Annotated in this window: 44 protein-coding genes, 1 tRNA gene and 3 pseudogenes (1 of these 48 cut by a window edge); 23 read left to right on the forward strand and 25 right to left on the reverse strand. The window is 65.5% G+C overall.

Features of this window, described 5'->3' with window-relative positions:
* A partial coding sequence (locus tag BN4348_RS51575; protein ID WP_066916098.1) for a MarR family winged helix-turn-helix transcriptional regulator occupies positions 1–307 on the reverse strand: 307 nt, incomplete at its 3' end.
* A gap of 82 nt (positions 308–389) precedes the next feature.
* Here BN4348_RS51575 and BN4348_RS51580 point away from each other — a divergent pair.
* Positions 390–1,475 carry an aldo/keto reductase gene (locus tag BN4348_RS51580; protein WP_066916100.1) on the forward strand — a complete coding sequence of 362 codons (1,086 nt, stop codon included), beginning with the start codon at positions 390–392 and terminating at the stop codon, positions 1,473–1,475.
* A 78-nt stretch (positions 1,476–1,553) separates the two neighbouring features.
* Here the strand turns inward: BN4348_RS51580 and BN4348_RS51585 are convergent, their stop codons facing one another.
* The 4 genes from BN4348_RS51585 to BN4348_RS51600 are packed head-to-tail and all read right to left on the reverse strand — an operon-like array spanning position 1,554 to position 5,076.
* The gene (locus BN4348_RS51585) at positions 1,554–1,988 is read right to left on the reverse strand and encodes a carboxymuconolactone decarboxylase family protein (RefSeq protein ID WP_066916102.1); all 435 of its coding nucleotides are present in this window, start codon (positions 1,986–1,988) and stop codon (positions 1,554–1,556) included.
* Positions 1,989–2,846: an NAD(P)-dependent oxidoreductase gene (locus tag BN4348_RS51590; RefSeq protein WP_066916104.1), complete on the reverse strand. Its 858-nt coding sequence runs from the start codon at positions 2,844–2,846 to the stop codon at positions 1,989–1,991. It abuts the gene before it with no gap.
* Positions 2,843–3,592: an SDR family oxidoreductase gene (locus tag BN4348_RS51595; protein ID WP_066916106.1), complete on the reverse strand. Its 750-nt coding sequence runs from the start codon at positions 3,590–3,592 to the stop codon at positions 2,843–2,845. Before BN4348_RS51595 ends, BN4348_RS51590 begins: the two co-directional genes overlap by 4 nt.
* Before the next feature lie 14 nt (positions 3,593–3,606).
* Positions 3,607–5,076, reverse strand: a complete 1,470-nt coding sequence (locus BN4348_RS51600; protein WP_066916108.1) for an aldehyde dehydrogenase — start codon at positions 5,074–5,076, stop codon at positions 3,607–3,609.
* 211 nt (positions 5,077–5,287) lie between these two features.
* On the opposite strand from BN4348_RS51600, the gene BN4348_RS51605 reads away from it, so the two are divergent.
* From BN4348_RS51605 to BN4348_RS51645, 9 genes and pseudogenes are all read left to right on the forward strand, one after another.
* Positions 5,288–5,914, forward strand: a complete 627-nt coding sequence (locus tag BN4348_RS51605; RefSeq protein ID WP_066916110.1) for a TetR/AcrR family transcriptional regulator — start codon at positions 5,288–5,290, stop codon at positions 5,912–5,914.
* Positions 5,915–7,141, forward strand: coding sequence for a cytochrome P450 (locus tag BN4348_RS51610; RefSeq protein ID WP_066916112.1), 1,227 nt, complete (start codon positions 5,915–5,917; stop codon positions 7,139–7,141).
* Positions 7,142–7,966 carry an SDR family oxidoreductase gene (locus BN4348_RS51615; RefSeq protein ID WP_066916114.1) on the forward strand — a complete coding sequence of 275 codons (825 nt, stop codon included), beginning with the start codon at positions 7,142–7,144 and terminating at the stop codon, positions 7,964–7,966.
* Positions 7,963–9,315 carry a cytochrome P450 gene (locus BN4348_RS51620; protein ID WP_066916116.1) on the forward strand — a complete coding sequence of 451 codons (1,353 nt, stop codon included), beginning with the start codon at positions 7,963–7,965 and terminating at the stop codon, positions 9,313–9,315. The genes BN4348_RS51615 and BN4348_RS51620 overlap by 4 nt, the downstream gene beginning before the upstream one ends.
* A gap of 13 nt (positions 9,316–9,328) precedes the next feature.
* Positions 9,329–9,538 carry a ferredoxin gene (locus BN4348_RS51625; protein ID WP_066916118.1) on the forward strand — a complete coding sequence of 70 codons (210 nt, stop codon included), beginning with the start codon at positions 9,329–9,331 and terminating at the stop codon, positions 9,536–9,538.
* Positions 9,539–9,541: 3 nt separating this feature from the next.
* Positions 9,542–10,096, forward strand: coding sequence for a nuclear transport factor 2-like protein (locus BN4348_RS51630; RefSeq protein ID WP_066916120.1), 555 nt, complete (start codon positions 9,542–9,544; stop codon positions 10,094–10,096).
* A gap of 145 nt (positions 10,097–10,241) precedes the next feature.
* Positions 10,242–11,369: an NDMA-dependent alcohol dehydrogenase gene (locus BN4348_RS51635; RefSeq protein WP_066916122.1), complete on the forward strand. Its 1,128-nt coding sequence runs from the start codon at positions 10,242–10,244 to the stop codon at positions 11,367–11,369.
* Between the two features lie 100 nt (positions 11,370–11,469).
* Positions 11,470–12,366 (forward strand): annotated as a pseudogene (locus BN4348_RS61815) (NADH:flavin oxidoreductase); the annotation flags it as partial.
* Between the two features lie 510 nt (positions 12,367–12,876).
* Complete coding sequence (locus BN4348_RS51645; RefSeq protein WP_066916124.1) at positions 12,877–13,299, forward strand: ketosteroid isomerase family protein; 423 nt, start codon at positions 12,877–12,879, stop codon at positions 13,297–13,299.
* A gap of 7 nt (positions 13,300–13,306) precedes the next feature.
* Here the strand turns inward: BN4348_RS51645 and BN4348_RS51650 are convergent, their stop codons facing one another.
* Positions 13,307–14,737, reverse strand: coding sequence for a hypothetical protein (locus tag BN4348_RS51650; protein WP_066916126.1), 1,431 nt, complete (start codon positions 14,735–14,737; stop codon positions 13,307–13,309).
* 116 nt (positions 14,738–14,853) lie between these two features.
* On the reverse strand, positions 14,854–15,510 hold the full coding sequence (locus tag BN4348_RS51655) for a dihydrofolate reductase family protein (RefSeq protein WP_066916129.1): 657 nt from the start codon (positions 15,508–15,510) through the stop codon (positions 14,854–14,856).
* Between the two features lie 95 nt (positions 15,511–15,605).
* Here BN4348_RS51655 and BN4348_RS51660 point away from each other — a divergent pair, with 95 nt between their 5' ends.
* A complete protein-coding gene (locus BN4348_RS51660; RefSeq protein ID WP_066916215.1) occupies positions 15,606–16,010 on the forward strand; it encodes an HIT family protein in 405 nt (134 codons plus the stop codon).
* On the opposite strand, the gene BN4348_RS51665 is transcribed toward BN4348_RS51660, so the two are convergent.
* Together BN4348_RS51665 and phoP are read right to left on the reverse strand one after the other, a co-directional pair.
* Positions 15,998–17,440, reverse strand: a complete 1,443-nt coding sequence (locus BN4348_RS51665; protein ID WP_066916131.1) for a sensor histidine kinase — start codon at positions 17,438–17,440, stop codon at positions 15,998–16,000. The two genes, BN4348_RS51660 and BN4348_RS51665, sit on opposite strands and share 13 nt — an antisense overlap.
* A 23-nt stretch (positions 17,441–17,463) precedes the next feature.
* A complete protein-coding gene (gene phoP / locus BN4348_RS51670) occupies positions 17,464–18,183 on the reverse strand; it encodes a two-component system response regulator PhoP (RefSeq protein WP_066916133.1) in 720 nt (239 codons plus the stop codon).
* 159 nt (positions 18,184–18,342) lie between these two features.
* Between phoP and BN4348_RS51675 the strand changes: the two genes are divergently transcribed.
* On the forward strand, positions 18,343–19,071 hold the full coding sequence (locus BN4348_RS51675) for a hypothetical protein (RefSeq protein WP_066916135.1): 729 nt from the start codon (positions 18,343–18,345) through the stop codon (positions 19,069–19,071).
* 111 nt (positions 19,072–19,182) lie between these two features.
* Here the strand turns inward: BN4348_RS51675 and BN4348_RS51680 are convergent, their stop codons facing one another.
* From BN4348_RS51680 to BN4348_RS51690, 3 genes are all read right to left on the reverse strand, one after another.
* Positions 19,183–19,590: an HNH endonuclease gene (locus BN4348_RS51680; protein ID WP_066916137.1), complete on the reverse strand. Its 408-nt coding sequence runs from the start codon at positions 19,588–19,590 to the stop codon at positions 19,183–19,185.
* Between the two features lie 34 nt (positions 19,591–19,624).
* A tRNA-Thr gene (locus BN4348_RS51685) sits at positions 19,625–19,700 on the reverse strand.
* 457 nt (positions 19,701–20,157) lie between these two features.
* Complete coding sequence (locus BN4348_RS51690) at positions 20,158–20,412, reverse strand: hypothetical protein (protein WP_077101397.1); 255 nt, start codon at positions 20,410–20,412, stop codon at positions 20,158–20,160.
* A gap of 477 nt (positions 20,413–20,889) precedes the next feature.
* On the opposite strand from BN4348_RS51690, the gene BN4348_RS51695 reads away from it, so the two are divergent.
* On the forward strand, positions 20,890–21,114 hold the full coding sequence (locus BN4348_RS51695; RefSeq protein ID WP_066916139.1) for a hypothetical protein: 225 nt from the start codon (positions 20,890–20,892) through the stop codon (positions 21,112–21,114).
* Here BN4348_RS51695 and BN4348_RS51700 read toward each other — a convergent pair.
* The 11 genes from BN4348_RS51700 to BN4348_RS51755 all read right to left on the reverse strand — a co-directional run bounded on the left by BN4348_RS51700 (position 21,111) and on the right by BN4348_RS51755 (position 32,790).
* On the reverse strand, positions 21,111–21,881 hold the full coding sequence (locus BN4348_RS51700; protein WP_066916141.1) for a mannan-binding lectin: 771 nt from the start codon (positions 21,879–21,881) through the stop codon (positions 21,111–21,113). The two genes, BN4348_RS51695 and BN4348_RS51700, sit on opposite strands and share 4 nt — an antisense overlap.
* 15 nt (positions 21,882–21,896) lie before the next feature.
* The gene (locus BN4348_RS51705; RefSeq protein WP_066916143.1) at positions 21,897–22,613 is read right to left on the reverse strand and encodes a tetratricopeptide repeat protein; all 717 of its coding nucleotides are present in this window, start codon (positions 22,611–22,613) and stop codon (positions 21,897–21,899) included.
* A 25-nt stretch (positions 22,614–22,638) separates the two neighbouring features.
* Positions 22,639–23,898 carry an MlaD family protein gene (locus tag BN4348_RS51710; RefSeq protein WP_066916145.1) on the reverse strand — a complete coding sequence of 420 codons (1,260 nt, stop codon included), beginning with the start codon at positions 23,896–23,898 and terminating at the stop codon, positions 22,639–22,641.
* The gene (locus tag BN4348_RS51715) at positions 23,895–25,124 is read right to left on the reverse strand and encodes an MlaD family protein (protein ID WP_066916147.1); all 1,230 of its coding nucleotides are present in this window, start codon (positions 25,122–25,124) and stop codon (positions 23,895–23,897) included. Before BN4348_RS51715 ends, BN4348_RS51710 begins: the two co-directional genes overlap by 4 nt.
* Entirely contained in the window at positions 25,121–26,239 is a 1,119-nt protein-coding gene (locus tag BN4348_RS51720) for an MCE family protein (RefSeq protein ID WP_235852798.1), read from the reverse strand. Before BN4348_RS51720 ends, BN4348_RS51715 begins: the two co-directional genes overlap by 4 nt.
* On the reverse strand, positions 26,236–27,291 hold the full coding sequence (locus tag BN4348_RS51725; protein WP_066916149.1) for an MCE family protein: 1,056 nt from the start codon (positions 27,289–27,291) through the stop codon (positions 26,236–26,238). Before BN4348_RS51725 ends, BN4348_RS51720 begins: the two co-directional genes overlap by 4 nt.
* Positions 27,284–28,339 carry an MCE family protein gene (locus BN4348_RS51730; protein WP_066916151.1) on the reverse strand — a complete coding sequence of 352 codons (1,056 nt, stop codon included), beginning with the start codon at positions 28,337–28,339 and terminating at the stop codon, positions 27,284–27,286. Before BN4348_RS51730 ends, BN4348_RS51725 begins: the two co-directional genes overlap by 8 nt.
* On the reverse strand, positions 28,336–29,931 hold the full coding sequence (locus BN4348_RS51735; RefSeq protein WP_066916153.1) for an MlaD family protein: 1,596 nt from the start codon (positions 29,929–29,931) through the stop codon (positions 28,336–28,338). Before BN4348_RS51735 ends, BN4348_RS51730 begins: the two co-directional genes overlap by 4 nt.
* 4 nt (positions 29,932–29,935) lie before the next feature.
* On the reverse strand, positions 29,936–30,799 hold the full coding sequence (locus tag BN4348_RS51740; RefSeq protein ID WP_066916155.1) for an ABC transporter permease: 864 nt from the start codon (positions 30,797–30,799) through the stop codon (positions 29,936–29,938).
* Between the two features lies 1 nt (position 30,800).
* Complete coding sequence (locus BN4348_RS51745) at positions 30,801–31,670, reverse strand: MlaE family ABC transporter permease (RefSeq protein ID WP_066916157.1); 870 nt, start codon at positions 31,668–31,670, stop codon at positions 30,801–30,803.
* Positions 31,671–32,559: 889 nt separating this feature from the next.
* A complete protein-coding gene (locus tag BN4348_RS51755; RefSeq protein WP_066916218.1) occupies positions 32,560–32,790 on the reverse strand; it encodes a deoxyribodipyrimidine photolyase in 231 nt (76 codons plus the stop codon).
* A 189-nt stretch (positions 32,791–32,979) separates the two neighbouring features.
* Here BN4348_RS51755 and BN4348_RS51760 point away from each other — a divergent pair, with 189 nt between their 5' ends.
* The gene (locus BN4348_RS51760) at positions 32,980–33,714 is read left to right on the forward strand and encodes a DUF4383 domain-containing protein (protein WP_211145757.1); all 735 of its coding nucleotides are present in this window, start codon (positions 32,980–32,982) and stop codon (positions 33,712–33,714) included.
* 307 nt (positions 33,715–34,021) lie between these two features.
* On the opposite strand, the gene BN4348_RS51770 is transcribed toward BN4348_RS51760, so the two are convergent.
* The gene (locus BN4348_RS51770; protein WP_066916161.1) at positions 34,022–34,783 is read right to left on the reverse strand and encodes a DUF732 domain-containing protein; all 762 of its coding nucleotides are present in this window, start codon (positions 34,781–34,783) and stop codon (positions 34,022–34,024) included.
* A 314-nt stretch (positions 34,784–35,097) separates the two neighbouring features.
* Positions 35,098–35,433: a PE family protein gene (locus BN4348_RS51775; RefSeq protein WP_077101382.1), complete on the reverse strand. Its 336-nt coding sequence runs from the start codon at positions 35,431–35,433 to the stop codon at positions 35,098–35,100.
* Between the two features lie 1,193 nt (positions 35,434–36,626).
* On the opposite strand from BN4348_RS51775, the gene BN4348_RS51780 reads away from it, so the two are divergent.
* From BN4348_RS51780 to BN4348_RS51820, 9 genes and pseudogenes are all read left to right on the forward strand, one after another.
* Positions 36,627–37,367, forward strand: coding sequence for a thioesterase II family protein (locus tag BN4348_RS51780; protein ID WP_066916165.1), 741 nt, complete (start codon positions 36,627–36,629; stop codon positions 37,365–37,367).
* A 53-nt stretch (positions 37,368–37,420) separates the two neighbouring features.
* The gene (locus BN4348_RS51785) at positions 37,421–37,663 is read left to right on the forward strand and encodes a hypothetical protein (protein WP_066916167.1); all 243 of its coding nucleotides are present in this window, start codon (positions 37,421–37,423) and stop codon (positions 37,661–37,663) included.
* Between the two features lie 196 nt (positions 37,664–37,859).
* Entirely contained in the window at positions 37,860–39,608 is a 1,749-nt protein-coding gene (locus BN4348_RS51790) for an AMP-binding protein (protein WP_066916169.1), read from the forward strand.
* Positions 39,605–41,491, forward strand: a pseudogene (locus BN4348_RS51795) (type I polyketide synthase); the annotation flags it as partial. The gene BN4348_RS51790 and the pseudogene BN4348_RS51795, both read left to right, overlap by 4 nt.
* Before the next feature lie 148 nt (positions 41,492–41,639).
* A pseudogene (locus BN4348_RS61825) lies at positions 41,640–42,761 on the forward strand (SDR family oxidoreductase); the annotation flags it as partial.
* Between the two features lie 212 nt (positions 42,762–42,973).
* Positions 42,974–44,539: a beta-ketoacyl reductase gene (locus tag BN4348_RS51805; protein ID WP_407937929.1), complete on the forward strand. Its 1,566-nt coding sequence runs from the start codon at positions 42,974–42,976 to the stop codon at positions 44,537–44,539.
* The gene (locus tag BN4348_RS51810; protein ID WP_084454463.1) at positions 44,539–51,021 is read left to right on the forward strand and encodes a type I polyketide synthase; all 6,483 of its coding nucleotides are present in this window, start codon (positions 44,539–44,541) and stop codon (positions 51,019–51,021) included. Before BN4348_RS51805 ends, BN4348_RS51810 begins: the two co-directional genes overlap by 1 nt.
* Entirely contained in the window at positions 51,018–56,399 is a 5,382-nt protein-coding gene (locus tag BN4348_RS51815; protein ID WP_066916171.1) for a type I polyketide synthase, read from the forward strand. Before BN4348_RS51810 ends, BN4348_RS51815 begins: the two co-directional genes overlap by 4 nt.
* A 29-nt stretch (positions 56,400–56,428) precedes the next feature.
* Positions 56,429–57,671, forward strand: the 5' portion of a protein-coding gene (locus tag BN4348_RS51820) for a type I polyketide synthase (RefSeq protein ID WP_264034182.1). The gene runs 3,179 nt beyond the window's last position; only the first 1,243 of its 4,422 coding nucleotides appear in the window; it begins with the start codon at positions 56,429–56,431; its stop codon lies off the right edge, out of view.

Raw genomic sequence — 57,671 nt, forward strand, 5'->3', positions numbered from 1 at the left:
CGGCGGCGGCTTTACGGCCGGCCGGCGTGAGCAGAAGCCGATGGCGTCGTAGATCGGCGGGGTCGATCTCGCGGCGCACCAACCCGGCCGCCTCGAGCCGTTTCAGGTAGACCGTCACCGTCGCCTTGGGCATGCTCAACGCCGCGGCCAATTCGGCGGGGTAGGGATGCTCGTCGATCTCGGCGAGCAGGAACAGCTCCTTGGACTCGAGGCCGAGCGCGCAGATTTCGGGCTCGGCGCACGCGATGACCGAGACCAGCACCCGGTAGTTCAGCGACCAGATTTTGGCCGCATCAACCGCTGACATCGACTTGCCAGATCGTTCAGTCGTGAACTAGTTTAGAACGGAACAAACGCATAATCGTACAATCTACCAGAAAGCGGCCGCCATGCCTCTGGATCAATACGTGACACTCGGACGCTCCGGCTTGCGCGTCAGCCCCCTGTGCCTCGGCGCGATGACGTTCGGCGAAGACCTCGGCTGGGGCACCAGTGTCGAAGAGTCCCAACAGATCATCGATCGGTACACCGACCTCGGCGGCAACTTCATCGACACCGCCAACTTCTACACCCGGAGCCACTCCGAGAAGATCATCGGCGACCACATCGGGCGCCACCCCGCCCGCCGCGATCGCCTGGTGGTCGCCACCAAGTTCAGCGGCAACCTGTATCCGGGCGATCCGAACGGAGGCGGCTCGGGCCGCAAGTCCCTGATCAGCGCCTGCGAAAACTCGCTACGGCGACTGCAAACCGATTACATCGACCTGTACTGGCTGCACATCTGGGACGCGAACACCCCGATCGAGGAGACCATGGCGGCACTCGACGACCTCGTCCGCGCGGGCAAGGTGCGCTACATCGGCGTTTCGGACACCCCGGCGTGGAAGATCGCCGAAGCCAACCTCGTCGCCCGGTTCCGCGGCTGGTCGGCATTCGTCGGGTTGCAGATCGAGTACTCGCTGCTCGAACGCGACGTCGAACAGGAACTGGTGCCGATGGCACCCGAATTCGGCCTCGGCATCACGCCGTGGTCGCCCCTGAAGGGCGGCGTGCTCAGCGGCAAGTACACCCGGGCCAATGCCGGCCGGAACGACGCCGACCGCGGCGCGATGGTCAACGCGTTCCTCAACGAGAAGACCTACGCGCTGATCGACGAACTCGAGGTCATCGCCAAGGCCCATGAGACGACCGTCGCCAGCGTGGCGCTCGCGTGGGTCAGGGCACAGCCCGCAGTCTCGTCCGTCATCATCGGGGCGCGCCGGCTCTCCCAGCTCGACGACAACCTCCGCGCCGTCGACGTGAGCCTCGGCGCGGACGAACTGGGCCGTCTCGACGCGCTGACAATGCCGAAATTTGGCTTCCCGCACAACATGCTGGAAATGGCACCGGGCATCCTCAACGGCGGAGCGACGGTCAACGGCGTCTCCGCGCCGACCTCCGAGTATGTGATGCCCGCAGGCGGCCAACCCTACTGAGGTCCGTCATCACCGCGAGCAGACGCAAAATCGCACATTTTCGCCTCGAAGCACGCGATTCTGCGTCTGCTCGGCGGGTCAGTCCTTATCACCCGAGTGCATCTTCAACGCGGCGTCCACGTTGGCCTTCTTGTCCTCTCCGGCGCCCTTCGCCGCGGCCTTCTTGCGCTTCGCCACGACGGCGTCGACGGCGCCGTTGAGCGCCGAACCCAGCGGGAAGCCGAGATAGTGGGTCAGGAAGACGGCCATCTCCTTCAGCTCGGTCTCGCTGAGTTCGCCGTTGAGCAGCGCGGCGTTGATCTGGATCTCGGCCAGGTCGCGATTCCCGATCGCGGTCACCGCCGTCAGCGTCATGATGCGCTTGTCGCGCATCGACAAACCCGGTCGCGTCCAGATGCTGCCGAACAGGTGATCGACGGTCAGGTCGAAGTACGCGTCGCCCTCGATGTTGGGCATCTCCCAGCCGTAGACCTCGTTCATCTTCTCGAGGCCCTTGCGGCGCAGCTCGTCCATTTAGGTCTCTTTCTCCGTGTGCGGCACCCCAAGGCCGGCGGCCAAGCTTCCAAAAGCCAACCGGGCCAGCGGCAAGTCGACCGACAACGCCTCACCCAAACCCAGCGCCAGGCTCAGGTCCTTCTCCCCCAGACCACGGGTGTGCATAAACGGTTGGTACAGGAAGTGTTCCGGCTGAAGGTCTTTCATGTTATCGCGGACCATGATCGCCCCCGGCCCACCGGTGAGCGCGTCGGTGTGACGCACCACCCGGCCCAGCGCCTGCAGATCGAGCCCGGCCGCCTCGGCCAGTTTCATGGCCTCGCAGGCCGCGACATACGACGTGAACGTCAACATGTTGCGGGCCAGCTTCATTCGCGTCCCCGCGCCGGGCTCCCCGGCGTGGACCACCATCGCCGCCCAGTGTTTGAAGGCCGGCTTGATCCGTTCGTACACCTCGCGCTCGGCGCCCACCATCGTGGCCAGCTCGCCCTTCGCGGCGGCAGCCGCGCCACCGCTGACCGGTGCGTCGACGATGTGAATGCCCCGTGGTTTGAGCTCGCGGGCCAGTTCTACGGCTGTGGTGTCGCCGATGGTCGAGTGGATCGCGATGACGCTACCGGGCTTGGTGTGTACCGCCAGTTCGCCCACGACCTCCCGCACCTGCGCATCGTCCAGGACGGTGACGTGGATGATGTCCGCGGCGGCGACGTCGGCGACGCTGTCGGCCAGGCTGGCGCCCTTCTCGGCCAGCGGCGTCATCGCCTCCGTCCGGATGTCGTAAACCGTCACCCCACCAGGCCATTCGGTCATCTTCGTGGCCATCGGGGCGCCCATGTTGCCCAGGCCGATGTACCCAAGCCTCAGATCGTTGCTCATGATCGAATTATCTGCCCGCCGTCGACGTTGAAAACCTGCCCGGTGATCCACGACGCCTCGTCGGACAACAGAAATAGGCACATCCCGACGACGTCCGCCGGAGTTCCCATGCGCGACAAGGGAAGACCCTTGACGATGTCGGCGACCATCTCTTGCGGCGTGGTGGTCCGGTTGGCCTCGGTGTCGATGGGCCCGGGCGCGATCGCGTTGATCCGGATGTTCTGGCCGCCGAGTTCGCGGGATAGCTGTTGGGTCAGGCCGTTGATGCCGACCTTGGCCAGGCCGTAGAAGTTCGAGTACAGCCACGCGGCGGTGGACGACTGGTTGACGATCGCCCCGCCGCCGCGCTTGGCCATCTTCTTGTACACCGCGCGGGTGCACCACAGCGCGCCGTCGAGGTTCACGCTCATGAACTTCTTGTAGTACTCGGGGTCGACCGTGAGCAGGAAATCCAGCTTCATGCCCCCGAAGATCGCCGCGTTGTTGACCAGGTAGTCGATGCCGCCGAATTCGGCCAGCGTGCGGTCGGCCATCGCCTTGGCCGACGCCGGGTCGGACACGTCGACCGGAACGGCCAGCGCCGTGCCACCGTCGGCGACGATCTGCTTGGCCACCCCCTCGGCCGCCTCGGCCTTGATGTCGGCCACGACAACCGCGGCGCCTTCACGGGCCAGCGCCTCGGCGTACGCCTGACCGATGCCGCCACCCGACCCGGTGACGATGGCGACCTTGTCCTCGAATCGCATGCTCTCAAGCTCCTCTAGTTAACCGCTGTCGCGATGGTCTTGATCTCCAGGTACTCCTCGAAACCGGCCAGGCCCATCTCCCGACCGTTGCCGGATTGCTTGTAACCGCCGAATGGCGCATCGGCCGAATACCACACGCCGCCATTGACATTGATCGTGCCCGCGCGGACTCGCGCGGCAACCCTGGCCGCCCGCTCCGGGTCGGCACCGAACACGGTGCCCGACAATCCGTATGGCGAGTCGTTGGCGATGCGCACGGCGTCGTCGTCGCCGTCGTGCGGAATCACCGTCAGGACCGGGCCGAAGATCTCCTCCCGGGCGCAGCGGGCGTCGTTGCCCAGGCCCGCGATCACGGTGGGCTCGATGAAGAAACCGACGCCGCGGTCGGCCGGCCGCCCGCCTCCGCACGCGAACGTCCCGCCCTCGGCGATCGCCGAGTCGAGATAGCCCTGTATCCGATCCCGCTGGCGCGCTGAAATCACTGGCCCGCAGATGGTTCCGGGGTCGGTGGGGTCGCCGGCCTTGATGCCGCCCATCGTCGCGGCCGCGATCCAGACCGCTTCGTCGTACCGCGCCCGCGGCACCACCAGCCGGGTGGTGATTGCGCATCCCTGCCCGGCGTGCATGCAGACCGAGAAGCCCGCCACGCCCACCGCGCCGCCCAGGTCGGCGTCGTCGAGGACGATGAACGCCGACTTGCCGCCCAACTCGAGGAAGACCTTTTTGATGGTGGCCGCGCCGTCGGCCATCACGCTGCGGCCGGTGGCGGTCGATCCGGTGAACGAAACCATGTCCACCCGAGGGTCTTTGGCCAACAGCGCGCCCACGCCGTGGTCGCTGGAGGTGACGATGTTGATCACGCCGGGCGGAAAGTCGGTGTGCTCGGCGATGAGCTCGCCCAGCACGGCGGCGCACCAGGGGGTGTCGGGGGCGGGCTTCAAGACGACGGTGTTCCCGGCGGCCAGCGCCGGCCCGATCTTGGCGAGGTTGATCTGGTGGGGGAAGTTCCACGGGGTAATGGCGCCGACGACACCGACGGCCTCTCGGGCGATGGTGCGCCGGGTGGGGATGCCCATCGGCGACGCCTCGCCGAGATCCTGGCTGTACTCGTACGATTCGGCGGTGTCGGCCGCGAATGCCAGGTCGTTGACCGGGACCTCCAGCTGGGCGATGCTGGTGAGCATTCGCGGCGCGCCGACTTCGGCGATGGTCAGGTCGCGCAGCTCTTCGAGGTGCTGCTGCATCGCCCCGCGCAACTGCCGCACACACCGAACCCTCAGCTCGGTGTTGCGGGACCAGTCCGTGTCGTCGAAGGCCCGCCGCGCGGCGTCGATGGCGCGACCCATGTCGTCGGCGTCGGCGTCGGCGGCAACTCCGAGCACTTCTTCGGTTGCCGGGTTGATCGTGGAAAACGTGCCGGCGTTGCCCGGCGACAGCTTCCCGTCGATGAACAGTGCGCTCGCGCCGTCGGCCAACAAGGCCATCTCCCGCTCCCGTCTTTGCGCGGCTCAGTGATGCATGCCGATTGAGTGGACAGTTGTCCGATATAGTCGCATCGAACCATAGTCGCCAGGTCGTCGGCGGTGCAAGAGCGGATCGCGCCGGCCACCACAACCACCGGCGACTTACCCGATTAAGCTGGGTATTTGCAAACCAGTCTTGCTTCCCGTCGCCGACATCCGATAGCTTGGACATGTGTCCAGCGATGCACCGGTTACGATCGCATCCCACGCCGACCGTCAGGCCGGAGCGACTTTGCGCAACCGCCGCCAGGAGGAGACCTTCCGCAAGGTCCTCGCGGCCGGCATAGAAACCCTGCGCGAGAAGTCATACGCCGACCTGACGGTGCGCGCGGTGGCGGCCCGCGCCAAAGTGGCCCCGGCCACCGCGTACACCTACTTCTCGTCGAAGAACCATCTGATCGCCGAGGTCTACCTCGACCTGGTGCGGCAGGTCCCCTACTTCACCGACGTGAACGACCCCATGCCCACCCGCGTGGACAAGGTATTGCGCCATCTGGCGCTGGTGGTCGCCGACGAACCCGAGGTCGGCGCGGCGTGCACGGCGGCGCTGCTGGGGGGCGGGACCGATCCCGCCGTGTGTGCGGCACGCGACCGAATTGGGGCGGAAATTCACCGCCGCATCGCCTCGGCGATCGGTCCGGGCGCCGACGCGGCCACCGTATCCGCGCTCGAGATGGCGTTTTTCGGCGCCCTGGTGCAGGCCGCCAGCGGGCAGCTCACCTACCGCGAGATAGCCGACCGCCTTGGCGACGTGGCGGGACTCATCTTGGGCGCCGCCAGCGAGGAGACAGGTACTTAGATGACCGTGCACGTCGGCGACCACGAGCTGGTCCTGGATCCCTACGACTACGACTTCCACGAGGATCCGTATCCGTATTACCAGCGGCTGCGCGACGAGGCGCCGCTGTATCGCAACGACGAGTTGAAGTTCTGGGCGCTGTCGCGGCACCAGGATGTGCTCCAAGGCTTCCGCAACAGCACGACGCTGTCCAACAAGTACGGCGTCTCGCTGGATCCCGCGTCGCGCGGCCCGCACGCGTCCAAGACGATGTCATTCCTGGCGATGGACGATCCCGCCCACCTGCGGCTGCGGACGTTGGTCTCGAAAGGGTTCACCCCCAGGCGGATTCGGGAGCTGGAACCCCGTGTCACCGAGATCGCGACCCAGCACCTCGACACGATGCTGGACAAGGCCCGGTCTTCGGCGGACGGCACGGTCGACTACGTCGACGAGTTCGCCGGCAAGCTGCCCATGGACGTCATCTCCGAGTTGATGGGCGTCCCCGAGCCGGATCGGGTCCAGGTCCGGGCCTGGGCCGACGGCGTGATGCACCGCGCCGAGGGCGTCACCGACGTGCCACCGGAGGCGGTCGAGGCGTCCCTCAACCTGATCGTCTACTACCAGGGGATGGTGGCCGAGCGGCGCAAGATGCTGACCGATGACCTGACGTCGGCGCTGCTGGAGGCCGAGATCGACGGCGACCGGCTCACCGACGACGAGGTGCTCGGCTTCATGTTCCTGATGGTGATCGCCGGCAACGAGACCACCACCAAACTGCTTGCCAACGCGGCGTTTTGGGCGCACCGAAACCCCGATCAGCTGGCCCCGGTCTACGCCGACCTGTCCCGGGTGCCACCGTGGGTCGAGGAGACCCTGCGCTACGACACCTCGAGCCAGATCCTGGCCCGCACCGTGGCCGGGGAACTCACTCTCTACGGCACCACGATCCCCGAGGGCGACGTCCTGCTGCTGCTGCCCGGTTCGGGCCATCGCGACGAGCGGGTCTTCGACAACCCGGACGACTATGTGATCGGGCGCGAAATCGGGCCCAAGCTATTGAGTTTCGGTAGCGGCGCACACTTCTGCCTGGGCGCGCACCTGGCGCGGATGGAGGCCCGGGTCGCGCTGAGCGAGTTGTTCAAGCGAATCCGCGGATATCAGGTGGACGAGGCCAACGCCGTCCGCGTCCACTCCAGCAATGTCCGCGGATTCGCTCACCTACCCATGAGCGTGGAGGTCCGCTGAATGCCCCGCTTTGACCCGTTGCCCGAACGCCGGCCGGCGATCGTGGCCGGCGCCTCGTCCGGCATCGGAGAGGCCACCGCCATCGAGCTCGCGGCGCACGGCTTCCCGGTCGCGCTGGGCGCCCGCCGGGTGGAGAAGCTCAACGACATCGTCGGCAAGATCAACGCCGAAGGCGGCGAGGCGGTCGGATTCCACCTGGACGTCACCGACCCGAATTCGGTGAAATCCTTTGTCGCACAGTCTGTCGACGCGCTGGGCGACATCGAGGTGCTGGTGGCCGGCGCGGGCGACACGTACTTCGGCAAGCTGGCCGAGATCACCACCGACGAGTTCGAGTCGCAGCTGCAGATCCACCTCGTCGGCGCCAACCGGCTGGCCGCCGCCGTGCTGCCCGGCATGCTGGAGCGGCAGCGCGGCGATTTGATCTTCGTCGGCTCCGACGTGGCCCTGCGCCAGCGGCCGCACATGGGCGCCTACGGCGCCGCCAAGGCCGCGCTCGTCGCGATGGTCACCAACTTCCAGATGGAGCTCGAGGGCACCGGCGTGCGGGCCTCGATCGTGCACCCCGGCCCGACGAAGACATCGATGGGCTGGAGCCTGCCGGCCGAGAAGGTCGGCCCCGCACTCGAAGACTGGGCCAAGTGGGGCCAGGCCCGCCACGACTACTTCCTGCGGGCGGCGGATTTGGCGCGGGCCATCACGTTCGTCGCCGAGACCCCGCGCGGTGGCTTCATCGCGAACATGGAGCTGCAGCCCGAAGCCCCGTTGGCCGACAAGAAAGATCGCCAGAAGCTCGCACTCGACGAAAAGGCATTGGACTCATGACAACCGCCATCGTGCCGCGGGTTTCCGGCGGCGAAGAAGAGCACGGCCACCTCGAGGAGTTCCGCACCGACCCCATCGGTTTGATGAAGCGCGTCCGCGATGAATGCGGAGATGTCGGCTGGTTCCAGCTGGTCGACAAGCACGTGATCCTGCTCTCCGGCGCGGGCGCCAACGAATTCTTCTTCCGTTCCGCCGACGAGGACCTCGATCAGGCCGAGGCGTACCCGTTCATGACGCCGATCTTCGGCAAGGGCGTGGTGTTCGATGCCAGCCCCGAGCGGCGCAAGGAGATGCTGCACAACTCGGCGCTGCGGGGCGAGCAGATGAAGGGCCACGCCGCCACCATCGAGGGCGAAGTCAAAAAGATGATCGCCAACTGGGGCGACGAGGGCGAGATCGAGCTGCTCGACTTCTTCGCCGAGCTGACCATCTACACCTCGACGGCCTGCCTGATCGGGCTGAAGTTCCGGGAGCAGCTCGACCACCGGTTCGCCGAGTACTACCACGAGCTGGAACGCGGCACCGACCCGCTGTGCTATGTCGACCCCTACCTGCCGATCGAGAGCTTCCAGCGTCGTGATGAAGCACGCGTGAAACTCGTTGCGGTGGTGCAAGAGATCATGGACCAGCGGCTGGCCAATCCGCCGAAGGACAAGGCCGACCGCGACATGCTCGACGTGCTGGTCTCGATCAAGGACGAGGACGGCAGGCCGCGCTTCTCCGCCGACGAGGTCACCGGGATGTTCATCTCGCTGATGTTCGCGGGGCACCACACCAGTTCGGGCACGTCGGCGTGGACGTTGATCGAGCTGATCCGCCACCCCGATGTTTACGCCGAGGTGCTCACCGAGCTCGAGGAACTCTACGCCGACGGCCAGGCGGTGAGTTTCCATGCGCTGCGCTCGATTCCGAAGCTGGACAACGTGGTCAAGGAAACACTGCGATTGCATCCGCCGCTGATCATCCTGATGCGGGTCGCCAAGGGCGAGTTCGAGGTCGAGGGCTTCCCGATCCATGCCGGAGACTATGTGGCGGCGTCCCCGGCGATTTCGAACCGGATTCCCGAGGACTTTCCCGATCCGGACGCCTTCAAGCCCGATCGCTACAACAAGCCCGAGCAGGCCGACATCGTCAACCGGTGGACCTGGATCCCGTTCGGCGCCGGCCGACACCGCTGCGTGGGGGCCGCTTTCGCCCAGATGCAGATCAAGGCCATCTTCTCGGTTCTATTGCGCGAGTACCGGTTCGAGATGGCCCAGCCGGCCGACAGCTACCACAACGACCACTCCAAGATGGTTGTCCAGCTCGCCCGGCCGGCCAAGGTGCGCTACCGCAAGCGCAACGGGTAAGGAGTGGAAACCGATGGGCGGATTCGGGGTCGAGGCCGATCTGGATTTGTGTCAGGGCCACGCCATGTGCGAGCTGGAGGCGCCGGATTACTTCCGGGTGCCCAAACGGGGCAAGGTCGAGATCCTCGACCCCGAACCGCCCGAAGACGCCCGCGATGAGGTCGAGCGCGCGGTCGCGATGTGCCCTACGCAAGCACTGTTCATCAAAGAGAAAGAAGGCTGACCCATGAATTTCAAGGCGTCAGGTTCACGCGCGGATCTCGAAGCATGGGTCGACCGCTGGCTGCAGGCCAACAAGGACTGCGAAAAGGCCGGTGACTGGAAACCGCTGGCCGACTTCTACACCAAAGACGCCACCTACGGCTGGAACATCGGCCCTAAGGAAGACGTGATGTGCGTCGGCGTCGACGAGATCCGCGACATCGCCCTCGGTCTGGAGATGGAGGGCCTGGAGAACTGGGTGTACGAGTACCAGAAGGTGCTCATCGACGAGAAGCAGGGCGAGATCGTCGGCTTCTGGAAGCAGATCGTCAACAAGGCCGACGGCACCCAGGACGAGATCTACGGCATCGGCGGCAGCTGGTTCCGCCTCGACGGCGACCTGCTCATCGAGTGGCAGCGGGACTTCTTCGACTTCGGTCACGTCGCGAAGATGTTCGCGAACCTCATCGAGTCCGGCGACCTGTCCGCCGGCATGCAGAACCGGATCCAACGCAGCATCGCCGGCGAGAAGCTGCCGGGCTACTACCCGCTCGGGCAGGCGCCCGTCCCGATCTGGTGAGCGGTGTGTACCCAACCAAGCATTTGATTTGTTGTACGCGCTATGCTGGCGCGACAGGGGTGCCCTGTGGCACTCGTCACCACTGCTGCCGGGCAAGACGGGTCGGGCAGTCTCACTTCAAAGGCGAAATGGGGTCAGGTCCAACGTGAAGACAAAAGGCGCTCTGATCTGGGAGTTCAACCAGCCGTGGTCCATCGAGGAAATCGAGATCGGCGACCCGCAAGCGCATGAGGTCAAGATCCAGATGGAAGCGGCCGGCATGTGCCACTCCGACCACCACCTGGTCACCGGCGGTATCCCGATGGCGGGCTTCCCGGTGCTCGGCGGCCACGAGGGCGCCGGCATCGTCACCGAGGTCGGGCCCGGCGTCGAAGACATCGCCCCCGGCGACCACGTGGTGCTGTCGTTCATCCCGTCCTGCGGGTCCTGCCCGACCTGTCAGGCCGGCCTGCGCAACCTGTGCGACCTGGGCGCCGGGTTGCTGGGCGGTGCCGCGGTGTCCGACGGCACGTTCCGCATCCAGGCCCGCGGCCAAAACGTCTTTCCCATGACGCTGCTGGGCACCTTCTCGCCGTACATGGTCGTGCACCGCAGCTCGGTGGTGAAGATCGACCCGTCGGTGCCGTTCGAGGTGGCCGCCCTGGTCGGCTGCGGCGTCACCACCGGCTACGGTTCGGCGGTCCGCACCGCCGACATCCGGCCGGGTCAAGACGTCGCTATCGTCGGCGTCGGCGGCGTCGGCATGGCCGCGCTGCAGGGTGCCGTCAACGCGGGTGCGCGCTACATCTTCGCGATCGACCCGGTGGAGTGGAAGCGCGACCAGGCCCTGAAGTTCGGCGCCACGCACGTCTACCCCGACATCATGGCCGCGATGGCCGGCATGGCCGAGGTCACCTACGGCCTGATGGCCCACAAGGTGGTGGTCACGGTCGGCGAGCTGCACGGCGCCGACATCGACAATTACCTGAACATCACCCAGAAGGGCGGCACCTGCGTGCTGACCGCCATCGGCAGCCTGCTGGACACCAACGTGACGCTGAACCTGGCGATGCTGACCCTGATGCAGAAGAACCTGCAGGGCACCATCTTCGGCGGCGGCAACCCGCAGTACGACATCCCGCAGCTGCTGTCGATGTACAAGGCCGGCAAGCTCAACCTGGACGACATGATCACCCGCCAGTACAAGCTCGAGCAGATTAACGACGGCTACCAGGACATGCTGGACGGCAAGAACATTCGCGGCGTCATCCGCTACACCGACGCCGATCGGTAAGTCCACCGCAGCCGCGCCGGTGAGCACCGGCTTCCCACACCTGCTGGCGCCGGGACGAATCGGCGCCATGACGGTGCGCAACCGGGTGGTCATGTCTCCGATGGAGACGATGTACGGCACCCCCGACGGGCTGCCGTCGGCGCGCACCCGCGACTATTTCGCCGCCCGCGCCGAGGGTGGCGTCGGCCTGATCACGGTCGGCGCCACCGGCGTCGACCACCATCACCCCGAGACGCCCGGTGGCCTCCACCTGGCGACCGACGAGGCGGTGGACGCGCACCGGGCGTTGGTCGAGGTGGTGCACGAACACGGCGCCAAGATCCAGCCGCAGATCGTGCACGCCGGGCCCGACGGCCTGGGGCCGGAGATGTTCGGCGTCACCTCCCTGGGGCCGTCGGTGATTCCGTCCTACCTCACCGGGCGTCCGTCGGCCGAGATCAGCAAGCGTCAGCTGTGCGAGGTGTTCGACCAGTTCAAGGCCGCGGTGCGCCGCGCCGCCGAGGCGGGCTACGACGGCATCGAGCTGCACGCCGCGCACGGCTACATGCTGCTGGGGTCTTTCCTTGCTCCCCAACGAAATCGGCGCACCGACGACTACCGGGGTGACTCGGCGCGCGGCCGGGCGCGAGTGGTGGTGGAGACGCTGGCCGCGATTCGCTCCGAGGTCGGCGACGCCCTACCGATCACGCTGCGCATCTCCGGTTACGAGCGGGTCGCGGGCGGGCGACCCAGCTACGAAACCGCGCGGCTGGCACCCGAACTCGTGGCCGCCGGGGTCAGCGCGTTCCATGTCAGCGGCGGGGTGATCGACCGGCTGGTCACGGGAATGGTCAACGGCGCCGACGACGGCGACGGGGTCAATGTCGGCGCGGCGGCCGCGGTCAAACAGGTGGTCGACGTGCCGGTGATAGTCGTCGGCCGCATCCATGACCCGGTCGCGGCCGAGCGGATCCTGGCCGAGGGCCGCGCCGATTTCGTCGCGATGGGACGGCCGCTGCTGGCCGACCCCGAGCTGCCCCGCAAGCTGCGGTCCGGCCAGGCGCGCCGGGTGCGCAAGTGCATCTCCTGCGAAAACTGCATCGACGCAATGGAACAACGCTTTTCCGTCGACTGCGCGGTCAACCCCCGCGCCGGCAAGGAGCGCGAACTGGCCGCCCGCCGCGCCGGCCGGGCCAAGCGGGTGGTGGTGGTAGGCGGCNACCGAGCACATGGATCGTCTCGATCGGCTCGGCGTCACGGTGCACGTCCGCGCGGCCGTCGACCGGATCACCGCGCGCGACGTGGTGTTTACGCCGGCCGGCGGCGCGCCTCGCGAGCTGCCCGCCGACAGCGTCGTCGTCGCGGGGACGGTTCAACCGGACACCCGCCTGTTCGACAGCCTGGTCGCGGCCCTGCCCGGCTCCGAGGTGCACGCGGCCGGCGACTGCACCGGGCTGGGACTCATCCGCAAGGCCACCGAGGAGGGCGCACGCGCCGCGTGCGCGATCTAAAGATAGAGGAGAGAGAAATGACCGAAACCGCGCAGGCCTCCCCCGCGCTGACCGCCTCGCAATCCTCGTGGCGTTGCGTGCAAGCGCACGACCGCGAGGGCTGGCTGGCGCTGATGGCCGACGACGTCGTCGTCGAGGACCCGATCGGCAAGTCCGTCACCAATCCCGACGGCACCGGGGTGCGGGGCAAGGAGGGCGTCGCGGCCTTCTACGACACCAACATCGCGGCCAACCGGCTCACCATCACCTGCGAGGAGACGTTCCCGTCGAGCTCGCCCGACGAGATCGCGCACATCCTGGTGCTGCGCAGCAGGTTTGAGGGCGGCGTCACCAGCACGGTGCGCGGGGTGTTCACCTACAAGGTCAACGACGCGGGCCTGATCACCAACATGCGCGGCTACTGGAACCTCGACATGATGGAGTTCGGCCAGGAGGGGTGAGGCCCGCTCAGCCGATGAGGCCGAGCCCGGTGAGGTTGCCCTGCATGGCCCGATGGTCCGTCAGCACCATGGTCGGGGTCTGCAGCGGATCGCTGAGGATGGTGGCCGATTTCGGCTGCTGCCACAGCAGCGCCCCGTTGCCGGCGTCGACGACGCCGTAGGCGAACAGGTCGAGCGGCGTGGTGCGGTCGACCCCGATCCGGGTGATGGTGTAGAGCAGGCCGTCGGCGGCGGACAGGTGCGGCAGCGCGGCGCTGCGAACCTTGTTCTCCCACACGGTATGACAGCCCGGATTGTCGACGTCCACCCTGGTCATGCCGCCGACGAACGGCGCCGTCGCGGGAACGGCCGGAGGGGCGCCCGCAGGGACCGCGGGGTAGGGGTAGCCGTAGGTGCTGGACACGAACACCGAGTTGCCGAGCCCGATCGGCGCGTTTTCGCTGCCCGGGCCGCCCTGAGTCAAAACCGTTTGCTGGCAGATCAATTGGCCCGTACCGGACTGGTAGATCAGCGCGTGCACCTGGGGGCTGGCGTTGTCGACGATGGTCAGGTAATCGGCGCCCGTCACGGGGCCGAAGTAGACGGGCGTGGAGCCGGTCCCCCAGCTGAGCTGCCCCGGCTTGCGGGCGGGGCCGCGGTCATAGGCGGACCGCCAAAGGGTTTGGGGGTTGCCGGCGATGTCGAGGTTCAGCTCGTAGAGGGCGAAAGTGGTGGCCACCGCGACGCGACCGCTCGGCGCCGACGAGATGCTGTTGGCCACCTGTTCTCCCGCGGGCAGCTGCACAGTGGCGACGCCGCCGCCCGTCTTGGCCACACCCACGACGCCGCTACCGGTGGCGAACCAGACGTTGCCCGCATAGTCGGGAACCAGGCCCACCGAGTTGTCGCCGGCCGGTATCGCTCCAGACAGGTCGGTGGACTCGGTGACGATCAGCTTCCAGCAGCCCAGCGGCCCCTCTTTGGCGTGCGCGATGCGCAGCAGGTGGTTGGTCCCGTCGATCATCACCACCTGGTTGTTGTTGTCCAGGTAGGCGTAGACGCCGCCGAGCAGGCTGCCCTTGGCGACTTGAAGTTTGGCCAGCGGGACGAAGACTGGGACGCGGCCGCCGGGATCGATCAGGAAGATCGTCGGGGTCTGCGTGAGGTCGCTGGTGCACAGGGCCAACACCAGGCCGTCGGTGCCCTGCATGATCGTCGGGCAGGCCGCCAGCAGCGGGTAGCCGAAGATCGCGTTGAGGTGTGCGCCGGGCCCGGGAAGCGGCCCGGCGTCGGATGATTCGGCGTCGTTGTGCAACGACGCGAGGCCCAGCGGCGCCATGAACGGGTTGGGCGGTGCGAACGGCCCCCACGCGTCGGCGGCCCGCGCGTCGGCGCCCGAGACAAGGGCGGGGGCAAGGGACACGGCGCACGCGGTCAGCAATGCCACGGGAAACCGCACAGAGGTCTCCTCCCGTGAATTGCGTACAGTGATTTTCCCGAGGTCACAGAACGAATCCGCAACGCTGGACTAACGATTCGGCTTCGAGACGGCGTGGCACACCGGTCGGCAGTTGGCTAGCGGCGCGTGAAGATCTGATGCGTGACGCCGCTGGGGCTGCTCACCGATTGCACCGCGAATCGCTGCTCGAGGCCCTCCAATCCGTCCCACAATCGCTCGCCGCGCCCCAGGACGATCGGTACCACTGTGATGTGCAGATGGTCGACGAGGTCAGCGGCGAGGAATCGACGAACGGTCGACGGTCCACCGCCGAGGCGAATGTCGCTGTGTCCGGCGGCCTTTCGTGCCAACGCGAGGGATTCGACGGGGCCGGCGTCGATGAAGTGGAAGGTGGTGCCGCCAGCCATCTCGATCGAGGGTCGTGGATGGTGGGTCAGCACGAAGACCGGGGTGTGAAACGGCGGCTCGGCGCCCCACCAGCCATTCCACTCCGCACGACCCGCTTGGCCGCTCCACGGGCCGCGCTGCGGCCCGAACTTGCCGCGTCCCATGATTTCGGCGCCGATGCCCGGCGCCCACATGCCGGCCAGGGCGTCGTCGATGCCCGTGGTCCCGCCCGCCTCTCCGTGCATCGCGCGGAACGTGCGGGTGGCGAAAAACCATTCGTGTAGCCGGCCGCCCGCGTGCCCGAACGGCTCGTGCAGGCTTTGTCCGATGCCCGTCGCGAAACCGTCGAGGGAAACCGAAAAGTTGTGCACTCGCACCTGTGACATGACGAAATCTCGTTCCTTCGTTGTGGGTCCTTTCCGGACTGACCATCAACACCCGCGGAACTCATCGATCAGTGGCCGAACATATGCTGGGGCCCATGGCTTCGATCTTCACCAAGATCATCAACCGCGAACTGCCCGGCCGTTTCGTCTACGAGGACGACGACATCGTCGCGTTCCTGACGATCGAGCCGATGACCCAGGGCCACACGCTGGTGGTGCCGCGCGCCGAGATCGACCAGTGGCAGGACGTCGACGGTGCGGTGTTCGCCCGGGTGATGGCGGTCAGCCAGCTGATCGGCAAGGCCGTGTGCAAGGCGTTCAAGACCGAGCGCGCCGGGATGATCATCGCCGGCCTCGAGGTGCCCCATCTGCACGTCCACGTCTTTCCCACCCGCAGCCTGAGCGACTTCGGTTTTGCCAACGTCGACCGCAACCCGTCACAGGAGTCGCTCGACAACGCCCAGGCCAAGATCAAGGCCGCGCTGGCTCAGCTGGCGTGAGCCGGCGCCGGCGCGGGGACCTCGCTGACGCGGGGCAGCGTGACGCGGAAGCAGCACCCCTCGCCGGGTGAGGTCAGCACGGTGACGTCGCCGCCGTGCGCGCGCACCAGCGAGTCGACGATGGACAACCCCAGTCCGGTGCCGCCGCTGGCCCGGGCCCGGGACGAGTCGGTGCGATAGAAACGTTCGAACACCCGCGACGCGTCCTGCTGACTCATGCCGGGACCCTTGTCGGCCACTTCCAGCACCGCGTCGTTGCCCTCGGTGCCGACGCGAACCGTGACATCGGCGCTGTCCGGGGTGTGCTGCAGGGCGTTGGCGACCAGGTTGCTGAGCACCTGGCGAATCCGGGGTTCGTCGCCGAGCACTTCCGGGGTGCCGGGGCCGTCGAGGACCTCCATGGTGATGGTGCGCGTGGGGTCGATCGCCTGCGCGTCGTGGACGGCGTCGCTGGCCAACGCCAGCAGGTCGACCCGGTGGCGTTCGAGCGGTCGTTGCACGTCCAGCCGGGCCAACAGCAGCAAGTCGTCCACCAGCAGGCCCATCCGGCTGGCTTCGTTTTCGATTCGCGACAACAGCATGGGCACGTCGCGGGCCGCGCCCTGCCGATACAGTTCCGCGAAGCCGCGGATGGTCGTCAGCGGCGTGCGCAGTTCGTGGCTGGCGTCGGTGATGAACCGTCGCATCCGGTCCTCGGAGCGGCGGGCTTTCTCAGCCGACGACTCCGAGGACGCCAGCGCCTGCTGTATCTGGGTGAGCATCCCGTTGAGCGCCAACGAAAGTCGGCCCACCTCGGTTCGGGGATCACGCTCCGGAACAAGGCGATCCCGCTGGCCGGCGGCGATCGCCGCGGCGGTGTGCTCGACCTCGACGAGCGGGCGCAGGCTGCGGTGCACCACGGCGAAACTGGCGATCCCGACGACCACCAGCACCGCGACCCCGATGCCGAACTGCAGCCAGCCCAGGGAGCTCAGGGTGTGCTGGACGTCGGACAGGTCGATCGCGACCGTCGTCAGGCCGTGCGGTCCGCGCACCGACACCGCGCGCCATTGAATGTCGGAGCCGTTGATCGAGGGCAGCGTCGTCGGGCTCGGGCCCACGTCGTTGTCGGGCGGCAGCGCCGGTTCGGCGTTGCGGTCGTTGATGGCGGTGAACGGGGTGCCGTCGGTGCCGATGCCCCGCACGTAGAACTTCGACGGCGGCCGTCCCGGGTCGGGCCCTTCGTACGGGGGCGGCGATTGGCGCCGCGGGGCCTGCGCCCAGCCGCGGGAGGCCTCGAGCAGCGTCTGGTCGATCCGGCCGATCAGGACGTGACGCAGGATCGAGGTGACGGCGAACCCCGAGACGGCCAGCCCGCAGCCCACCAACAGCAGGGTGGCGGCCACCAGACCCACCCGCAACGGCACCCCGCGTCGAACCTTGTCGGCCATCCTCTTATTCTTCGCCTCCGCTCTTAGCGCGGCTCCCGCAGGACATAGCCGACCCCTCGCAGGGTGTGCAGTAGCCGCTTCTCCCCGGTGTCGATCTTGCGCCGCAGATACGACACGTAGGACTCCACAACGTTGACGTCGCCCCCGAAGTCGTAGCGCCAGACGTGGTCGAGGATCTTCGGCTTGCTCAGCACGGTGCCCGCGTTGATCACAAAGTAGCGCAGCAGGGTGAACTCGGTCGGCGACAGCGACACCGGTTCGCCGGCCTTCCACACCTCGTGGGTCTCCTCGTCGAGCTCGATGTCGGCGAACGTCAGCCGGGCGTTGCGAGGCTCGGCCCCGCCCTTGCCGGCGCGCCGCAGGATGACCCGCAGCCGGGCGACGACCTCCTCGAGGCTGAACGGTTTGGTCACGTAGTCGTCGCCGCCCAGCGTCAGGCCGGCGATCTTGTCCTGCAGGGAGTCGCGGGCGGTCAAAAACAGCGCCGGGGCGTCGATGCCGTCGGCGCGCAGCCGGCGCAGCACCCCGAAGCCGTCCATGCCGGGCATCATCACGTCAAGGATCACCGCGTCGGGCCGCGCGTCACGGGCGCGATCCAGCGCCTGGGCCCCGTTGGTTGCGGTGTAGACCTCAAACCCCTGGAACTTGAGGCTGACGGAGAGCAGTTCGACGATGTTGGCCTCGTCGTCGACTACGAGTACGCGAGCCTCCGGTTTGGTTTCGATTGAGGTTGGCGCTGTCATGAGGTAATTCCGTCCCTTTGTTTGAACGTTGCCTTTCCGATTATTGTGCGATTCCTGAAAGCTCGGTGCCAGTCGTCTGCTAACAGTCTGCCAGGAATCATCGCATGACCTTGGAATGATGCGGATTTACCTGCCGTGTCGCGAATAGACTCTGATGGCATGAACTTCGCCAAAGACATCGTGTCGCTTGCGACCGCCCCCGCGCGGGCCGGGCTCGCCGCCGCCGACGCGAGCTTGACCGTCGCCGCCGCGGCGGTGGGCGTGGCGAAGCGCGCGCTGGGCGAGGCGGGCAGTGACGCCAGGACCAACGCGATGGCCTCCATGTTCGGGCTGGACGACGCGATCACCCGCGCCAACCGGTTGGCCCGGCTGCTCGACGATGACGCGCCGCTGGGTCGCGCCGTGGCGCCCGACGGGCCGCTCGACCGACTCCTACGCCCGGGCGGGGTGGTGGACATGCTGACGTCGGAGGGCGGCGTGCTCGACCGGCTGACCGCCGAGGGCGGCGCGCTGCAGCGCGCCCTGCAACCCGGCGGGCTGGCCGACCAGCTGCTCGACGAGGACGGGTTGGTCGAGCGGGTGTTGTCGGAGGACGGTCTGGCGGACCGGCTGCTTTCCGAGGGCGGGCTGATCGACAAGCTGACGGCCAAGCGCGGTCCGCTGGACCAGCTCGCCGACGTCGCCGACACGCTGGCGCGGCTGACCCCCGGGATGGAAGCGCTGGAGCCGGCGATTGCCACCCTGCAGGACGCCGTCATCGGGCTCACCATGGTGGTCAACCCGTTGAGCAACATCGCCGACCGGATTCCGTTCCCCGGCCGCCGCCCCGGAAGGCGTACGTCGCCGCGGTCGGTGCGCTCCACGCGCATCATCGAAGGCGAGGAGTGAGCGGCTAGGCTGGCACCCTGATTTACCCGGCCTACTTAGCTCAGTGGTAGAGCACTCACCTCGGTAAACGGGCGGGCCGAACGTTAGTTGGATGCTCAGGCGGCTGGAGCGTCAATAGGACTTGCCGTCGGCGTACCGCAGTCGCCGGTGGTAGCGACCGCTGCCGCGATTCCTCGCTTTGTACGTCGGCAGCTGGCTGTCGCAGTTGGGACAAATGAGCCGCAGATTCTCACGGCGACTGTTGTTTGCGTCCCCATTGATGTGGTCGACGATCAGCGCCAGGGTCACGCCGTTCCACTTGTCCTCGATCCCGCAGATCGCACAACGACCCCCCTGCTGCTCATAGAGGTAGTCCCGGACGTAGTGGCCCTGGTAGGACGTGCGACCACAGACTCCGGTCTCGAGCCAGGCCTCCAAAAGCAAGCGTCGGCGGTGTGACTGCTGGCATGCATTGGTGCAGAACACCTTTAGCCGATGGCCTTCGAAAACGACTCCGCACCCGAGACAGGCCATTGACATAAGGACAGACGCTATCCCTCAATGCCGACATGAATGGAGCCGCGTGAGAGACTCGAACTCTCGACATCCGCTTTACAAGAGCGACGCTCTACCAACTGAGCTAACGCGGCCGGGGCCGGCTCAATGAGCCATGAGGATTCTACGACGGGGTGGTTCCGTCGGAGCTGCGCGCCGACCCAAGCCGGCGGATGTGCTGGCCGGCAGCGCGGTCGTGTCGTCATGCCGGGCCGAAACTCGCGGAAGGAGCGCCTGGTGAGCGAGCGGTCGTCAGCTCAATCCTGACAGGGGGCTCCGACGCTGCGCCCGTCGCGACGATCAACAAAGACGGCACAGTGACACTCGCCTTCCCGCAACCCACGTCCGCTAACGGGGCCTTCACCACAGGGCGGCGGGACCCTGGACGGTCGGACCGTTCGTCACAGGTGCAAGCGGCAACGTCGCGGCGAAGATCACCGACTTGGGTGGGGGCACGTGGGGGCCGTGGACCGTTGAATGCAACACGCAATACGAAGGCATCGAAGCGACCTCTTTACCGTCGAACACGATGGCCGCGCAACAGTCCGACGGCTAGCTTTTCATGCACAACGTGTGCGGTTCCGGATCGAAGCAAATCGGTGTTCCATACGGGCATTTCGGCAACTCGATCTGCGCTCGCCCCCATCCCCTCTTGACGAGGTGGCGTGACAAGAACCTCGCCGCCCCCACCGCGCGGGGATGGTTCTCGTGTTCTTCGCCATCCCACGCAGCATTAGCGAGGAAAGCTTCGTAAATGTCGCCGGCGAGGGCTTCGATGAGCGCCTTGACCTCGGGCGGTGTACTCATGGGCGCCCCTGTCTGCTCATTGGTAGGGAAACCACTTCGAGGTTCCGCAATGCGCGCCCCCGACCTTCTTGCGCAACGTCGTCATGCCGCCAGTCATGGCGCCTAGATAAACATCGCAGCTTCACGGGCCCTCGTTTTACATGCTCAACCTTAGAGGACGCTTAACATGTTTCAGTCTGAAATAGATTGCGCTCCTAGACAGCTCACTGCTCAACTCGCGGATGCCCGCGAAGGCACCTGCCCGTTGCAACCAACAACTGGATTTGAGCCCATCTAATTAGAAAGGGCCGTCGTCGGGTGCCGGTTCAACATCGCCCATGACCGGCGACGTGTGCTTGCGCCGTACCCGCTGGCCGATATGCTGCTCCGGCTGGCGGATGAACAGACCTAAAGGCCGTTGTGGTCGTCGGACATCCTGGCCGAGACACGCAGAACCATGGTGGAGAAGCGGACAAAGCCGATCGGCGTCTAACACTGATGCAGGAAAATTTCGTTGACGCCGAGATCACGGGCTACCGGGACCTAATTCCTGTGATGAAGAACAACGAGGACAGACACGTCCTCGCTGCCGCCGTACGAGAGACGGCCGAAGTGATCGTCACGTTCGATAGATGCGGATTCCCGGATGAAGCGCTCAAGGAGTACAGCATCCAGGGTGGAAGGCCGGCAACGCTGACACCTGGCGGGCCGGCAAGTGTTTAGATGCGCAGCACGGGGGCCAGGGCTGACAGCGGGATGTGCGCTTTTACGCTGCCCCCGTCCATGAACCACTGCGGGGCTCCCGGCGCGAAGTTGATCGGCTCGTCGTGCGCCACCGGGTAGTCGGGCATGTAGAGAATCAGCTCATTGGGGGTCAGCGCCCAGGCTTTGTATGCGCCCGAGTAGACCTTGTCGGGAGTCCAGCGGTCGAAGACGAACGGGTAGCTGCCCGGATCGTGGGGTGGCGGGGCCTGGTCGAGCGCGGTTTGGATGAACGGCGCACCCAGCGGGGGGATGGCGGTGAGGGGATCTGCCGTGGTGAGGTCCGACAGCTGTAGTCGCCTGCCTCGTGCCATGTCGAACGTGAACGTGCGGTAGGCATTGTTGGGCTTGGGCCCGTCGGCGTGGTAATCCTCGTGGAACACCACGCTGAGCAGGCTGCCGTGCTGGAACACTTGATAATTTTCCTCGCCGAAGCTGTCCGCGACCATGTGGGCTCCGGCGGTCCTCCAATTGTTGACGAGGGTGCGCAGATAATCGCGCACCACCGGACCCGTGGTCGGGTTGTCGACGAGGTCGTCCGGCACAGCGACCTTGATGTCGCGCAGGGCATTGCGTTCGGAGGTCACCGAGGTGTGGCAATACAGGCCGTCCCAGTTTCCACCGAGCTCGCCGCAAAATGACTGCGCGGATGCGTGCGCTGCACCCGCATCGAGAACGGTTGTCGCCGCGACCAATACCGATGTTGCGATGACTTTTGCGATCAGCATCCTTGCTCCGAACGATTAGAGCAGCTGGACTTTGCTTGCCCGCCAGCGGCCGTCGACCTTCTCCATGGTCATCTTGATTCTGCTGCGGTCGATGCGCGGATCGGGCGCAGCCATGTTGGTCACGGTCTGGTCGACAAAGACCAGCACCACAACCTTATTCGGGGATTCGGAGGCGATCGCCGAGTCCACCACCACCCCGTGCGCGGTCGCCTTGTTGTCGATTAGCAGCTGTCGAAGCTGCACGCTGGACTGGGTGTACATGTCCTTGAACTCGCCGGTTGCGCCGTCGAGGACTTGACGGAAGTTCTGGTCGACGTTGTTGGAGTCGATGCTGGTCAGCACCTCGGCGTACTTGACGGCGGCCTGTTGGGCCTGCTGGCCGACCAGTTCCACCTGGTGCTCTTGCCACTGTTTCCATCCGAGGAAGCCGGAAACCGCAAGAGACGCAACGAGTAACACCGGCAGTATGCTGCGACGAAGGTATTGCCCCCATGGCCGTCGCCTCCAGCTTCTGGGTTCGTCCGCCCCGAGAAGCGTTTTCTGTTCACCGGAGTCGTCGGTCCCGCCCAAGGGGTAGTCCTTGGCCGCACCGTTGTCTTCGGCTTCGGCCGTTTCCTCGACGGCTTCCTCTTGCGCTTCGGCGTCTTCAACATCGCTGTCTTCAGCCCCGATGTCTTCGATTGTGGTTTCCGACTTTTCGTCCTCGGTATCGGTTGTCACGGCCATAATCATCTCCTTGTGCTGGGCTGGGTCGGTCTCAGTGCGGCGGTTCGATCGGCAGGGCCGGGCCGCCGTAGGGAGTCGGAATCGTGAAGCGGCCCCGCGGTGTTGGATCTGTTCTGCGTCCCAGATCCGCGCCAGGTGGCGGTCCTGCGGTGTCGTCGCCTCCGGGCCGTGGCGCGTTCTTGGCCGCACGGATACCGACTCCGGGATCGTCGTCGCGGCAGTAGGTGTACATGAACGGCTCGTAGTAGTCGGCGGAAGAAGGCGGATGCGACGGTGTGCCGTAGTCGCAGACATATCGCGGGTAGAGACTCGCCGTCGCCCAGACGCCATGGTCGTGGAACGAACTTGCCATGGCGTCCAGCACCGAACCACGGTAGTCGGGGAACAGCGCGTTGAGCGCGGGCACGCGCAAGTAGAGCAGCTGCGACATGGTGGCCATGCTGCCCAGCAACTGCACCATGGTGTCGGAATTGTCGGCGAAAAGGTTGTCGACGGCCGAAAGTGTTTGGGGTGTCTGCCCGGTTAAACGCCGGTAGCCGCTTTGCATTCCGGCGACGCCGGCCAGCGTTCGGTTGAGTTCGGTGGTGGTGGCGGCGAGGCCGGCATTCTTGTCGCTCGCCAGGGTGAGCACTATGCGGCTGGTCTTGAGGATGCTGGTTGTTTGGGGTAGCACCGAATCGAGCGTCGATAGCAGGAACGTGCCGCCGTCGATGATGGCAGCCAACTTCCCGGGTCCCTCCTTGCTGAGGCTGAGTTCCTTCTTGATCGACTCGACCTTGTGTGGATCGACCTGTGCCAGCATTCCGTCGGCGTCGCCGAGCAACTGCGCCAAGCTGACCGGGACGCTAGTACGGTCGAGCGCGAGGACGCTGCCGTCGTGCAGATAAGGCCCCGCGTCGGATTCGGCTTCGAAATTGATGTATTGCTCGCCTGCGGGCGATAGCGCCGACACGTGCGCGACGCTGCTCGCCGGTATCCGCACGCTTGACGTGATGTTGGCGACGGCATCCACGCCCCTGCCGGTGATCTGCAGCGACTCGACACGTCCGATTCGCACACCGCGCAGGGAGACATCCTGATGGGGCAGCAAGCCGCCGGATTCCGGCAACTGCACGGTGACCCTGTAGGACGATGCGAACGGCGTCACTCGCAACCCGCCGACGAGCAGGTAAGCGGTCGCCACGATCAAGGTGAGCACCAATCCCGCTACCGACAGCCAAATCTGTTGCCGGTGGCCTGCCCGCACTACTCGGACCACGACATCGGCGAGGCCGGCGACTGCTCGGGTCATCGCTGGGGCTCCGGCGGCGGGCTCGGTGCAGGCGGGGGAGGACCGGGGACGATATCGATCTGGCCGGGGATGATGGGGTCCGGTATGACGGGAACCTGCGGGGAGTTCGGGCCTCGGCCGACCACACGTTCCTGCAGACGCCACAGGGTGTATTTGAAGGTGCCGATGAGCTGGTTCCAGTTGTATCGGTGCGGTCCATGCAGGCCTATGTCGCCGGGGAATCCGATGTCGGGGATCGATCCGAGCGCCAGTTTGTCCACGCTGACGTGCACCGAAATCGAGTTCCCCGCTGTGGTTTTGACCATCGGGCCGATTAGCCGGTTCAAGGCCAGCAGACTCGTGTCCGGACTTACTGCAACGTCGTTGGCGGCCGTCGCGATCGTGTTCAGGTCGCGGATCAAGCTGCGGCCGCTGGTGTCGGTTCCTCCGATCGACGGGAACCTGCCCAGCAACCGAGCGGTATCACCGGCTTGCTTGACCAGGTCCGAGAGCTCAGTGGTGTTGGTGGACAGAGCCGAGGTGGCGGGGCTGGCCGCCCCCATCAGTTCGGTGATGGCGTGGTTCTTGATGTCGAGTTGCCTTGAAAGGCCGGATAGTTCGGTCAGTGCGGACGAGATCTGGTCGGACCGGGAGTTGAGCGTCCCGACCAGCTGGTTGGACTTGCGGATCAGGTCTCCGAACGCCTGGCCCTGGTTGCCGGTCGCCCTCCCGAAACCGTTGATGATGTTGGTGAAGTTGCGCACCGCGCCGCCGTTGACCAGGATCGCGGCCGAGCTGAGCACCGATTCAACGGTCGCGGCTGCCGCTGTCGAACCCAGACCGATGGTGTCGCCGTTCTTCAACACCGGCGTGTTCGGGTCAGCCGGCGCGGGCGGCCGAAGCGACACGAACACGTCGCCAAGTGGTGTTGCCGTACGCAATTCGGCGGTACTTCCGCGTGGCAGTTGTACGTCATCGCGAATGCGCAGGGTGGTGACCGCCGTGTAGTTGCGGGCAACCATAGATTCGACCTGGCCGACGTCCGCACCGGCCAGTTTCACCTTCGCCTTCATAGGTAGGTTGAGCGCGTTGGAGAATACCGCGGTCAGCGTGTAGCCGCCCGAACCGAGGCCGGGGGCCGGAAGGGGCAAGCTGGCAAGGCCATTCGTGGCACATCCGGAGCTGACGATTGCGGCGGCTACGATCGTCGCCGCGGTCTTCCTGGCCTTCGCCCGCCTGGTCATCATTCCTGCCCCATCGCAGACAAGCCGTCCAGCACGTACGTCAACCCGAAATCCGGGCCGAAGTCCTGAAGCGTCCCGGTACCGCATCCGAGTTGTCGAAGGCCCATCAAGTTGCAGATCTCCTTGGTGTACTGGCTGTCGAAGACCATTCGGTCCGTGAGGAAGCGCGCACGCACGCTTCCGTTGGCCCGATCGATCATGTTGTAGGCGTTGTCGGCCACGAGTGGGCCGAGGTCCAGAAGTTCGGCGAGGCCGCGGCGCTCGTCGGTCACCGTCTGCAGAATGTTGTTGCCGTTGGGCAGGGCGTGCTTGATGCTGTCGCGATTGGCGTCGAGGAGGTCGCCGGCCTGCTGGACCAGTTGCTGAAGCTTCTTCCCTGTGTCGCCGCTGCCAAAATCCTCGTCTGCCATGACTTGGCTGACTTGGTGGAGAGTGGAGGCGAATTCGCGCAGCTTTGCGTCATTGGCGGCCACGGCGTCGAACAGCGTGCTGATGTTTTTGACGATGGTGCTGATCTGCTCGCGCGTCTGGGCGCCACCGTCGCTGCTGAGCCGCAACGCCTTGGAAAGCTCATCGAGCGCAGCTTTGATCTTGCCGCCGTTGCCGTCGACTACCTCGGCGCCGCTGTTGAGAACGTCAGCGACGGGCCCGCCGCCATGGCCGTCTCCCTCAAGTGATTTGGTCACCTTGTCGAGAACGCTGAGCACGCGGCTGAACTCGACTGGTGTCTTGGTTCGGGTCAAGCCGATCGTGTCGTGGTTCTCCAAGGCAGGACCGCCGTGGTACGGCGGGGTGAGCTCGATCTGCCGGTCGGTGAGGATGGACGTCGACACAGTGACGGCCTGAGCGTCCGCGGGAACCTTGACGTTGCGGTCGACCGTGAACTGGACCTCGACATAGCCTCCCCTGGGGATGATCTTGGTGATTTTGCCTACCGGCATGCCTAAAACGGCTACGACGTTGCCTTCGTACAATCCTGAGGCGCTGTCGAATTGCGCGGTGACGGTGATTGGGTCGTCCCCGGTGCCCAGGTACCACCACCCGACGCCGATCGCCGTGAGCGCTGCGATGACGGCGGTGATGACCGTGGTCTTGAGCCTGCCCGTGAGCCTGGTCACTTGCAATCCTTGAAGTATTGGATCATGCCAAACTGTTTGGCGCGGCCGCTGATCGCGCACATCCATGAGTCGATGGCGGGGATGTTGGGGGCGTTGAAGTTGATCGCGTTGCCGTCACCGGTGAGGTTGGCCGCCTCGCGGAAGAAGATCGGGGTAACTTGCAGGAGGTTGCGCAGCAGGTCGTCGTGTTTACCAATCAGGGTGGTGAAGTCGCGCATATCGTTGAGCAGCGAGTCAAGACCCGAACGATCGTTGACCACGAGCTGGCTCATGTTGTCGACAAGGCTGGTCAGTGATCGCATCATCGCGTGGAAAACGGCTCGCCGCGCCACGAATTGACTCAGCAAGTCTTGCCCTTGGTCGACCAGATTGCCGATGCCTGCTTGCTGGCGCCGCAGCGTGTTGGTCACCTGTTCAGTGCTTCGCAGGAGCTGGCCCAGTTGGTCGCGTCGCACGGCGATGACCGAGGAGAGCGAGTTGATGTTTGCGATCGCCTGCGGCACGACCGAGGGCAGGCCCTCGAGTTGCTTGCCCAGCACCGCTAGGGATTGCGCAAATCTGTCGGAGTCGACCTGCTCGAAAGTTGTCGTGGCGTCCCGCAATGCGGCTTGAAGATCGTAGGGAACTTCGGTGTGTGACAAATCGAACGTGTTGTTGGGCAGGGACGCCGGGCCGTTGGGCTCCACGGAGAGGTAACGCGAACCCAGGATGGTAGTCACTTTGATCTTCGCCTTGGAGTCCTTGCCCAGCACGACATTTCCGCGAATCTTCAGGCCCGCCTCGACATGGTCGCCGACGAGTTTCATGCTGGTGACGTTGCCGACGGGGATGCCCGCGACCACGATCGGGTTACCGTCTCGCAGCGAGGCAGCCTGCAGAAACTCCGCGGTATAATGCCGATACCCGGCGCCGAGTGCGTGAACCAACAACATGGTGCCGATCAGCACCGCCACCACCGCGACCGCGATAGACCCAAGCCACATCTTGTTGTAGCTCTCGAGCGGACGTTTCCTCATACTCGTAAGTCGGAGCCATACGGACGAATCAGCCATCTGCTGTGCTCCGACATCTCGGGCTGTGCCACGCCTTGTTTCCGGGTGTGGCGGCATTGATGATGATCGGCACGATGTCGTTGAAGCCGGGGTAGAACGCCATGAAGTTCACGTCGCACACGTAGGCGTTGCCGTAGGCGCCCTGGTCGCCGACTCTGGCGAGCCCCTTGAGCAGCAGCGGCATGTTGTCGCCGAAGTAGGCCAGCTGGGGTTCGATATCCATTAAGTGTCTGGTGGCACCCGGCTTACGATCGATGAATTCGCGAAGCGCCGGATACACGTCCGCGGCCGAGGCCGACAGCCGGCCCATCACCCGGGCCAGCGTGCCGACCGAGGCCTGCAACTCGGGACGACGCTGATCGAGCTTGGAAACCACGTCACGGGCCTGTGTGATGACACCGTCGAGGTTGTCGTTCTGCTGCGCAAGGTTGCCAACCACCTTGTTCAGGTTGGTGATCACGTCGCCGAGCGCCTGATCCCTTCCGGCGAATGTCTCTGTCAGCGTGGATGTCTGGCTGATCAACGCGGCAAGAGAGGACGTATCGCCCTGCAGCGACTGGATGATGCCCTTGGTGAGGTTGTCGGCATCCTGTGGATTCAACAGACTGAACAGCGGCTCGTAGCCGTTGAGTAGCGCGGTGACGTCGAAGGATGGTTCCGTGCGCTCCGACGGGATGACACTCCCGGGCGCAAGCGCATCTTGATTGCCTTCCTTGTCCAAAGACAGGCCGAGGTAACGCTGCCCGACGATGTTCTGGTACGTCACGGAGGCGAGCGTGTTCCCGTAGAGGCGTTGTTGCTGCTGCACCACGAACGTGACCTTCGCGAGTTTCCCGTCGAGTTTGATCTTTTCGACCCGTCCCACGCGCACCCCGGCCATCCGGACGTCGTCACCCTCTCGAAGTCCGTAGACGTCGGTGAATACCGCCGAGTATGAGTTCGTCTTCCCGGCCACGTCGCGCCGTAGGCTGACGTACACGAGCCAGGTGAGCGTCAGCGCGACGATCATGAACAGGGCGAGGCCGATCAGCGGCCCCCGGAATTTCATGTGGGTCCCCCGCCTGGTGGCGGATGAACAACGGAAACCGTTGTCCCGCGCGCGACCGGACCCAGCAGGAGCTGAGTGGCGTCAGACGCGGTTTGGCCGGTGATCACGCTCAACATATTTCGTTCTTGTTGGCTGCCAACCGGTCCGACGTTGCCGCCGAAGGACGTCCGGAATGAAGACTGCGGAATCCACGGCGCCTTCGGTGCCGTCGGTGCAACCCAGGGGGCCTCCAGCGGGGGTGAGGCGGGCGCGGGCAACCCCCGCGATGGGTTATCGGGATTGGCGCTTCCCGGCACCGGTGGCGACGGCGTCAGCCATGCGGGGAGAGGGGGATTGGGATCGGCAAGATTGGGATTCGGGTTGATCAGCGGCGGCCCGACGGCGACGAGGTTGCCGTCCGGGCCGATAACCGTCCCCGGCGGCGGTGCCAGATCCCTGGGCGGCTGATAGTTCTGCGGCAGCAGCACTTCCGGCAGATCAGGCCGTACTGGGACCAGCGGTGCGGTGAAACAGCTGGGTGCCTTCAGCTCGCCGTAGTGGGGGCAGTCGGCACGTGTGTAGTCGTAGTTTGGCGTGAACGACAGTGTCGTTCGCATATTGCCGACATTCTTGTCCGGCATCCAGACTTCCTCCATGAATCTGTTGGCCAGGTTGTCCAGCTTGGTAACCCCCGGCACGAAGTTGTTGGATTTCTGCGCCAGCACTCCCAGCACCGGCGTCAAGTCGGTCGTGATCCTGATGAGCTGATCGATGTGGTTGGCGAATGATTCACGAGTGGTGCCCACGGTACGATCGGCGCCGTCGATCAACGTGGCCAACTGCGCGCGTGTCTCCGCAAAGGTTCGCATCGGTGCGACGGCCTGATGCAGGGCGTCAACAAGATCAGGCGCGGTATCCTGCAGGCCCCGGGTCGCGTCGACGAGCGCGGATATTGTCGACGCGCCAGAATCGGTGCTGACGATTGAATTGAGCTGGTCGAGAAGACGATTCAGTTGCGTTCCATCCTTCAGCAGTGCGATCCGACGATGGTCGGTGGCGGCAGCCAGGGCTGCCAAGATCCCTACGGACCGGTCTTCTCGCCCGCGCCCCGCCGCGGCGAGCAGGTCCCGCAGCTTGCTGATCGTGGTTTGGAACAGCACCGTCGGCAGCCGGGTGTCCTCGGGAATGTGGGCGCCGGAGTGCATCGTTGCGCCCGGTCCTCCAGAACCGACGCCCACCAGCTGCACCGACGAAACCGCAAAGACGTTGCTGGGTACCACCCGTGCGGTCACGCTGGCCGGAATCGACTGCGCGTACTCGGGTTTGAGGTCAATCTGGACGTAGTTGGGTTTTCCCTTGGCGGCAGGAACGACACCGTCAACCGTTCCGACCAACACGCCGCGATACTTGACGTCGGACCTTTCCGGGAGGCCGTCGCCTACGTTGACCAGATCGGCGACCACGCGGACGTAGTCGTTCAGCCGACCCGTCGATTTCGCCAACATACCCACAGTGAGCAGCACCGCGACGACCACAACCGCCATTCCGATACCGAGCAGCTGTCGATCCGATGGGCCACGTCCGTCCAGCTCAAAGGAATTGGGCTTAGCCATCTGCCTAACCACCGAACCTCGCACCGGCGTCGGCGCCCCACAATGCCATGGTGAGCAGCATGTTCACCATGATCACGACGGTGATGCTGGCCCGCATACCGTGTCCCGCGGCAACACCTACCCCCTCGGGGCCGCCGCTTGCGTAGAACCCGTAGTAGCACTGAATCGTGGAGGTGATCCAGACGAAGACGGCGGCCTTGAATAACGAATAGACAATGTCTTTTCCGGCCAGCATCAACGAGAAGTAGTGCAGGTAGGACCCGGTCGAGCCCCCGCTACTGATCCCCACCACCACCTGAGTGGTCAGGTAGCTAATCGCCAGACACGCGGCATATAGCGGAAGTATCGCGATCACCGAGGCGATCAGCCGGGTGGTCACCAGGAACGGGATTGGCCGGATCGCAATCGATTCCAGGGCATCGATCTCTTCGGCGATGCGCATCGACCCGAGCTGTGCGGTGAACCGGCAGCCGCCCTGCATCGCAAATGCCAGCGAGACCATGAGCGGAGCCAACTCGCGGGTGTTGACCAACGATGAGACGAAGCCGGTCGCGGGGCCCAGGCCGAGCAGGTCGAGAAAGTTGTAGCCCTCAATACCGACCAGTGCACCGACGGTCATCCCAAGCACAAGAGCTACGCCAGCGGTGCCACCACCCACAACGAGTGAGCCGTTACCCCAGGTGATGTTCGACAGCAGTCGCAGGAACTCACCGCGGTAATGACTCATGGCGATCGGCACCGCGACCACCGCTCGAAAGAAGAAGACAAGCATGTGCCCAAGCCGAACGATCGGCTTGGTCATCCTCCGGTGGAGCCTAAGCAGCCGGCCCGCAACGGGTCCCAGTGGCAAGTAAGTGGAGACCGCCATGTCACAGTCCCGTCCTGGGCGACAACATGACGTAGAGCTGACTGACGACGACGTTGACAATCATCAGAAGCAGGATCGCTTCGACCACAGCAGCATTCACCGAGTTCGCGACGCCCGTCGGGCCGCCTTTGGTGGCCAGGCCTTTATGGGATGCCACGATGGCCACGATGGCGCCGAACATGACGGCCTTCAGCAACGCCAGAATCATGTCGTCGGTTGTCGCGAACGAAGCGAACGTTGTCACGAAGCTGCCGGGCGCACCGTTCTGGAAGTACACGTTGAACATGTAGCTCGCAAAGAATCCGACGAAGCACACGACTCCGGTGAGCGCAAAGGCGATCATGATGGCGGCAGCGAAGCGCGGTACCACCAGGCGGCGAATGACCGACACGCCCATCACCTCCATGGCGTCGGTCTCCTCGCGCATGGTCCGCGAACCCAGGTCGGCGGTGATGGCCGACCCAACCGCCGACGCCATGAGAACGGCGGCCACGAGCGACGCTCCCTGCCGGATGACCGCGAGTCCGCTCGCCGCGCCGGCGAGTGAGGTGGCACCGACCTGGCCGGCCAGCAAAGCGAACTGGATTGACAAGGTGACGCTGATCGGCAACGACACCAGAATTGTCGGCAACACTGCCGTCCCAGCCATGAACGCGCCCTGCCTGACGAACTCTTGCCATTGGAATCGGCCGGTCGCGAGATCGGAGAAGAAGTACTGAACGGTGCGTACGGCAAGCACGAACTGTTCACCGACAGTCGCGAGGGAGGCGAGCGGGTGGCGTTTGACGTATCCCGTGGCCCAGCCCCGGATCGCATCCGCGCCATCGTTGGCGCATTCGACGTCAGGCGCCAGTTCGTGGGGCGTGGTCATCGAATCGAGGCCGTCAGCTCGTCAAGCAAACCAACATCACCGATCATCGCGTAGCAGCAACCACGATCATTGGTGACCTTCCACGATTGATTTCCTCAATGCCGAGTGACAATTTCTCGAGCGCCGAGCAGAAGAAATTCAGGCGCCATCGCGCAAAACTTGCCCGAGGCGGTGCCATCACGTTCCGTGACTCTGCAGCTCAATCGGATACGCGGTAACACGCTAGCCTAGTCGATAAGCACTATCAATAGCACACAGACAATCGCTTACACCATCATTCGATGCCAAAATTATTATCGATTTGTAAGACTTTGCCCACGCCTCATGCCGCAACCCAGCAAACGCGAGTTCATAAGTCGCCGGCCTGGTACGTTGAGCTATTTGACAGATCGGAGGGGCAGCAGATCGGATTTTTCGCCCAACGCGGACCCGCCGCCTGCCGGCGCGCTGGATGTGGTCATCCCGAAGTTGCGCCCGCAGCAGTTATGGCGCAAGCGTGCCGAGCGGGCGTTGACCTCGGTGGCGGCAACCTGCTACCTGCTCGGTGTGTTTACGGCGATCGAGCGAACCCTGACACCACGCTTCTGGACTTGCCCGGCGCCTTAACTCGGACAGTCCCGGAAGTGCGTCGATGTCGGGGTGCGTCCAGACTCAGTGCTCCCCTCCCGCAACCACCGCGGGCGAAGTTCTAGTCCATTTCAAAACTGACCCACTACCAAGCCGGGCACAAACGTGACCATAAGTGTTGTCATTGCGGGCTGGAATCGACCTCCGGGTCACCCGGCCGACACGTGACGAAAACTGCATAGCCCGTGAGCTTCCGCCGCCCGAGGCCACGTCGATAAGGCCGCCTGAACTGATCGGGAGGGCTCTCCGAGCCAAACGCAGGTCACGACTTCTTCGACGGAATGACGATGACGACGATCAGCGTCAGGATCGAGAAGAACAGTCCGAGAATGCCCCAGCCGAGGGCGCTGCGACCCTTCATGCCGGCGATGAGGGCGCACACGATGGCGGCGATGATGCTTCCGATAGCGACGAAGATGCCTTTGATTCCCTTGAGGATGATGCCCGCGGCCTCGGGTTGTTGTGCCGCGGCAAGGACAACGCTGTGCAACATGATGCCTCCTTCGTGAACGACACAGTCGCGGGTGCGCCGGTCTGACTGCATAGATACCCAGGCGCGCGAGCAACCAAGCCAGGCGCAAAGACCGCGGGAATAGTCCGTCCGGCAGCGGGTAGTCGATACGCGGAAATTATTGGTGCTGGAGGTCGCGCGATGCCGATTACGGCGGGACACGTTCCCGGGTTGACGTCGGGACTGCGCAGGGTCCCGATGGACCCGGGGCGATTCCATAGCGGGCGTTGGTTCCTTTTGGTCGAGGGCGCCCTGGTGAGCGTCTTCGGCATCGCCGGGCTGGTCTCGGCGGCGCTACATCCGCATGCCGGACCCACCGGCGCCCCGGTTCTCGGCCTGACAGCGACCCCGCTGTACAGCGGGATGCTGCTGGCGTTTGGCGTGGCGGCCATGGCGTGTTCCCAGAATCGCCGCGCGGCGATAACCGTGACCGCGCTGAGCGCCGTGGCCTACACCATCTTGCTGTTCATCAGCAGTGTCGCCACGGCGCGCGACAAACCGACGCCGCTGGGTTTCCACGCCGCCGAGGTTCTGCTGCACGGTGTGCTGGCGGTGGTCAACCTCGCGCTGCTGATGTGGCTGATTCCCGACGAGTTGGGAGACGAGATCTGGGCGCCGCGCAGGCGCCGCGGCCGCTCCCGGCGACAACCCTCGACGCCCGAAGCTTCCACCGGGCAGGCGCCCGTACCCCTGAGCACACGTGCGCAGGAGTCGGGCGTCGATTCACGGCCACCCCGCGAGAGCCGGGAGACAGACGAGCCGCCGGCGAACGAGGTTGAACCGCCAACAGACGTGCAGCCCCTCGCCGCTCGGGCAACGACTCCGGCGCTGCCACGCGGCGCTGTCGTGGCCGCCGCGCTCCTGCTGGCCGTCGTCGGCGTCGTCATCTGGATACGCCGCCGCTGATACTGGCAGCAACTTTCAAGGTTCCGCGGAGACGCAGCCGACTAGCATCGATCTTGGTTGGTCGTAGCACTTGCCGAGCCTCGGATGCGGAAGTTTGTCGCGGTTTCAGTTGCCGTTGGGGCTTTGATGCTCAGCGGGGACGTTGCGCACGCCGGCACACCGTCGCCGACGCCCAGACCGCCGCCGGGCGCACCGAAGTGCCTGACATTCGGCGGCCAGCCTCCGCAGCTCAACTACCTGCCGTGCGGCTGGACGACGGATGGCAAGCGATGGACGCCGCCGCCACCCCCACCCGACCCCTGACGGATCACGGTTGGCCCGGGAGAGCGGGCAGGCCGTCTTTGATGTTTTGCAGATCGCCCTGGATGCCCTGTAGGTCACCCTGCACGGCTTGCAGATCAGAGAGACTCTTCTGGAGGCCCGGCTGCAGCTCCCCCGGGCTTGCCTGTTCGTACTGAGGGCAGTACGAGACGACGGCGCCACCCACGAAGTTCGCGCTTTGATTGGCGTCCCATATCGTCGATCGCTGCACGAAGCGGATGGCCTCGGCGAAATCGGGTTGTCGGCTCAGGAAGTCGCAGACTGCGTGCCCATGGGCCGTCACGTATTCGGGGCTGGGAACCGGCACGCCGTCGTGTTTCAACGCGCCGATGAGCGCCCTGTCGACGATGTCAAGCTGCGGAGCCTGAGCCGCGGGCGCGGCGGGGACGGGTCGCACGCTCGACGGCGGCGGGACTGCCGCCGGCTCGGCCGCCGGCTCGGGGTGGTGGGCCCCGGACATCACCACCACAGCGGCGGCACCGGCGATCAGGGAGAGCGGCAAGGCCGCGAGTAGGCCGAAACGACGCGACACACCCTTGCGGCTGAACGGCGCGTTGCGACGGGTTGCGCGCTGCGGCGGGGGGTCGGCAAGTACCTGGGTCGCGGGTGCCTGCGGGCGGTGGCCCAGCCGCTCGTCCAGCAGTTCGTCGACCTCTCGGATCGACGGCTGGGAGCCCCGCTCACCGACCGATCGGCGCTCGAGAGCGATGCGCCGCAATTCTGAGTCGATCGTCTCGCGATCGCGCATATCAGCCAGTCTGATGGTGCGACGACGTTCTCACAAGCGGCGGCCGGTACCAGCCAACAGGCTGGAGGTGAAGTTCGTCGGGACTTGAGCCCCGAAGATCGAGTTGACGACGTGTTCGCCAGTGCCAAACATCAAGTTCCCCCGTTGAGGCCGCGGTTCAGCGCGCCGTTCAGCGCAGCAGTGGTGCCAAACACCGCCTGCTCGAGCGCGAGCTCGGTGCCCACCAATGTTTGATTGAACCCGAGTTCACCGTTGACCAGGTTGGTAGTGCACCCAATCTGAACCCGCTCGATCTCGATCTGAACCTGCTCGATCTAGGTGAGTGCAGTGTTGACTGTGTTCGAGCTGGCGCTCGCCATGGTCTGCGCGGAGTTCGCGTCGGCGGCGGCGTACGTGTTGGCTCCTGCCGCCAACATTTGGACAAATTGGTCGTGGAACGCTACCGCTGACGCACTGAGCTGCTGATAGCGCGTGGCGCAGTGAGAAAACAGCGTGGCAATCTGCGTGGAGACCTCATCGGCCGCCGGCGGCATTACACCGGTGATCGCTGATCCCGCCGTAGTGTTCGACGACGTGATGACCGAGCCGATGTTTGCCAAATTTGTTGCAGCATCAGCTATTTGCTGCGTTGCAGCAACGAGGAACGTCATCCGTGCCTCCCATGCTCGTCCTGCGCCGACCGCAAACTATGCTGCCACGTCTTTGGCTGCACCGGATAATCGTGATGCCAGTTACTTCAAAGTGAAATAAACATGGTCGTTGTTCGCGTCGATGACGGGTAGTCAACGTGGGTAGCGACAAGCACGGGGGTCGGAATGCGATACTTCATATACGAAATAATTTGTGGCCGAACACAAATGGCCCACTGCAGGCAATCGGACCGGTGCAAGGCCCGGCTAGCGCCCGCGATCGGCGTCAAGTGGGGCTCACGTAGACGTGACCGGCACTCTGCGCAAACTTCTCCGCCCGGCCCTGAGCCGGATCGAATCCAGGCGCGGTGCCCGGATTTCGAGAATCGCGGCGTCTTGGTCAGGCAGAGGGTCATGTCGTACCGCCACGATCACGTAAGCAATTGTGGGCCAACAGATTCCGTGATCACTGCACCCTTATTCTGCTGAGCCGCGGCCCCTGACGGTTAACCCCATGCACCAGCAAAAATCGCATCAACCAACCGCGGCCAATTGCGATAGTGCCGCGAATGAGTGCCCTCATTTCGATAGCTGCATAAATGGTTGGAGCTCACGTGTTTAATGCGAACGGCATTTGTTCTAATCCTATGCAGAATGGCGTGGAAGGAGGCGGCAAAATCGCCGTGTGGGATTTCCGGATTCGAGGTCGCCGGCGCGGTCGGGTCATGACCGACAGCTGGCCGCTCGTCAAGCGAATTCCCGGGACGACGGGCGTCTGACCATTAGCTCGGATCGTCTTTGGATCCAGCAACGGGCTCCGAGGAGGCCGGGACACCTTGTTGTTGCGGGCCGGCATCGCCATGCACCGGGCAGTTCGGATCAGGCTTGGAGCCGCTGGACACCGAGAAGCAGAAGCAATCCGGATGGATCCGTTTGTTGCAGTCGCTACATATGGTCAGGCGGGATCGTCCGATGGGTTTGCCGCAGGCCACGCAGATTGATTTCGGTGAGGCCATCGCCGCCGCTCCCCACTGTCGACTTCGTGCGAGACTCCCGTCGATTCTCTCGCGATTCAGCCGTCGCCGCTCCGGAAATGGCCGAATCAATTCGCCTCGGTGAAAGCGTCGTCCCCCGGCACTCCGTTCAACGACGCGTCGGTCCGGGGGCGGTCAGATCGAAACCAAACGGCGAGCGCACTTGGATAGGCTTGCCCAGTGGACGAGCGCACCGACCGAGCTAAGGACGAAGCGCAGCTGGCGCCAGCGACGCTCTACATATTTCCTCATGCTGGCGGGTCTGCGACCTTTTACGCGCCCTTCGCCAAAGCGTTCTCGGCGGATATCAGGCGGGTCGCCGTGCAGTACCCGGAGCGGCGCGAACGGGGCCTCACGCAACTGATAAGCATCCCCGACCTAGCCGACAAGATCTTCACCATGATGGCACCGTCGGCGGACGCCGACGGTGCGGCGGCCTTTTTCGGGCACAGCATGGGCGGACTCGTCGCCTTTGAAGTGGCGCTGAGATTCCAGTCGGCGGGACATCCCATCGCCGCCCTGTTTGTCTCGTCGTGCGCCGCACCGGGCCACATCCGACACAAGGAGCTCCAGGGATCCGATCATGACATCTTGAGCTTGGTTGCCAGAGTGGCCGGCACAACCCCTGAGCTCCTGGCCAACGACGAATTCGCATCGAGGATGATGCCAACGCTGCAAAGCGTCCGCACCATCGCGGGTTACACCCGCCCGCCGGAAGTGACGGTGTCGTGTCCGATTCACGCATTCGTCGGCGACAACGACGTCATCGTTGCCCAGGAGAACATGATCGCTTGGTCCGAGCGCACCACCGACGAGTTCTCCATCCGGGTCTTCCCCGGCGACCACTTTTACCTCAACAACAACCTGCCTGCCCTGGTGAGGGACATCGAGGGCAGGACAGTCGAGCCGCACCGACCATAGTTAGCCGAAGAGATCGGCGTCGGCGAACCCGTGGACACGCGGATGGGCAGCCCATGCAGGAACCGCCGCGCACGGAGCGGTACGCCCGCTCGAAATGGACCGGCCTCGCCATCCTGTCCTCGTTTGCTAGCCATTCGGCCACCTGGACTACTGACTTATTGTCAATTTCAAGCAAAATTATTTTCGATTTCAAGCAATTTTACTTTCATTTTCAAGCAATTACCGCCTGCGATCAGGAGTTGTTCACCTACAAACGGTTGATGCCGATCAGGATCGCCCACGGATCCGCGTTGTGAAACGCCGCGGATTTCCGAAATCGCACCATTTCCTTCTGAAGGATCGCTTATTTTCTTCCGGAGACTGGTTGTCTGGGCCCCACCTAGCAGGTGCCGCGGCCACGGGCGTTCCACGTGACGCGCAAAGCCGCCCGAGAGGCGGGACATACAGGGCGTGCCCACAATGAACGCCGACAGCGAATATGGAAGGCAAGGGATGGTGCAAACCGACTCGTCCATCGTCGCTCTGCTGCGGGAGCGGGCCGACCAACAGCCGGATGCGTTGGCGTTCACATACATCGACTACGAGCATGACCAGTCCGGGTTTACTGAAAGCCTGACATGGTCACAACTGTTCCGGCGCGCTTGCACCGTTGCTGAAGAGCTCGCACTGTGCGGGTCGCCGGGCGACAGGGTCGCGATTGTCGCCCCCCAGGGACTGGAGTACGTCGTCGCATTCCTTGGGGCGCTTCAGGCTGGCCTCATCGCGGTTCCACTCTCAACACCGCAATTCGGTGTTCACGACGACCGGATTTCCTCCGTGCTGCGGGATTGCAACCCGGTCGCCATTCTGACGACTTCCGCCGTTGTTGGCGAGGTGACGAAATATGCCGGCGGACACGAGGGTTGGCCGACTCCGTTCGTCATCGAAGTCGACCTGCTCGACTTGGATTCGCCGCGCGAACTGCCTCCACTAACCCATTCCCGTTCCGGACCGGCCTATCTTCAGTACACCTCCGGCTCGACCCGCACACCGGCCGGTGTTGTGGTCACCCACCAAAACGTGATGGCGAATATGACGCAGTTGATCTCCGACACTTTCGAGGATCACGGCAACGCAGCGCCGCCGGACACCACGATCGTCATATGGCTGCCCTTTTACCACGACCTGGGTCTGATGAGCGGCATAGCACTCCCGATAGTGGCGGGACGTCGCGTCGTATTCATGAGTCCGATGGCGTTTCTGCAGAAGCCGGCCCGGTGGATGCAGTTGGCGGCCCGCAACACTCGGACCTACACTGGGGGCCCCAACTTCGCCTATGAACTGGTTGTAAGACGTACCACCGACGAGGATATGGCCGGGCTGGACCTGGGGCACGTCCACACGTTCGCCTTCGGTGCCGAACGCGTCCACGCGGCTACGCTCAAGCGTTTCATCGAGCGCTTCGCCCGGTTCAACCTGCGCGACACCGCGTTGAAGCCGGGGTATGGACTCGCGGAAGCGACGGTGTACGCGGCGTCGAATCCGCCGGGGCGGCCGCCAACAACCGCCCGATTCGACTACCAGAAGCTGTCGGCCGGCTATGCGCAGCCATCCGGTGACCAGGTCGGTGTCGATCTGGTCAGCTGCGGCGTACCTCGTGCTGTCACAGTGCGGATCGTCGACCCGGAGACCCGAGTCGAGAACCCCGCCGGCAAGGTCGGGGAGATCTGGATCCACGGCGACAACGTCGCCGACGGTTACTGGCGAAATCCGCATGCGTCGGCGCACACGTTCGGCGCGGAGCTGCTCGACCCATCGCTGGAGACCGCGCGGCGGCCGTGGCTCAGAACCGGCGATTTGGGCTTCTTCTCCGACGGCGAACTGTTCATCGTGGGCCGCATCAAAGACCTTCTCATCGTCGATGGGCGAAACCACTCACCCGATGACATCGAGGCGACCATTCAAGAGATCACGGGAGGCCGCTGTGCGGCGATCGCTGTACCGACCGACATCAGCGAACTACTGGTGGCGGTCATTGAACTGAAGAGGCGCGGAACCGCGGAGGAAGCCACCGCCAAACTTCGGTCGGTGAAGCGCGAAGTCACCTCGGCGATAGCGAAAGCACATGGCCTGCGCGTTGCGGACCTTGTTCTGGTGGCTCCTGGTTCGATTCCAATCACTACAAGCGGCAAGATCCGGCGTTCAACCTGCGTCGAACGGTATCGGAGCGACGGGTTCGAGCGCCTGGACCTGACGGTATGACGTCAGGCATCGGTAGCGAAGCCGAACTCCGCCACTGGCTGGTCGACTACTTGGTCACCAATATCGGCTGCACGCCGGATGAGGTTGACCCCGATCTGTCACTGGCGGACCTCGGAGTGAGCTCGCGCGATTCGGTCGTGCTTTCCGGTGAGTTGTCAGAGTTGCTGGGCAAGAGCATCTCTCCGATCGATTTCTGGGAGCACCCGACGATCAACGCGTTGGCCGCCTACCTCACCGCACCCGAGCCCGAGCCCGAACCCGACCCCGCTCCGAAGCGTGGGGCCCCCAACTCGCTCGACGAGCCGATCGCTGTGATCGGAATGGGGTGCCGGTTCCCGGGGATCTCGGGGCCTGGGGCGTTGTGGCAGTTCCTCTGCGAGCGCGGCTGCTCGATTGGCAAAGTGCCGCCCGAACGGTGGCGGCCATTCGCGACCGGCTCACCCGAGGTGGCAGCAGCGCTGGCCCGCACGACTCGCTGGGGATCATTCCTGCCCGACATCGACGCCTTCGATGCGGAGTTCTTCGAGATCTCGCCCAGCGAAGCGGCCAAGATGGACCCCCAACAACGCCTGCTGTTGGAAGTGGCCTGGGAAGCGTTGGAGCACGCGGGAATTGCGCCCAGCACGCTGCGCCGGACGCAGACGGGAGTATTCGCCGGGGCATGCCTGAGTGAATACGGGGCTATCGCTTCCAACGATTTCTGTCAGGTCGACGGTTGGAGCAACACCGGCGGCGCGATGAGTATCATCGCCAACCGCCTTTCCTACTTCCTTGACCTGCGCGGCCCGTCGATGGCCGTGGATACCGCCTGCTCGTCCTCGCTGGTGGCTATTCATCTGGCCTGCCAAAGCCTGCGGACCGGGGATTCCCATCTGGCGATCGCGGCCGGTGTGAACCTGTTGTTGTCCCCGGCGGTATTTCGCGGCTTCGACCAAGTCGGTGCATTGTCTCCGACGGGTAAGTGCCGCGCGTTCGATGCGGCGGCCGATGGGTTTGTGCGCGGTGAGGGCGCCGGGGTGGTGGTGCTCAAGCGGCTCGCCGACGCGGTGCGGGACAGGGACCGCGTATTGGCGGTGGTGCGCGGCTCCGCGGTCAATCAGGACGGCCGCTCCAACGGCCTGATGGCTCCCAACCCGGCGGCTCAAATGGCGGTGCTGCGCGCCGCCTATGCCAACGCGGGGATGCAGCCGGGCGACGTGGATTATGTCGAAACGCACGGGACCGGAACGTTGTTGGGCGACCCGATCGAAGCGCGCGCTCTCGGCGCCGTGCTGGGTCGCGGACGTTCCGAGGAGTCCCCCCTACTCGTTGGTGCCGTGAAGACGAATCTCGGACACACCGAGGCGGCGGCAGGGATCGCGGGCTTCATCAAGACGGTGCTGGCGATGCAACATGGCCAGATCCCGCCGAATCAACAATTCGAGAACCCGAACCCGCATATCTCCTTTGCCGCCTTGCGGATGAAAGTCGTTGATACACAGATTGACTGGCCGGACACAGGCCGCTCGCGCCGGGCCGGGGTTTCCTCGTTCGGATTCGGTGGGACGAATGCGCATGTGGTGGTTGAGCAGGGTCAGGAGTTGGCGCCTGTGGTTGGGGGTGGGTCCGATGGTGGGGTTTCGGTGTTGGTGGTGTCGGGTAAGACATCACAGCGGGTGGCCGCGACGGCGTCGGTGTTGGCCGAGTGGATGCAAGGTGCTGGGGCCGGGGTGGGGTTGGCGCAGGTGGCCCATACGGTGAATCATCACCGTGCCCGCCAGGCCAGGTTCGGCACCGTGGTCGCCCGCCACCGCGCCCAGGCGCTGGCCGGGTTGCAGGCGCTGGCCGCGGGCCAGCACNGACTGGTCTCATCGGGTTGTGTGGCAACCGCGCCCACTTCCCCATACTCAGCCGAACATTGCGACCTCAACTCGTGGCCGATGGCTGGTGGTGGGTCATGCCGACGTGGCCCGTGAACTCGCACGTTTCACTGAGGTACTGGCCGACGATGTCGAGCCGCCGATATCGGACGACGCGCGCAGTGATGTCGATTACGTGCTCTACGCGCTCCCGGCCCCTGGCGACCCGCTGGATGTCGCTTTGGCGTATCGGCTGTTTCACGAGGTGCGCATGCTGGCCGCCGCGATGGTGGCGGCCGACATGCCGGCCAAGTTGTTCATCGTGACCCGCAACGCCCAACCCGTCGCCGAAGGCGACCGCGCCAACCCCGCGCACGGGGTGCTCTGGGGCCTGGGACGCACCCTGGCCCTGGAACACCCCCAAATCTGGGGCGGCATCCTCGATTTCGATGCCTCCGTGCCCCCCGAGCTGGTCGCGGCGCAGGTGCTCAGCGAGGCGACTAACACCGACGGCGAAGACCAGGTCATCTACCGCCGGGGCGAACGGCTCGTGCCCCGGCTGCACCCGCGCACCCTGCCCGCCGATCCGGTCACGCTGGACGGCAACGCCTGCCAGCTCGTCATCGGCGCCACCGGCAACATCGGACCACACCTGATCCGCCAACTCGCCACCATGGGCGCCAAGACCATCATCGCGGTATCACGCAAACCCGGCCTGCGGCTGCAGGCGTTAACGGAAAGCCTCGCCGCCCAGGGCACGATCCTGGTCACCGTGGCCGCCGATGCGACCGACGAAGCCGCTATGAGCGCACTGTTCAACCAATTCGGCGGCGATCTACCACCGCTGGAAGGCATCTATCTCGCCGCCTTCGCTGGCCAACCCGTGCTGCTCAGCGAGATGACAAACGACGACGTGATGGCGATGTTCGCACCCAAGGTCGACACCGCGGCGCTGTTGCACCGGTTGACCCTGAAGACCCCGGTGCGCCACTTCGTGCTGTTCTCCTCCATCTCAGGACTGACCGGCTCCCGCTGGCTGGCCCACTACACCGCCACCAGCGGCTACCTCGACGCCCTGGCCTACGCACGCCGCGTCATGGGCCTACCCGCCACCACCATCAACTGGGGATTATGGAAATCACTGGCCGACATCCAACACCAATTCGGCCAGGTCAGCCTCGGATCCGGGCTACTGCCCATGAACGACGAAACCGCCATCACCGCACTGCCACTCCTGATGAACCCGGCCGCCGGAGCCCACTCCATCATGGTCAACGCGGACTGGCCACTGCTCGCAGCCGCATACCGAACCCGCACANCTATGCGATGACCTGGCCGGCGAAGCCCCTTGCCAGTGCGAAGTCCGATACCGATGCCGCCGGAGGTCGCTGGTTGGCGGTGGGCCATGCCGAGCTGGCCACGGAGCTACGCTGGCTCGCGGGCCCGCAATCGCGTGTCGACGTCGCAGATGCCTCGCTCCTCGATGAAGAGACGTCGCTGATCCATGCGCTCAATGGCATCGATCGTGTGTTGTACACACCGTCCGACTTAGGGACGCTGTTCGATCTCGAGACGGCGTATCGGCTGTTTCACGAGGTGCGCATGCTGGCCGCCGCGATGGTGGCGGCCGACATGCCGGCCAAGTTGTTCATCGTGACCCGCAACGCCCAACCCGTCGCCGAAGGCGACCGCGCCAACCCCGCGCACGGGGTGCTCTGGGGCCTGGGACGCACCCTGGCCCTGGAACACCCCCAAATCTGGGGCGGCATCCTCGATTTCGATGCCTCCGTGCCCCCCGAGCTGGTCGCGGCGCAGGTGCTCAGCGAGGCGACTAACACCGACGGCGAAGACCAGGTCATCTACCGCCGGGGCGAACGGCTCGTGCCCCGGCTGCACCCGCGCACCCTGCCCGCCGATCCGGTCACGCTGGACGGCAACGCCTGCCAGCTCGTCATCGGCGCCACCGGCAACATCGGACCACACCTGATCCGCCAACTCGCCACCATGGGCGCCAAGACCATCATCGCGGTATCACGCAAACCCGGCCTGCGGCTGCAGGCGTTAACGGAAAGCCTCGCCGCCCAGGGCACGATCCTGGTCACCGTGGCCGCCGATGCGACCGACGAAGCCGCTATGAGCGCACTGTTCAACCAATTCGGCGGCGATCTACCACCGCTGGAAGGCATCTATCTCGCCGCCTTCGCTGGCCAACCCGTGCTGCTCAGCGAGATGACAAACGACGACGTGATGGCGATGTTCGCACCCAAGGTCGACACCGCGGCGCTGTTGCACCGGTTGACCCTGAAGACCCCGGTGCGCCACTTCGTGCTGTTCTCCTCCATCTCAGGACTGACCGGCTCCCGCTGGCTGGCCCACTACACCGCCACCAGCGGCTACCTCGACGCCCTGGCCTACGCACGCCGCGTCATGGGCCTACCCGCCACCACCATCAACTGGGGATTATGGAAATCACTGGCCGACACCCAACACCAATTCGGCCAGGTCAGCCTCGGATCCGGGCTACTGCCCATGAACGACGAAACCGCCATCACCGCACTGCCACTCCTGATGAACCCGGCCGCCGGAGCCCACTCCATCATGGTCAACGCGGACTGGCCACTGCTCGCAGCCGCATACCGAACCCGCACAGCCCTACACATCGTCGACGACTTGCTCCAAGATGCCCGCGATACGGCCCCGATCCCGGCGCGGGATTGGTCGCATCTTTCTTCCGCGATGGTGCGCGAGGAGCTGGAAACCGGCCTGCGTGACATCGTCGCCCGCGAATTGCGGATCCCCGAGCCGGATCTGGAGAACGACCGGCCCCTCGCCGAACTGGGCCTCAACTCCCTCATGGCGATGGCGATCCGACGCGCGGCCGAGACGCTGGTGGGCGTCGAGTTGTCGGCGACAATGCTGTTCAACCACCCGACCGTCGCGTCACTGACCGAGTATCTCGCGAAACTTGTTGCCCCGTCGGAGGATTCCGAAGAGGACGAGATCGCGGCGCTGTCCGCCTCTGCAGGAAACACATTGGACAGCTTGCTCGAACGCATCGAGTCATCATCTGTCACCGCTGAGGAGCTCGCGTAATGCGAACTCTTTACAGTCGCATCTCGGCGATGACGGCTCAGCAGCGCACCGCCCTTTCCGAAGAGTTCTCGCGAGCATCGCGCACCACCACCACGGAGCCCATCGCAGTAGTGGGGATCGGCTGCCGCTTTCCAGGTGATGTGACCGGTCCGGATAGCTTCTGGGAGTTATTGGTCCACGGACGAAACGCAATCACCAAGATCCCCGCGGATCGCTGGGACGCGGACGCGTTCTACAGCCCGGACCCAATGACACCCGGGCATATGACCACCAAGTGGGGCGGGTTCGTTCCCGACATCGCGGGATTCGACGCCGAATTTTTCGGCATCACCCCGCGCGAGGCCGTCGCGATGGACCCTCAGCAACGAATGGTGCTCGAGGTCGCGTGGGAAGCGCTCGAACATGCGGGCATCCCGACGGATTCGCTAGCCGACACACGAACCGGCGTCATGATCGGCGCCTACTTCAACGAATACCAGTCGATACTGGCCTCCGGACCGCTCGACGTGGACGCCTACACCGGAACCGGCAACTCGCACAGCATCACCGCCGGACGGATCTCGTACCTGTTGGGCCTGCGCGGTCCGGCCGTGGCGGTGGATACGGCGTGTTCGTCGTCCCTGGCCGCGATTCATCTGGCCTGTCAAAGCCTGCGATTGCGAGAAAGCGACTTGGCGTTGGCGGGTGGCGTCAGCGTGACTCTGCGCCCCGAGACCCAAATCGCGATCTCAGCCTGGGGGTTGCTGTCGCCACAGGGCCGCTGCGCGACGTTCGATGCGGCGGCCGATGGGTTTGTGCGCGGTGAGGGCGCCGGGGTGGTGGTGCTCAAGCGGCTCGCCGACGCGGTGCGGGACAGGGACCGCGTATTGGCGGTGGTGCGCGGCTCCGCGGTCAATCAGGACGGCCGCTCCAACGGCATCACCGCGCCCAACACCGCGGCTCAATGCGATGTGATCGCCGATGCGTTGCGTTCGGCCGATGTGGCGCCGGAAAGTGTGCACTACGTGGAGGCCCACGGGACCGGCACATCGCTCGGAGACCCGATCGAGTTCGAGGCGCTGGCGGCCACCTACGGCCGCGGCGAGGGCTCATGCGCGCTGGGCGCGGTAAAGACGAACATCGGCCACCTCGAGGCCGCGTCGGGAGTGGCTGGGTTCATCAAGGCGGTGCTGGCAGTCCAGCACGGCCAAATTCCACCGAACCTACATTTCTCGCAGTGGAACCCGGCGATCGATCCATCACCGACACGCTTTTTCGTTCCCCTGGAAAAGGTTGCGTGGCCGTCTAATTCGGGTCCGCGTCGCGCTGCCGTGTCCTCCTTTGGCCTGGGTGGGACGAATGCGCATGTGGTGGTTGAGCAGGGTCAGGAGTTGGCGCCTGTGGTTGGGGGTGGGTCCGATGGTGGGGTTTCGGTGTTGGTGGTGTCGGGTAAGACATCCCAGCGGGTGGCCGCGACGGCGTCGGTGTTGGCCGAGTGGATGCAAGGTGCTGGGGCCGGGGTGGGGTTGGCGCAGGTGGCCCATACGGTGAATCATCACCGTGCCCGCCAGGCCAGGTTCGGCACCGTGGTCGCCCGCCACCGCGCCCAGGCGCTGGCCGGGTTGCAGGCGCTGGCCGCGGGCCAGCACGCCCCCGGGGTGATCGGCCCCACCGACAACGTGCCCGGGCCCGGCACGGTTTTTGTCTACTCGGGTCGGGGGTCCCAATGGGCCGGGATGGGCCGGCGGCTGTTGGCCGACGAACCCGCCTTCGCCGCAGCCGTGAGCGAGCTGGAGCCGACCTTTGTTGCCCAGGCCGGGTTTTCCCTGCACGACCTCATCGCCGGCGGCAAGGAGCTGGTCGGTATCGAACAGATTCAGCTCGGCGTGATCGGCATGCAGCTGGCGCTGACCCAGCTGTGGCGCTCCTACGGGGTGCACCCCGATCTGGTGATCGGGCACTCCATGGGCGAGGTGGCCGCCGCGGTGGCCGCCGGGGCGCTCACCCCCGCCGAGGGACTGCGGGTCACCGCGACCCGCTCCCGGCTGATGGCACCGCTGTGCGGTCAGGGCACCATGGCCCTGCTCGAACTCGACGCCGCCACCACCGAAGTACTGATCGCGGACCATCCGCAGGTCACGTTGGCGATCTACGCCTCACCGCGCCAAACCGTCATCGCGGGCCCCACCACGATGATCGAGGACCTCATCGACAAGGTCCGCGCGCAGGACCACCTCGCCAGCCGCGTCAACATCGAAGTGGCTCCCCACAACCCGGCCATGGACGCCCTACTGCCTGATATGCGCTCGGAGCTAGCCGACCTCACTCCGCGGCCACCGGCCATCCCGATCATTTCCACCACCTATGAAGACCTCGGCACCGGCCCCGTCTTCGACGCGGAGCACTGGGCCACCAACATGCGCAACCCCGTGCGCTTCCAGCAGGCCATCGCCCGTGCGGGCGACGACCACCACACCTTTATTGAAATCAGTCCCCACCCACTGCTGACGCACGCTATCGGCGAGACGCTGGCCGCGTGTGAGGGTGCCGACCATGTGAGCCTCGGCACCCTGCAACGCGATGCGCACGACACCCTGGCCTTCCACACCAACCTCAACGCCGCTCACACAACCCGGCCGCCCCACACCCCCCACCCTCCCGAACCGCATCCGATACTGCCCGCAACCCCGTGGCAGCACACTCACCACTGGATCTCTCCCTCAACCGGGGGGCACCACGCGCCAAATGCACACCCGTTGCTGGGCACCGGTGTCACCGACCCTGGCACTGGGACTCGGATATGGGAATGTGAACTGAGCCCGGATCTGCTGTGGCTCAGTGATCACGTGATCGACGATCTGTGCGTCCTTCCTGGGTCCGCCTACGCCGAGATCGCACTGGCGGCAGCGACGAACGCGGGCAAGGACTCGGAACGCGCCGAAGACCACCACTGGCTGATCCGCGAGCTCAGCCTCCATCAAGTCCTGCACATCACCGACAGCACCGTCCTTGTCACGACGCTCACCGGCGATGACCAAACGTGCTGCATCGAAATACGCACCCACAACTCCACTTTGGGGTGGATCAAGCACGCCACCGCTATCGTTGCCCGCGAAACGGATTACAGGGCAACGCCGGTGGACGATGGCCTCCCTGGCCTCGTGACCGGACTCGACCCCGACGAGCTGTACCAGCGGCTGCGTGGCGCCGGGCAACAACACGGGCCGGCGTTCCGCGGCATCGTGGGGCTCACCACCACACGGTCCGGCGCCGCCCGCGCGGAAGTGCGTCTCCCGCCGTCAGCGAGGCCGGGTTCCCACAACTTCGTCCTGCACCCGGTGATGATGGACATCGCGGTGCAGGCACTCGGCGCCACCCGGGCGGCTACCGAGCTGGCCGGGGGGCAGCACGCCCACCAAACGCTAGTCTTGCCTGTACGTTTCGCGGGCATCCATGTATACGGCGATATCACCGACGGTGTCTGCGCGATTGGAGAGCTTGCGGCGACCGACAGCCCGAACCGGCTCCTGGGGCGTGTCGAGCTGACCGACCCGAACGGCCAACCGCTGCTCGTCATCGACGAAGTGGAGATGACGGTACTCGGATCGATGTGCGCCGCAAAGGAACTCACCGACCGCCTGTTCACGGTGGAGTGGGAACCGACACCACGGGGCAAGCCGGCCCGCAGCCTCAACGGCGTGTTGTTGATAGGTGACCCCGCCGCGGGCGACCCGCTGCTGCCCGCGCTGCAGTCCTCACTGCGCGACGGCGTCGCCGAAGTCGAGCTGGTATCCCTGACCGACACGGCACAGCTGCGTGCGGCGATCACTCGAACCGATGCTGGGTGGGATGGCATCGTCGTGATCTGCCCGCCTCGAGCCGCCGACGAGTCGCTTCCGGAGGGGGATCAACTTGACCTGGCGCTGGCGCGCACGCTCCTGATAGCCGACATTACAAAAGCCGTGACTCGAATGGGCACTCGCAACAGCCCGCGGCTATGGATCGTCACCCGCGGCGCGCAACAATTCGACCCGGCTGATCGAGTCACGCTGGCACAGACGGCACTTCGGGGCATCGCGCGGGTGCTGACCTTCGAACATCCCGAACTCAAGCCGACAATCGTCGACATCGAGGCCGGCGGCACCGACGAACTTGGCGCCCTCACCCAGGAACTGCTCACCGGTTGCGACGCCGACGAGGTCGCTCTCCGCGATGGACAGCGATACGTCAACAGGCTGGTCCAGGCGCCCACCACGGCCACCGGAGATCTCGTCCATGAATCCCGCTGCACGGTGGTGAACCTGGACGGCGGAGGCGCGGTACGGCTGCAGATCGATCAACCCGGGCGGTTGGATACGCTGCGAGTGCACGCGGTAACGCGGATCCCGCCCGCGCCCGGTCAGGTGGAGGTTCGTGTCCTGGCCGCGGGCCTCAACTTCAGCGACGTGCTCAAGGCGATGGGCGTGTATCCCGGGCTCGACGGTGCCCCGCCCGTCATCGGAGGCGAATGTGTCGGCGTCGTGACTGCCGTCGGCTCCGGCGTCGACTCGAGCGAGGTCGGGCGGCGCGTGATCGCCTTCGGTCCGGGCACATTCGGCTCCCACCTGACGACGCTCGCGGACCTCGCGGTCCCGGTCCCCGACACGCTGGCGGATTCCGAGGCCGCGGCGTTCGGCATCGCGTACCTGACCGCCTGGCACTCGCTGTGCGAGGTTGGGCGGCTGGGCGCGGGGGAACGCGTGCTCATCCATTCGGCCACCGGCGGTGTCGGACTGGCGGCGGTTTCAATCGCGAAGATGATCGGTGCCCGCATCTACACGACGGCAGGTTCGGATGCCAAGCGGGAAATGCTGGACGGGCTTGGTGTGGAGTACGTCGGTAACTCCCGGGGCGTGGACTTCGCCGATGAGATACTCGGCGCCACCGATGGTTACGGGGTGGATGTCATCATCAATTCGCTTCCGGGCGAGGCGATCCGGCGCGGAGTGAAGCTGCTAGCCCCCGGTGGTCGGTTCATCGAGCTGGGCAAAAAGGACGTCTATGCCGACGCCAGCCTCGGGCTGGCCGGACTCGCCAAGAGCGCATCCTTCGCTGTAGTCGACCTCGACCTGAATCTGAAGCGGCAACCGACGCGCTATCGCCGGATGCTCCAAGACATCCTGCAGCACGTCGCGGACGGCAAACTGCGGCCGCTTCCCGTCACCGCTTTCAGCCTCGACGCCGCGGCCGACGCCTTCGCGTTGATGGCATCCGGCAGGCATACCGGCAAAATCGCCGTCTCGATTCCGGCGCACGGCAGCGTCGAGGCGATCGCGCCGCCGCCACCGCAGTCGCTGGTAAGCCCCGACGGCGGATATGTCGTCGTAGGTGGCATGGGTGGTCTCGGTTTTGTCGTCGCTCAATGGTTGGCGGAGCACGGCGCGGGACTGGTTGTGCTCAACAGCCGTTCGGCTCCCGGCGACGGCGTCACAGCGGCGATCGCGGAACTCAACGCGGCGGGCAACCGGGTCGAGGTGGTTACCGGTGACATCGCCGCACCCGGTACCGCAGAGCGGTTGGTGCGCGCGGTCGAAGACGCGGGCTTCCGGCTGGCCGGAGTCCTGCACAGCGCAATGGTCCTCGATGACGAGATCGTGTTGAACATGTCCGAATCGGCCGCGCGGCGTGTGTTCGCGCCGAAAGTGACCGGTGGCTGGCGCCTTCACCAGGCCAGCGCCCATCTGGACGTGGATTGGTGGTTGACGTTCTCGTCAGCGTCTTCATTGCTCGGCGCGCCCGGGCAGGGCGCGTACGCCGCCGCGAACTCGTGGGTCGACGGGCTGGTCGCCTATCGGCGCTCTCTGGGGCTGCCCGCTGTCGGAATCAACTGGGGTCCATGGGCCGAAGTCGGACGTGCCCAGTTCTTCGCCGATCTCGGTGTCTCGATGAACACGGTCGAACAGGGACTTGCGGCAATGCAACTAGTGCTGCAGGCCGACCGAGCGCGCACCGGCGTGTTCAGCCTCGACGCACGCCAGTGGTTTCAATCCTTCCCCGCCGCAGCGGGTTCATCGCTATTTGCGAAGTTGCATGACTCGGCAAAGCCCGCGCGGTATGGCGGCGCGATCCGCGCCGAGTTGGACGCCAGCGATCCCCGCGAGCGCCCGAGCCGGCTCGCGACCGCGATCGCCAACGAGATCCGGGCGGTGCTGCGCTCGGCCGAGCCGGTCGATCACGATCGGCCGATGGAGTCGCTCGGCTTGGATTCGCTGATGGCCCTGGAGCTGCGGAACAGGCTGGAGTCCAGCCTGGGCACCACGTTGCCGGCCGCCCTGGTCTGGGCATACCCGACCATCCACGATCTCGCAGGCGCCATGTGTGAGCGCCTGGGCTATGCAACATTTGACGAGGCCGAGCAGGCGCCCGACGCTGAATCCGCGTTGTCGGATGAGGAAATGGAACTGCTATCCGAACTGGTCGCCGCAAGCGAGTTGGAAACCGCGACGGGGGGCAACGAGTCATGACGAGTCTCGCGGAGCGTGCGGCCCAGATGTCACCGAAGGCGCGCGAGGTACTCGCGCGTGAACTTGTCCGCGCGGGAACGGCATTCCCGGCCGACATCGCCGAACCCGTGGCGGTGATCGGGATCGGTTGCCGGCTACCCGGGAGTGTGAGCGGGCCGGAAAGCTTCTGGCAGCTGCTGATCGACGGCCGGGACGCCGTCGACGAGGTGCCGGCCGATCGGTGGGCCGCGGATGCGTTCTACGATCCCGATCCGCACGCGCCGGGAAAGATGGCGACGAAATGGGGCGGCTTCGTCGACGATGTCGCCGGATTCGACGCCGACTTCTTCGGCATCACCCCGCGCGAGGCCGAGGCGATGGACCCCCAGCAGCGGATCTTGCTCGAGGTCGCCTGGGAAGCGCTCGAACATGCCTGCCTGCCAACGGATTCGCTGAGCGGCACCCGAACGTCCGCGATTATGGGGTTGTCGGCGTGGGACTACACGATTCTCAACCTCGAGCGTCGCGCCGAGATCGACGCCTACATGAGCACCGGAAACCCACACAGCGCCGCGGTGGGGCGGATTTCCTATCTGCTCGGGCTACGTGGCCCCGCGATGGCGGTCGACACCGCGTGTTCGTCCTCATTGGTGGCGATCCACCTGGCCTGCCAAAGCCTGCGCCTGCGGGAAAGCGACGTGGCGCTCGCGGGCGGGGTGCACCTGTCGTTGTCGCCGTTCACCAGCATAGCGCTGTCCAAGTGGTCCGCTTTGTCTCCGACGGGCCGGTGCAGGACCTTCGACGCCATGGCCGACGGGTTCGTCCGCGGCGAGGGGTGCGGCGTGGTGGTGCTCAAGCGGATGGCCGACGCCGTCCGCGACGGCGATCGCGTGCTGGCGGTGGTCCGCGGTTCGGCGATCAACCAGGACGGCCGCTCCAACGGCATGACCGCCCCGAGCGCGGCGGCGCAGCGCGACGTGATCACCACCGCACTACGGCTGGCCGACGTGCCCGCGGGCACCGTGGACTATGTCGAAACACACGGCACCGGAACAGTTCTGGGCGACCCCATCGAATTCGAGGCGCTGGCGGCCACTTACGGCCGGGACGGCGGCGGCTGCGCGCTCGGGTCGGTCAAGACCAACCTCGGGCATCTGGAGGCGGCCGCAGGTGTTACGGGGCTGATCAAGGCGATCCTGGCCGTGGACCGGGGATACATTCCTCCCAATTTGCACTTCACCCGATGGAATCCGGCAATCGACGCCTCGGCCACCCGGTTTTTCGTGCCGACCGACGGCACGGCGTGGCCCAGCGGTCCTACACGTCGGGCGGCCGTGTCGTCGTTCGGCCTCAGCGGCACCAACGCGCATATCGTGATCGAGCAGGCGCCCGCTGCGGCGTCCGCGCCGCGGACGAGTACCGCCGCTGTGGTTTCGACATTGGTGGTGTCCGGCAAGACGCCGGAGCGGCAGGCCACGACGGCCACCGCGCTGGCCGCCTGGATGGAGGGCCCCGGCGGCGCGATATCACTGGCCGATGTCGCGCACACGTTGGCTCATCGCCGCGCCCGCCATTCCGAGGTCGGTGTCGTGGTCGCCCGCGACCACTCGGCCGCGGCGGCGGGGTTGCGGGCCTTGGCCGCCGGCGCCCCGGCGCCGGGTGTGGTGGAAGCCATCGCGGGCGCCCGCGGGCATGGCACGGTGTTCGTCTACTCCGGCCAGGGCTCGCAATGGGCCGGCATGGGCCGCCAACTGCTGGCCGACGAACCCGCGTTCGCCGCCGCGATCGCCGACCTGGAGCCCGAATTCATTGCCCAGGCTGGTTTTTCGTTGAGCCAGACCCTGGCGGAGGGCCGCACGGTGGTCGGCATCCACAACATCCAACCGATGCTAATGGCCATCCAGCTTGCACTCACCGCGTTGTGGCGGCACTACGGTGTCGAACCCGGCGCGGTGATTGGGCACTCGATGGGCGAGGTGTCGGCCGCGGTGGTGTCCGGGGCGCTGACCCCCGCCGAGGGTTTGCGGGTGATCACCGTCCGGTCGGCGTTGTTGGCGCGATTAGCCGGCCGGGGCGCGATGGCCTTGCTCGAACTCGACGGCCCGGCCGTCGAGGCGCTGATCGCCGACTACCGGCAGGTGACGCTGGCGGTGCACGCCTCACCACGCGAATCGGTGATCGCGGGCCCCCCCGACCAGGTGGACGCCGTCATCGCGGCGGTGACCGCGCGAAACCTGCTGGCCCTACGCGTCGAGGTCGACGTCGCCTCCCACCACCCGATCATCGACCCGATACTGCCGGAATTGCGTTCGGCCCTTGCCGATTTGGCGCCCATGCCCCCGACCATCCCGATGATCAGCACCGCTTGCGATGGTCCCGTACCGCTGCTGGACGCCGACTACTGGGCCGCCAACTTGCGCAACCCGGTGCGCTTCCACCAAGCCATCAGCACCGCCGCCGCCGCCCACCACACCTTCATCGAGATCAGCCCACATCCGTTGCTCACGCACGCAATCATCGACACCCTCGGCGAGGCCGAAACACACACCATCGGCACTCTGCAACGCGACAGCGACGACACTGTCACTTTTCACGCGCGGCTCGCCGCCGTGGGGAAATCCGCGCCGGGCACCACCGACGGCCGACCCGCCGACATCCCGGTAACACCCTGGCAGCACGACAACTTCTGGGTCGCCGATCGGTCGGGGATGTCGGACTTGGTCGACGCCCACCCGCTGCTCGGCACGCACATCGAGGTCCCGTCGAGCCGGGACCATGTCTGGCAGGCCGACGTCGGCACCCAGGTGGCCCCCTGGCTCGGTGACCATAAGGTGTTCGACCAAACGATCCTGCCCGCCGCGGCGTTCGCCGAGATCGCCTTAGCCGCAGCCGGCGAGGCGTTCGGTGTGGCGACCGGGGCCCTGTCGATCAACCAACTCGAAGTCGAACAGATGCTTCCCCTCAACGAGCACACCCAGCTGACAACGCAGGTGACCCGCGGCGCCGATGAGAAGACCCGGGTCGAGATCTATTCCCGCTCGCCCGGACACGACTGGTCGCGGCACGCCACCGCCAAGGCCGAGGTGTGCACGGCAAATGGCCTTCCCGATCGACCCCCACCCGTCGCCGGCCACGGCGAAACGGCCATCAAGCCGACCGACCTGTACACCGCGCTGCGGCGCACCGGGCAATATCACGGGCCGGCTTTCGCGGCGTTGACCGCGATCCACCGGCTACCCGGCGGCTTTGCGGAGACCGAGATCGTCCTACCCGACCAGGCGCCCCGGCATTCGAGGTATCGAATCCACCCGGTCATGCTGGACGCGGCGTTGCAGAGCCTTGCCGCCGCGATGCCGGAAGAAGAAGTCGCGGGGTCGGCCGAAACCAGTTATCTGCCTGTGTCATTCGAAACACTGCGGGTGTACGGCGACCCGGGCCGACGCGCGCGCTGCTGGTCCCAGCTGACCAGCCTCGACGAAGCCGGAGCGGGAAAGCTCGGCAGAATCGTCTTGACCAACGAGTCCGGGGCCGTCACGGCCGAGATCAACGATATCTACCTGCGGCGCGTGGATCGGCGCAGCGTGCCACTTCCGCTTTCTCAGAAGATCTTCGACACCGCATGGGTAACGAGGCCGATCGGTGCCACGCACGCCGAAGTACCGGGCAGTTGGCTCGTGCTTACCGATGCGCCAGCACCCGATATCGAACGGTTAGTCGCCGACTGGCGTTCCCCGGTCCGCCGGGTGATCACGGCAGACCTGAAAGACGAACCCGCCGTGCTCGCCGCATTCGCCGAAACGGCAGGTGACCCCGAACATCCGCCCGTCGCGGTGGTCGCCTTCGTCGGCGCGAACCCGAGCGTCACCGCTGCCGGCATCGCCCAGGCGAGGGAATCACTCTGGGCGGTCTCCACCGTCGTTCGTGCGATCGTCGGCGGCTGGCATGGCCAGTCACCGCGGTTGTGGCTCGTCACCAGGGGCGGCCTTGCCGTTCACGACGAGCCAGGTCAGCCTGGCATCGGCGCGTTGAAAGGCCTGGTGCGCGTGCTGGCCTACGAGCATCCCGAGCTGCGCACCACGCTCGTCGACCTCGATGTCGCCGGGGACGCTGCGGCAGCGCTGAACGCCGAACTGATTGCGGCGATTACCGACTCGATCGACGACGTAGTCGCGTGGCGAGGCGGGCGGCGCTATGTCGAGCGGCTTTTCCGGGCGACCCTCGGTGAGCCCAGGCGCGAGCACGTCGTCCGCCCCGGGGCGTCGTATATCATCACCGGCGGCCTGGGTGGCCTTGGCTTGGTTTTCGCGCGCTGGCTGCTGGATCGCGGTGCGGGCCGCGTGGTCCTCAATGGCCGCGGCCAGCCCACAGCCGAGCAGCGCACGCTCCTTGGCGAACTGGAGAAAAAGGCCGAAATCGTCGTGGTTACAGGAGATGTGGCGACCGAAGGTGTCGCGGAAAGGCTGGTGGCGGCAGCAGGCGGGTCAGCTCTGCGTGGCGTCCTGCACGCGGCGGCGGTGCTCGACGACGGCCTCGTGCTCTCCATGACCAAGGAAAGCCTCGAGCGGGTGTGGGCTCCCAAGGTCACCGGAGCGCAGCGAATGCACCAAGCCAGCGCTCACTGCGAACTGGACTGGTGGCTCGGATTTTCGTCCACTGCTTCGATGCTGGGCGGTCCGGGACAGGCTGCATACGCGTGCGCAAGCGCCTGGCTCGACGCGCTGGTCGATTGGCGACGCGCGTCGGGTCTACCCGCGGCGGTAATCAACTGGGGGCCATGGGCAGAGGTCGGGCTTGCCCGCAGCCTGACCGGCGGCGCCCTCGACCCGATCACGCCGGCCGAGGGCACCGCGGCGCTCGAGCCATTGCTGGCCGCCGACCGGGGCCACACCGGCGTCGGACGGCTACGCCCCGACCGGGCGCTGATCGCCTTTCCCGAGATCCGCAGCCTCGGTTATTTCACCAACGTGGTCGAGGAGCTCGACGCCGCCGGCGACGGCGGTGATTGGGCCGGTCCCGATTCACTGACCGGCCTCGAACCCTCCGAAGCGCAAGGCCTGCTGACGGAGCGGCTGCGCGCGCGCATCGCGGCAGTCATGGGTTACGCCGACCGATCGGCCGTCGATGCCGCCGTCCCACTGATCGACCTGGGGATGGATTCCCTGATGGCGGTGCGCATCCGCAACACCGCGCGTGCGGATTTCGGAGTCGAGCCGCCGGTGGCGCTGCTGTTGCAGGGCGCGTCGCTACAAGACCTCACGGCCGATCTACTCCGCCAACTCGGCCTCGCCGGACACTCGCGGGTGTGCGAATCCGGAGAGGCCGTTCGCGGCCGGGCGCAGCAGCGCGCGGCGGCGCGTCAACAGGCCGCGACGCGGTGGAAGCGAGGACAACAACTGTGAGCACGAACACAGCCCCATACTCAACGGGTTTGCCGGCCAACGCAATCGCCGTGGTCGGCATGGCCGGCAGATTCCCGGGCGCCAACGACGTGTCGGCCTTCTGGGACAATCTTCGCCGCGGCGAAGAATCGATCGTCACGCTCTCAGAGCAACAGCTGAAGGCTGCCGGGATCGGCGATGAAGTGCTGGCCAATCCCGCGTATGTGCGGCGGGCGCCGGTCATCGACGGGTTCGACGAGTTCGACGCCGACTACTTCGGATTCCCACCGCAATCCGCTCGGACGCTGGACCCGCAGCACCGCCTATTCCTTCAATGCGCGTGGCATGCCTTCGAGGATGCCGGCTGCGACCCCGCGCGGTTCGACGGCGCCATCGGCGTCTACGGAACCTGCTCCCCCAGCGGCTATCTCCTGCACAACCTGTCGTCCCACCATGGCGAAGACGCCTTCCTGGGAACGGGCCTCAACTTCGAGCAGTTCAACCTGTTCCTGCAGAACGACAAGGATTTCCTCGCCACGCGGGTGTCCCATCAATTCAATCTTCGCGGCCCGAGCCTGACGGTCCAGACCGCATGCTCGTCATCGCTCGTCGCGGTCCATCTGGCCTGTCAGAGCCTGCTCAGCGGGGAATGCGACATGGCGCTTGCCGGAGGGGTGTCGCTGTCGGTCCCCCACCGGGTGGGTTACTGGAACTCGCCGGGGTCGATGGTGTCGGCGGTCGGCCACTGCCGTCCCTTCGACGTGCGGGCCGACGGCACGGTTTTCGGCAGCGGTGTGGCCATCGTAGTCCTCAAACCGTTTCAGGCCGCCGTCGAAGCCGGGGATCGGATTCACGCCGTCATCCGCGGGTCGGCGATCAACAACGACGGCTCGGCGAAGATGGGGTACGCGGCTCCCAGCCCGGTCGCTCAGGCCGATGTCATCGCGGAAGCTCACGCGGTCTCGGGCATCGATTCCTCCACCGTGAGCTACGTCGAGACGCACGGAACCGGCACACCGCTGGGTGATCCCATCGAAATCCAGGGCCTGCGAACCGCGTTCGCCGTGTCGCAGATGCCTCGAACCGGTCCCTGTGTCTTAGGGTCCGTCAAGTCGAACATCGGCCACCTCGAAGTCGCGGCCGGCGTCGTGAGCCTGATCAAAACGATTCTCTGCCTGAAGCACAAGGCGATTCCCGCGACACTGCACTTCACCAGCCCGAACCCGGAACTCCGCCTCGACGAGACCCCTTTCGCGGTGCAAAGCGCCTACGGCCCGTGGGAATGGGATGGAG

It is taken from the genome of Mycobacterium interjectum (assembly GCF_900078675.2).
In the GTDB taxonomy this organism is placed as follows: domain Bacteria; phylum Actinomycetota; class Actinomycetes; order Mycobacteriales; family Mycobacteriaceae; genus Mycobacterium; species Mycobacterium interjectum.

Excerpts from the sequence above, each read along its gene's own strand:
- BN4348_RS51580 (WP_066916100.1), top strand. The coding sequence starts at position 390 with ATGCCTCTGGATCAATACGTGACACTCGGACGCTCCGGCTTGCGCGTC.
- BN4348_RS51585 (WP_066916102.1), bottom strand. The coding sequence starts at position 1,988 with ATGGACGAGCTGCGCCGCAAGGGCCTCGAGAAGATGAACGAGGTCTAC.
- BN4348_RS51590 (WP_066916104.1), bottom strand. The coding sequence starts at position 2,846 with ATGAGCAACGATCTGAGGCTTGGGTACATCGGCCTGGGCAACATGGGC.
- BN4348_RS51595 (WP_066916106.1), bottom strand. The coding sequence starts at position 3,592 with ATGCGATTCGAGGACAAGGTCGCCATCGTCACCGGGTCGGGTGGCGGC.
- BN4348_RS51600 (WP_066916108.1), bottom strand. The coding sequence starts at position 5,076 with ATGGCCTTGTTGGCCGACGGCGCGAGCGCACTGTTCATCGACGGGAAG.
- BN4348_RS51610 (WP_066916112.1), top strand. The coding sequence starts at position 5,915 with ATGACCGTGCACGTCGGCGACCACGAGCTGGTCCTGGATCCCTACGAC.
- BN4348_RS51615 (WP_066916114.1), top strand. The coding sequence starts at position 7,142 with ATGCCCCGCTTTGACCCGTTGCCCGAACGCCGGCCGGCGATCGTGGCC.
- BN4348_RS51620 (WP_066916116.1), top strand. The coding sequence starts at position 7,963 with ATGACAACCGCCATCGTGCCGCGGGTTTCCGGCGGCGAAGAAGAGCAC.
- BN4348_RS51625 (WP_066916118.1), top strand. The coding sequence starts at position 9,329 with ATGGGCGGATTCGGGGTCGAGGCCGATCTGGATTTGTGTCAGGGCCAC.
- BN4348_RS51630 (WP_066916120.1), top strand. The coding sequence starts at position 9,542 with ATGAATTTCAAGGCGTCAGGTTCACGCGCGGATCTCGAAGCATGGGTC.
- BN4348_RS51645 (WP_066916124.1), top strand. The coding sequence starts at position 12,877 with ATGACCGAAACCGCGCAGGCCTCCCCCGCGCTGACCGCCTCGCAATCC.
- BN4348_RS51655 (WP_066916129.1), bottom strand. The coding sequence starts at position 15,510 with ATGTCACAGGTGCGAGTGCACAACTTTTCGGTTTCCCTCGACGGTTTC.
- BN4348_RS51660 (WP_066916215.1), top strand. The coding sequence starts at position 15,606 with ATGGCTTCGATCTTCACCAAGATCATCAACCGCGAACTGCCCGGCCGT.
- BN4348_RS51665 (WP_066916131.1), bottom strand. The coding sequence starts at position 17,440 with ATGGCCGACAAGGTTCGACGCGGGGTGCCGTTGCGGGTGGGTCTGGTG.
- phoP (WP_066916133.1), bottom strand. The coding sequence starts at position 18,183 with ATGACAGCGCCAACCTCAATCGAAACCAAACCGGAGGCTCGCGTACTC.
- BN4348_RS51675 (WP_066916135.1), top strand. The coding sequence starts at position 18,343 with ATGAACTTCGCCAAAGACATCGTGTCGCTTGCGACCGCCCCCGCGCGG.
- BN4348_RS51680 (WP_066916137.1), bottom strand. The coding sequence starts at position 19,590 with ATGTCAATGGCCTGTCTCGGGTGCGGAGTCGTTTTCGAAGGCCATCGG.
- BN4348_RS51690 (WP_077101397.1), bottom strand. The coding sequence starts at position 20,412 with ATGAGTACACCGCCCGAGGTCAAGGCGCTCATCGAAGCCCTCGCCGGC.
- BN4348_RS51695 (WP_066916139.1), top strand. The coding sequence starts at position 20,890 with ATGCAGGAAAATTTCGTTGACGCCGAGATCACGGGCTACCGGGACCTA.
- BN4348_RS51700 (WP_066916141.1), bottom strand. The coding sequence starts at position 21,881 with ATGCTGATCGCAAAAGTCATCGCAACATCGGTATTGGTCGCGGCGACA.
- BN4348_RS51705 (WP_066916143.1), bottom strand. The coding sequence starts at position 22,613 with ATGATTATGGCCGTGACAACCGATACCGAGGACGAAAAGTCGGAAACC.
- BN4348_RS51710 (WP_066916145.1), bottom strand. The coding sequence starts at position 23,898 with ATGACCCGAGCAGTCGCCGGCCTCGCCGATGTCGTGGTCCGAGTAGTG.
- BN4348_RS51715 (WP_066916147.1), bottom strand. The coding sequence starts at position 25,124 with ATGATGACCAGGCGGGCGAAGGCCAGGAAGACCGCGGCGACGATCGTA.
- BN4348_RS51725 (WP_066916149.1), bottom strand. The coding sequence starts at position 27,291 with ATGGCTGATTCGTCCGTATGGCTCCGACTTACGAGTATGAGGAAACGT.
- BN4348_RS51730 (WP_066916151.1), bottom strand. The coding sequence starts at position 28,339 with ATGAAATTCCGGGGGCCGCTGATCGGCCTCGCCCTGTTCATGATCGTC.
- BN4348_RS51735 (WP_066916153.1), bottom strand. The coding sequence starts at position 29,931 with ATGGCTAAGCCCAATTCCTTTGAGCTGGACGGACGTGGCCCATCGGAT.
- BN4348_RS51740 (WP_066916155.1), bottom strand. The coding sequence starts at position 30,799 with ATGGCGGTCTCCACTTACTTGCCACTGGGACCCGTTGCGGGCCGGCTG.
- BN4348_RS51745 (WP_066916157.1), bottom strand. The coding sequence starts at position 31,670 with ATGACCACGCCCCACGAACTGGCGCCTGACGTCGAATGCGCCAACGAT.
- BN4348_RS51755 (WP_066916218.1), bottom strand. The coding sequence starts at position 32,790 with ATGTTGCACAGCGTTGTCCTTGCCGCGGCACAACAACCCGAGGCCGCG.
- BN4348_RS51770 (WP_066916161.1), bottom strand. The coding sequence starts at position 34,783 with ATGCGCGATCGCGAGACGATCGACTCAGAATTGCGGCGCATCGCTCTC.
- BN4348_RS51775 (WP_077101382.1), bottom strand. The coding sequence starts at position 35,433 with ATGACGTTCCTCGTTGCTGCAACGCAGCAAATAGCTGATGCTGCAACA.
- BN4348_RS51785 (WP_066916167.1), top strand. The coding sequence starts at position 37,421 with ATGCAGGAACCGCCGCGCACGGAGCGGTACGCCCGCTCGAAATGGACC.
- BN4348_RS51790 (WP_066916169.1), top strand. The coding sequence starts at position 37,860 with ATGGTGCAAACCGACTCGTCCATCGTCGCTCTGCTGCGGGAGCGGGCC.
- BN4348_RS51810 (WP_084454463.1), top strand. The coding sequence starts at position 44,539 with ATGCGAACTCTTTACAGTCGCATCTCGGCGATGACGGCTCAGCAGCGC.
- BN4348_RS51815 (WP_066916171.1), top strand. The coding sequence starts at position 51,018 with ATGACGAGTCTCGCGGAGCGTGCGGCCCAGATGTCACCGAAGGCGCGC.